This is a genomic window from Sulfurospirillum multivorans DSM 12446, assembly GCF_000568815.1.
Taxonomy (GTDB): domain Bacteria; phylum Campylobacterota; class Campylobacteria; order Campylobacterales; family Sulfurospirillaceae; genus Sulfurospirillum; species Sulfurospirillum multivorans.
In genome coordinates, this window is the sequence record NZ_CP007201.1 from 2405126 (window position 1) to 2462796 (window position 57671).

Here is a 57671-nt window from a genome sequence, read left to right on the forward strand (position 1 = left end):
ATCGATCAAGCGTTAGTCACATTGTCGGCGTATCTTGTGTAAGCAATTGTTTCGTTATGCACAAATGGTTTTCATAAAACCTTCTATTCTAAACCAAAAAAATCGCATCAAGTCGCTCAAGTGCCGCACTCTCATCACTCTTCTTGAATAGATTTTTTGATTGGGCACCAAGATGGAAGGTTCTGAGTTTTGCACGATTTTGTCGATCATCGCAAGTAAATTATACTCCTCAAGAACGCGTCTACGTGCCTCTTTCACCGCCTCAAAACGCCTTTCATATTCTCCCTCGTGTTCTATAATTTCCTTAATTTTCGCAATGGAGCCTTCAATATCGTGAATATCGATTTGAATCACGCTCTCTTTGGGAAAATAGTCATACACATTTGGACACCCACAATAAATGGGGACACACCCTCCTAAAAACGCATCCGCAAGCTTTTCAGTCCAAACGTGTTTTTCAATATGGTTTTCAATGGCAACATGAAATTCATACGGGTCTAAAGCATCTGCTTTAAGATCAATCCACTTAAATCCTTTGCCAAAACGTTCAAGTTCAGGCATCGCTTCTTGCAATTTCTGGGTAAAGTCATACCGCAACTTGTGCATGGTATGCCCTTGTTGCTTGTTGGAGCAGACGGTTGATATTTTTTTAGTTTTAGTAGGGTTTGTTACGCGAAGGATTTCATCATACGTTTTGCCATAAAACCAGGTATTGCCCGTTTGTGAACGAATCGCATTGGGATGCGGTAACGTTTTCTCACCATGGTTGGTGATGAGATAGTGAAACTGTCCTGCAAATGCTCTACCATAGTAACTAATGGAACTAGGCTCCGTCGTCACAAGAATGGTATTCTCTCTGGGGCACTGCAGTGGCTCTATCTTATGAGGGACAATGCTGGCAATATCATCAAGGACAACGAGCCAATCGTAATTTTGATCGAGTGGATCAAACGTAAATTGGCACTTTCCCCAAGTTCCCTGACTGTGAGGTATCTGTTTTTTAAAGGTGCTCTCTTGATTACTACGGCTTCCTCGCTCTGTTATCTTAACGCGAATATAGGTCTGCAATGCTTGCCCTACCCATTCGTTTTAAAGTGAGTATCGATCGCTTGGCAAATAATATGCCCGATCATAATGTGCATCTCTTGAATACGCGGTGTATCCTCACTTGGGACAATGATGTTTATGTCGCAAAATTCACTCATAACACCCCCATCTCGTCCGCTTAAACCGATGGTACGACATCCCATATGTTTGGCTAGGCTAAGCGCTCGTACGACATTTTTGCTATGCCCACTGGTCGAAATACCGATGAGTACGTCGCCTTCTCTTGCTAAAGCTTCCACTTGGCGGTCATAGATACGATCAAATCCATAGTCATTTCCAACAGCCGTTAAGACAGAGGTATCCGTTGTCAGAGCAATTCCGGCAAGTCCTCGCCGCTCAATTTTATAACGCCCACTCAGCTCTGCCGCAATATGTTGCGCATCAGCAGCACTTCCACCGTTGCCACACAGTAAGATTTTATTGCCATTTTTCAGCGCTTCAATCGCAATGATAGAAGCCGTATAAATATGGCTTTGTAAATTCAAAAGTGTTTTTTCAACGACCTCTTTATGCGCCTGAATTTCGTTGTAAATCATCTCCATCATTCTATTGTCCTTTTGCCTTCGTCTATGCTCATGCTTCGCATAAAGACTTTGGTTCCGAGCTGACAAAAGTGAAGCAGTTCACTTTTGTTTATCATCTCTCATCCTCTCAATAATGCTAGTCGTGCTTTTGCCCTCAATAAATTCAACCAATCGTACCTCTTTGGCAATGTTACTTCCCACAACTTCCTTGCCTTCGTAATCAGCCCCTTTAACCAAAATATCGGGTTTAAGGACAGAAATAAGCTCAAGTGGGGTATCTTCTTCAAAAGGAACAACGTAGCTGACCGATTCTAAACTAGCTAAGATGTACGCTCGGTCTTCTAAAGTGTTTATAGGTCGATGCTCACCTTTTAGTCGCTTGATCGAATCATCAGCATTCAGCCCAACAATAAGCACATCGCCAAAGCTTCTGGCAATCTCAAGGTACTTCACATGCCCTACATGTAAAATGTCAAAGCAACCATTGGTAAAGACAATTTTTTGATGTTTTTTGGTTTGAAGAAGGCGTGTGATCTCTTCGATGCTTTTAAGTTTACTCTCAGCCGTTGCACTTCGAAGGCTATGCTCATACGCATCAATTTCATCCAGCGTGACGGTTGCACTTCCAAGTTTTCCCACAACTACTGCGGCCGCTTTATTGGCAAAAGATGCCGCTTCTTGAATACTTTGCCCAGAAGCATACGCATACCCTAAAGCTGCCAGTACGGTATCGCCAGCACCCGTAACATCGTACACTTCACGTGCAACGGTTGGCATTTTAAGAAACTGCTCACCAAAGATTGCCATTCCATCTTCCGAGAGCGTTATAATGGCGTACTCAAGATCCAAACTCTCTTTGAGTAAAGTTCCAGCTTTGTGCAAGCTTTCATCATCGTTTATAGCAATTTTGGTAGCAAGACTTGCCTCTTTTTTATTGGGCGTAATCAGCGTCGCTCCACTGTATTTGTGGTAATCATCCCCTTTGGGATCGACAAAAATAGGCTTTTGATATTTTTTGGCAAGCTCAATCACTTTACATGTAAAGTTTGGTGTCAAAACACCTTTGCCATAATCGGAGAGTAAAATGACATCTACTTTGGGTATATACGCAACGCATTGCGCTAAAAGTGCTTCTGCTGAAGTTTCAGTGATGTCATCTTTGGATTCGCTATCATAACGCACTACTTGTTGATGAGAGGCAATGACACGGCTCTTCTTACTGGTTTTGCGACCCTCTTGCACAACCATTCCAGCTGTGTCAAGACCTTGAAGTAAAAGCGTTTCAAGCAATTCTTTCCCATTTAAATCATCCCCAATCACACTTGCAACACTGACATGCGCACCTAAACTCACCAGATTGTTGACCACATTGCCAGCCCCACCAAGGACGGTACTTTCACGCTGTATATCCACCACTTGAACCGGTGCTTCAGGAGAGATGCGTTCGCATTTACCCCAAAGGTAATGATCTAACATCATATCGCCGATAACTAAAATATGAGGCTGTGTTGTGCCGTTTCTTTTCATGCAGTACTCTTAGTGGTTTCTTTTGATTATTTAATGAAATTAATTGTATCCAAAAGAAAATTAACGCAATATTTAGCCTTTGGTGAGTGCTCACATCCAAGAAGGATTGTCTGCTCAATCCCAGCCCCATGTGCCGCTTCGATGTCGCTTGGTTTATCGCCAATCATCCACGAGTGTGTCACATCAATATCAAACGCCTTAATAGCTTCTTCAAACATGCCACTTTTAGGCTTTCGACATGCACAATTTGTTTCTGGCGCATGCGGGCAGTGGTAAACCGCATCGATTGAGATCTTTACATGTAAAAGTTCTTGACGCATCCATGACGTTAGTTTTTGAAAGTCTTCTTCGCTGTAATACCCTCGTCCGATGCCTGACTGGTTGGTGACGATGATGAGCAGATACCCTAGTTTTTGAAAATGTCTCAACGCTTCAAAAACGCTTTCGCAAAATTCAAAATCTTCGATCTTAGAGACATAGGCTTTATCGATATTAATGACACCATCACGGTCTAAAAATACCGCCTTTTGCATCTATTCTCCCAACTCTCTGGTAATATCGCTGAGCAAATTGGTGTATTCCAAGTAACCAAACCTGTCTTTTTGGGCGATTAAAGCGTTTTTGGCTTTGGAAAAAAAGATCTTTGCCTCTTCGCGGTTTTTAAGATCGTATGCTAAAAATTTTCCCATGTAATAGTTCGCGTAAAGGTGCGTTGGCTCTTTGGCAAGCACTTTTTGAACCTCTTCAATCGCAGTGTAAATTTGTAAGTTTTTTTGAAGGGAAAGGGCGAGTTTGAGGCGAATCATATGCTGAAACCCATCCACTTGGATGCTTTTTTTGTACATTTGCGCGGCTTCATTGAAAATGCCCATTTCATAATAACCGTCACCAAGCTTATTCCAAATCTCTTTATCGTTGGTTTTCGCCGCTTGCTGTTTGAGGTTGGTCACTTTAAGCGCAAAAGGAAGTACCGTTGCAATACGGCTGTTTTGAACATTGTGCGGATCAATCGAGTAGGCATCGACTAAGATTTCAAAACCTTTGGCAATTTTGCCAAGTTTGAGGTAAATATTGGCAAGCTGAAGCATGCACGTTGTATTGGTTGGTTCACTGGCAAGAATGATTTCAATCGACTCTTTTGCTTTTTGTGTATCCGTACGTTCAACTTCACACACACTGTGCGTTGCACCCATTAAACCACTTAAAACACAGACCCATGCGACTATCCCTCGAAACAAATGAACCTCTATGCACTGTAAGATGGGCTCGATTATACCCAACTTTTACAGAAATGAAAATAGAACTTTCGATACGCAGGGAAAAACTAAGCAGGGTTAAAGTATGGTTGGTTATAATTTTTCACACACAACTTAAAAGGGGTATCTACGTGAAAAAAATTTGCACAATTTTAGCAATTGCGGCAGTAACAAGTTTGATGGCAGCCGATGGCGAAGCGATCTACAAATCGAAGTGTTTTTCCTGTCATGGAGACAAAGCTTCTAAAGCAGCCTTAAATAAATCACAAATCATTGCCGGTTGGGATGCAGCGAAAATTATTGCATCGGTTAATGGCTATAAAAATGGTGAGGGTGGCCCAATGAAAGGTGTCATGAAACCAATCGCAAGTGGTCTAAGCGAAGACGATCTTAAAGCCGTTTCTGCAACGATTGCTTCCTATAAGTAAGCCTATTATTACACGCTACAAGGGCAAAGCTCTTGTAGCTACGTTGCACTAGGCACTAAAGCTTGCCTCTTCGAGGCAGAGTTTGTTTTCGTTTTCTCTCACTTACTCAAATTCTTGCTTTTGGATCTCCACAGATCATCTTCTTAATCAGGAGGCGCATAGCCTTTCTCTCTTTTGTGCTTCTCTTTTAAAATATCGGCTTTTTTACGCTCCATCATGACCGCATCCCTCAAAGCTTCTTCACTGTCAAACTGCGCACCATCAATAAACTTTTTATGGTCATCAAATTGACCGCTACGAATGCCCCACAAAAGCGCCCACAAACCAAAAGCTCCTAAAAGTGTGGAAGCCCCTAGCATCATCCCAACAATCCAACCATCCATTCTTACGACCTTTTTAAAACGTTTTTAATACGCATTGAATTTCCAACCACCACCAAAGAGCTTAGCGACATCGAAAGTGCTGCGAAAAGAGGGATAACGTGTCCGCTCATTGCCAAAGGGATCGTGATGACATTGTACAGCAGGGAAAAGAGCAGATTCTCTTTGACCACGCGAAGGCTCTTGCGCGCTATCACAAAAGCTTCATACAAGCTATTGACACTGTCATTGGTCAGTACAACGTCGCTGACATCGACCGCGACATCCGCGCCACTTCCCATGGAAATGGCAATCTCGCTTTGAGAAAGGGCTAGCGTGTCGTTGATGCCATCTCCTGCCATGACCACTTTTTTACCCTGTTTGCGCAACGCTTCGATGTAGTCCGCTTTTTCATGCGGTAAAAGGGCGGCTTCATACACCTCAATGCCCACTTCTTTGGCTATCGCTTGGGTCACGCTGAGATGATCGCCACTGAGCATCACGATCTCAAGGCCGAGTTTTTTAAGCGCCTCAATGCTCTCACGCGCTCCTTCTTTCAAGCTGTCCCTGAGTCCAAAAATAGCCACTAAATTGCCATCGATGGCAAAAAAGTAGTGGCTTAAGGGTTCAAGCGTGGAAGGAATGTGAAGTTCAACACCCTCTTCGTACATCATTTTAGCATTGCCACCCAAAAGCGTATGCCCCTCAAAAAGAGCTTTCACCCCTTTGGCTTCCACGGTTTTGACCTGTTCTAAATGCTTTACATGTAAAGACTCCTCAGAGTCTTTCAGGAAGCTTGCAATGCCTTGACTGATGGGATGCGTGGAGCTAGAGACCAACGCGTACAAAAGGGAACGATCAAAACTTTGCACATACGCTGTTTCAACCACTTCTGGCTTGCCTTTGGTAATCGTTCCTGTTTTATCCAAAACGAGTGTGTCGCATTTTGCCATGCTCTCAATAAATCCCGCCTCTTTAAATAAAATGCCTCGCTTCGCCGCCAAACCAAGCCCCACCAAGGTTGCCACTGGCGTTGCTAAAGAGAGTGCGCACGGGCACGCAATCACGATTACTGAGATTGCAACGATCAAGCCTGTCTCAAAGGAACCACTCTGGTAAAACCAAAAAAGCAGGGTTGAAAACGCCAAAAAAAGAATGGTACGTGAGAAATACCCTGAAATTTGATTGGCGAGTTTTTCGATCTTTGGCTTTTTATTCATCGCATCTTCAAGCAAGGTGACCAATTTGGAGAGCATCGAAGAGGAGAACGTATTGGTCGCTTGGTAGCGAATGACACTGTCTAAACAGATGGAACCGCTGAGGATTTTATCGCCTTTTTGGGATAAAATGGGGATAGATTCGCCATTCAGCCTTGAGAGATCAAACGAGCCTTCTCCTTCTACAATGAGTCCATCGATCGCTACTTTATCGCCTGCTCGAACTTCAATGATCTCTCCAATTTCAACCGAATCCACACTCGTTAAAATCTTCTCATCACCTTTAATGATCATCACTTCACTCGGCATCGCACTTCCAAAAGCATCTAACGTATCGACCGCTTTTTTCTTCGTTAACACTTCTAAATACTTGCCTGCAAACACAAAGGTAATAATCATCGTCACCGAGTCAAAATAGACCTCAGCACTGCGCGTAAACATCGCGTAGAGCGAAAAAACATAGGTCAGTGTCGCACCCGTGGCAACCAAAAAATCCATCGTCACATAACGATGCTTGATGCCATAATACGCCCCTTTAAAATAGACAGAACCCGTGTAAAAGAGTGTAGGCGTTGCCAAAATAAACTCAGCAAAGTTCAAAATGCTTTTGATGTTGCTTTCCATACCTGTAAAATACCCCGCATACTGCGCAATGGCGATCCACATCACGTTCATCGTCGAAAAAACACCCACGAGCAGCTTGGAGTAGTACTCTCTGCGTTGTGCCGTAGCGCGCTCTTCTCCACTTTTAGGATCGTACGGATACGCGTTGTACCCGATGCTCCGAATCGTTTCAATGATCTGGGAAAGCTTAATAACCGCGCCATCCCAAACGATCTTGGCTTTGTGATTGGTGTAGTTGATGGAGACTTCAACAATGCCCTCTTGTTTGGAGAGCACTTTTTCATTCAGCCAGACGCACGCACTGCAATGAATACCTTCGATAATCAGCGCAATTTCATTCAAACCCTCTTTGTTTATTTTGACGTATTTAGAGATAAAACCATCTAAATCAAAGCGGCTGGTATCATCCAAGTTAACTTTAGGAGGCTCGAGTGTTGTTTCATCGCCCATTTTGGCGTAAAACGTATCGAGTCCTTCGTCTTTTAAGAGGTGGTAAACCCCTTGGCATCCTTTGCAACAAAAAAATTTGGGAGTTTCAAAAGTTGTATCTTGAAGTAACACAGAGGCGTTATATTCTAGATGACAGTGGTCGCAACGTCGTTTGCTCATAGTACTCTTTCATATTTTTTACACGCTTTTCAAGCAAAGCTTGAAAAACTACGCTAACCGCTATGGTACTGAAGCTTGCCTCATAGTGAGGCAGAAACTTTTTTTGTCATTAAATATTATTATAGCGTGACTTTTTTGTGATGAACCTGATAGAATGGTTGGCTTTATTTTTTTTTCAAAACCTTTGTGCTAAAGTGCGTCCTTACATGTAAGTGTACGCATCATTGGGTCAAGGGAAGGCGTTTGGAGAATACTAAAAAGCTCTATCTAAAAACAGGATTTTTTCTAACACTGATCTTATGCCCTATTTATATCGCTATTTCGTATCATTATACGTTTCTTGCGTATGCTTTGCTGAGTGTGATTAGTACGCTTTGCTTCTTTTTTGTTACAAAATTACAAAAAAGCAATGCCCATCTTCAAAGCGAACTGCGCAAAAATCTCTACATCGATCTCAACACGAAACTTCCCAATCGACTCAAGCTCTTAAAAGACAACAAAAAACTTGACCCCAACATTGATTCGACGTTGATTATTATCAACATTGACTCGTTTCAAAACACAAACAACTTTTACGGTCACAACTTTGGCGACAATTTTCTCAAAGTGATCGGTGAATGGCTTTTCCACAATCTTCCCCCCGTGGATGCCACCCTCTATAAATTTGAAGCCGACATTTACGCCATTTTGATTCGTGTCCCTTTTAGTGAATACAACCTCAAAAAATACCTCAAAAAGATCTCGATGAAAATCACCAAAGATCGCATCATTTGTGAAGAGGTTGAAGTCGATACAACACTTTCCATCGGCGCGCATCAAGGCAAAAAGAATATTCTTAAACTCGCTTCGATCGCCTGTAAAGAGGCTAAAAACAAACGCTTGCCCTATATGATTTATGAGAAAAGCAGCCTCAAAGAAGCAGAGTACCATCACAATATGATGATGAACCACACCCTCAAAGAAGCGCTTGCCAAAGACTACGTCATCCCTTTTTTCCAGCCCATTTTGAACCTTCACACCAATGAGATTGAGAAGTTTGAGACACTGATGCGGATCAAAAAAGAGGATGGAACCTACTATCTGCCTGCTGAGTTTTTAGACGTTGCGAAACACTCAAAGATCTACTCAAAACTTTCGATGGCATTGATTCAAAAGGCGTTTGAAACCTTTCAAATCTCCTCCAATAGCTTCTCCATCAACCTCTCTTACCTCGATATGACCAACCTTGTTACCACCACCTTCATCATCGAAAAGCTCGAAGAGTTTAATGTGGGACCTTGGGTTATTTTTGAGATTTTGGAGAGCGATGGTATTGAAAATTACGAAGCGATTGCCAAATTTATTGACCAAGTGAAGTCGTATGGGGCGAAGATTGCGATTGATGATTTTGGCTCAGGGTACTCCAATTTTGAACGATTGACGGAGCTTAGGGTTGATTTTATTAAGATTGATGGAAGTTTGATTAAAAATATCCATCAAAATGAAGAGACCAAGATTATCGTTAAGACGATCGTCAACTTTGCCAAAGAGCTCAACATCAAAACGATCGCAGAGTATGTTCACTCCAAAGAGGTTCTTGAGTGTGTTCAAGAGATCGGGATTGATTATGCGCAAGGCTTTTACATCGGCAAACCAAACCCTAAACTTCCCATCAATGCGTGAGAGCCTCTTTTTTCTTTACATGTAAACAGAGATAAATCCCACCAAAGATCAAAACAACGCCCCCTAAATGGTACCACTCTAAACGTTCCCCTAAAAAAATATAGGCTAAAAAACTGCCAAACAGTGGCATCAAATGGGTAAATTGCCCTGTTTTATAGGCTCCAATGTGCGCAATGCCTTTGTGCCACAGGTAATACGAAAGAATCGACGTAAAAATCACCACATACGCAATCACCCACGTGTACTGCGTGATAATCGCCATTTCGCGCTCCAAAGAGTACCCTTGCGCCACGTAAAAGGGTAAAAGCATGGGCACACCCAAACTCACCGTGGTGATAAAAAACTCCATACTGCTCAAGCTTTGAGGGCGAAATTTGACCAAAACACTGTAACTCGCCCAACAAAGCGATGAAGCGATCACCCAAAAATCACCAGGATTGAGACTTAAAGAGTGAAGGCTCATCACATTGCCTTTGAGCACTAAAAAGACGACACCCAGCGTTGAGAGCACGATGCCTAACATCTGCTTGTGTGAGATGGTGGATTTGAGGATCAGCGAAGAGAGAAACACAATGATGATGGGAATGGAGGAGTTAATCAGCAGCGCATTCGTTGCGGTTGTGTGTTGTAAACCAACGTATAAAAGTGTATTAAAACTCGCAATACCAAGGGCTGAGAGGAGAAGTAAAATGCCAAAATAGCTTTTTAGTGCTGCCCAAATACGCTTTACATGTAAGAGTAAAAACGGAAACATCAGAAGCCAAACACCCAGCCATCTAAAAAACGCTAACTCTAAGGGCTCAATAGCGCCTGCGACAAAACGCCCGAGGACAAAGTTGGCGGACCAAAAGAGTACACACAACACCAAAAGTAGATAAACGTGCATTTTCATCCTTTTTATGAAGCGTGATTATAACAAATATAACGCCATTGCAACAGATCAGGGGTAGACTTTTAATCATGAAAGATCTTTTAAGGAGGATCCAATGCTGTACCAACTTAATGTGCGAGAACTCACCTACGTGCTCTGCGAAGCACTTGATTATGTAGGAATTGATGACATCATGCACGGCAAACGTGTCGCGTACATTGCGTGTGAAATCGGTAAACAACTGGGCTGGAGAGAGTCAAAACTTGATAAAGTGATGATGATGGCGATGCTGCATGATTGTGGGGTTTCATCCACGGGCGTACATCATGCAATTGTGAGTCAATTAGATTGGGAAGATTCTTACGTGCATTGCGCCAAAGGGGCTAGTTTACTCAAAGAAGTGCCTCTTTACAGCGATTATGTCGAGGTCATCGCGTTTCATCACACCCATTGGAAAGCATTCTGTCCCTATGTCAATGAAGAGATCAAACTCTACGCCAATCTGATTTATCTAGCGGATCGTATTGATGCGCTGCGTTCTCAATTTGGAGCGCATCTGTACCACGAAAAAGAGACGATTCGTTCCATCATTCAACATCATACACCTTCGATGTTTTCGCCCCTGCTCTGCGATGCGTTCAAAGAGGCGTCTCACACGGAATTTTTTTGGTACTATTTAGAATCAACGGCACTGCCGTATTACTTCAAAGAGTGGGTTGATCAAGGCGAAATTCAAGCAGTACCCTTTGATATTTTGAAAAAAATAGCTTTAATGTTTTCAGGTATCGTCGATGCAAAAGAGTCGATGCAAAAAGAGCGCACCTTAAATGTGGCGTCTCTTGCGCGCTACATTGCGCGCCTTGCAGGACTTTCGTTGCGTGACCAAGAGTGTCTCGAACTCTCCGCACTCTTGCACGATCTAGGCAAACTGCGCATTCCAGATAACATTGCCACCAAAACAGCGCCATTGAGTGATGAAGAGTCTATTCATCTGCGACGCCAAGGATTTGATGCGCAGATTATTTTAGGGCAGATCAAAGGGTTTGAAAAAATTGCTAAGATCGTCGCCATGCACCACGAGCCGCTCTATAGCAAACGACTCTTTCCCACCAAAAGCGAAACGTATGCCACACCCCTAGAAGTCACCATTTTAACCATTGCGACGACCTTTGAGCGTGGGCAGAGCGAAGAAGCGTCTGTGTTGCTTGAACAGATGGTGGAAACGTATCAGTTGGAAAAGAGCATTATCTCAAACGTCGAAGCTTACTGCTCACTTTCATCGTGACACGTTTTTAAAGCAAAGCTTTAAAGACTACGTTAACACTGAGTAATGCTTGGCGCAATGCCCACGCACCCTTGGTGCTTTTTACTTCTGTTTTGCAAAAAGTCTATTGCTTTCTCAGTCAAATTCTCTAACTTTTTAAATTAAGAGTTGATTTATCCGAGTTAGCTATAATTTTCACATCTATATATCTTTTCTAAAGGAAACACCATGGCATCAACCAAACTCAAAGGCAATTCAGTAGCGCTATCAGGCACAGAAATTAACGTTGGCGATAAAGCACCCGTTGTTACACTTGTAGCAAAAGACCTCAGTGAAATCAAAGTCGGTGGCGCAAGCGAGAAAACGCAAATCATCGTCATCGTTCCTTCACTTGACACAGCCGTCTGTGCACAAGAGACACGTACGTTTAACACCAAAGCTGCGGCTATGTCTGACGCAACTGTCATTGTTGCTTCGATGGACCTTCCTTTTGCAATGGGACGTTTCTGTACCACAGAGGGCATTGAAAACCTTCAAGTTGGTAGTGACTTTAGAGACAAAGCACTTGCAAGCGCGTATGGCGTTTTAATCGCGGATGGCCCACTTAAAGGTCTAAGTGCAAGAGCTATTTTTGTTGTGAGTAAAGAGGGAAAAGTGATTTACAAAGAGATCTGCCCTGAAATTACCGAAGAGCCAAACTACGAAGGCGCACTTTGCGCACTTAAAGAGACTTCAGTTCCAAGTGACGGACACAAATGCGGTTGTGGCGCACGCTAATTAGCTAACTCTTGCTTCCTCTTGTGTCTGCCAAAGCCATGAGAGGAGCTTCTTCATGTGATCCACTTGCTGCGCATCGATCTTTTCTTCAGGTAGTGTTAAAATCATCTCCATCAACGCTCTGTTTTGTAAAAAAGCGATATTGTACAGCGCTCCTTTTTCCATAATCTTTTCTAAAAAAGCCCTGTTTTCAAGCTCCGCAACACTCTTTTGCACACGTTGATAGTGCGACAATCCTCTGTTTATCATAACGCAATCACTCCTGCAAAACGTCCTGTGATTTTATCTCTTCGGTAGGAAAAATAGTGGCTATCGCAACAAGTACACACCTCTGAAATCATTATATTTTCCCGCTTGATGCCCATGTCCAAAAACGCTTGAAGATTGGCACCTTGCAAATCCAAAAAGTATTTTCCACTCTTTACATGTAACGCTGTTTCAAATCCTTGGGTTGCCTCGTATCCCACTTCATAACAGCACGAACGAATCGAAGGTCCCATCCAAATGGTAAGCTCTTCCATTCGTGTCCCAAAGCTTTCAGCCATTGTACGAGCACACTTTGGCCCAACCTGTAAAAGCGTTCCAACCCTCCCCGCATGCGCCACACCAATGGCGTGATGCCTTTCATCGTAGTACAAAATAGGAATGCAATCTGCCACCATCACCGCAAGCGCGATGTCTGAGAGATCGGTGATCATCGCATCACACGTTGGCATCTCATCGCCACGGTGGATCTGCGTGATCGTATCACCATGCACTTGATCCATAAACACCAATTTTGAAACGCCCAGCTTTGCTTTTAAAATCTCCCGATTTTGGTTTACATGTAAAGCCGTATCGTTTACATGTAATCCAAAATTAAGACTCTCAAACGGCGCTTCGCTCACACCTTCAAAGCGGTTGGTAAAAAAATGCTGCATCAATAAATCGCCATAATGCGATCCACGCTGTTCCAGTCGAGTCCCTCTTTTTTAGAAAACATGTGATGAAGGTAGCGTGCAAACATATCGGTCTCCACATTCACACGTCGCCCTAGTTTATACGTGCCAATCAATGTCTGCGCTAATGTGTGTGGAATGATTGTCAAACGGAAACTTTTTTCGTTCACATCATTCACCGTCAAACTCACGCCATCGATGGTAATGCTCCCCTTTGGAATCACATAAATGAGCTGTTTTGTAGGAATACTCACCTCAATGTCCAGCCCATTTTCTTTTTGATTCAGCTTCTCAATCACACCCACACAATCCACATGCCCTTGCACCATATGCCCATCAAGTCGGTCTCCCAAAGCAAGGGCTGGTTCAATATGCACCTTACCTTTCAGGTTTTCAACCGCCAGCAAAGATCGACTCTCCTGTGAGAGTTCCACGCTAAACCCACCTTCAAAAAGGGAGATAACGGTCAAGCACGCACCATTAATCGCAATGCTATCGCCAATTTTAGGTTTATACGTCGCACGAAGCGTTAAAATAGGAGTGGTATAGCTGAGCACTTCTGCAAATTCTCGAATCAACCCTGTAAACATTTTTTAACCTTTTTACTCTTTCTGTACTTTTATTATAACGCTTTTATCATTGAACTATTCTAAGAGAGCAAAAGCCCTAAAAAAGGCATTTCAAAAAGTTTTTCTTAAAAAAATATTAGTATAATCGTTTAAAATGTTCTTGCAGGAGATACCGTTATGAAGAATTGGACAATTGCGCAAAAGATTTACATTCCTCTCTTTGGAGGGCTCTTTATTGGACTTATTCTGATACTTTTTACGTCATATCTAAGCATTCAAGGGATCGAGAAAGACGTGTTGCCAAAGAAAAAGGCGAACTCAGTGTCTATGTCAAAAATCAACTCGAAGCCCAATACGACGTTGCGCTGACCAACGCGATTACCATTGCGTCTAATTACTACGTGATCGAATCACTTCTCAACAATGACCGTGACATTGCCATCAAAGGGCTTAAAGAGCTGACCAAGCTCTACAAAGAGAAGACCGATTTTAAAGAGGCGCAGATTCACATTCACACGCAAGACATTAAAAGTTTTCTCAGAGAGTGGATGCCCAAAAAATTTGGTGATGACCTCTCGGGTTTTCGTCATACCATCAAAAAAGTCAAAGAGACCAAACAGCCACTCACCGCCATCGAAATGGGTGTTGCGGGCATGTCGTTGCGAGGTGTTGCTCCCATTGTCAAAGATAACGCGTATTTAGGTTCTGTCGAATTTATCGACACCTTTGATGCCGCGGTTCAAAATGCCAAAGACGATATTGGGGCGAGTGTGCTCTTTTTGACCGAGAAAAAACAGCTCAACCTCAGCGCCACCGCTAAAGACGCACTTCTTGCCAAAGACACCGCCCTTTCTCAGAAAAAAGAGATCACCGATATGAAACTCTTTGAAGAGATCAAAGACCTTGATCTTAACGCTAAAGGTGCTAGCTTTTTTACCCCCTCTTATTTTGTCGTCAGAGACGAGCTCAAAGCCTTTGATGGAAGCAAAGCAGGTGAAGTGTTAATCGCTAAAAAAATTACTGCCGTCAAAGCGGTTGTGCATGAAGCGCAATCGGCTGTGATTAAGCTCATCATGACGATGGCGATCATTACACTACTGGTTATGGCGATGCTGATCGTGACGCTTAAAAAATCGGTGATTGCCCCTGTTAAAGAGCTTAAAATGCGCGCTGAAAACCTCTCCAGTGGCGATGGCGATCTGACCAAAAAAATGGAGATCAAAAGTGGCGATGAGATAGGTCTCACCTCCATTGCCTTTAACCTTTTCATCGATAAAGTCAGAAATACCGTGAGCATGGCAAAATCTTCGAGCAATGAGAATGCCTCCGTTGCCAATGAACTCAGCTCCACAGCCCTTGAAGTCGGGCGTAGAGCAGAAGAGACCTCGTTGATCGTCAATGCAACCAATGACATGTCTCGCACCATCAAAGAAGAGCTATCCCTCTCACTGCAAAAAGCCAAACAGTCTGAAGTAGAGATCTCCGAAGCGCATACAAAGCTGACAAATGCTAAAAATCAGATCTTAAAACTTGCCAACCACGTAGAGACCAGTGCGAGCACCGAAGTGGAATTGGCACGCCAAATTTCACAGCTGAGCAATGATGCAGACCAAGTTAAAGGGGTTTTAACGGTGATCTCCGACATCGCCGATCAAACCAATTTACTCGCTCTCAATGCCGCCATCGAAGCGGCGCGTGCGGGGGAACATGGTCGAGGCTTCGCCGTGGTTGCCGATGAAGTCCGTAATTTAGCCGAACGTACGCAAAAAAGCCTCACAGAGATCAACGCGACGATCAATGTCATTGTCCAAGCGATTAATGACGCCAGTGATCACATGAAGGTCAATTCACAAAGCATGGAAAACCTGACGAAAATTGCGACGGAAGTGGAGAAAAACATCAACGAAACCGCCGTGATTATGGACAATGCAACCGTTTCGAGTGAAAACACCGTGCATGATTATATTAACACGGGTAAAAAGATTGATGACATTGTCATTAAAATCGAAGAGATCAACACGATTACGGTGAGCAACACGCGCAGTATGGAAGAGGTCAGCAGTGCAACCGAGCATCTCAGCGACCTCACCGAAAAGCTCAACAACGTTTTAGGAAATTTTAGAACTTAGAGGCAAGAAGCATTACGCTTCTTGCGCTTTAAAAAAGGTGTAAAAGGCTCTCATTGCCCTTTGCGCCTCCTTCAAACTTACCTCTTTAAACTTCACGTTTCCACCCGCTTTGAGTTGCGCGAGTTTAAAACAGTCCACGGCGATAACGGAGCCGATTTTAGGATACCCCCCAATCGTTTGGCGCTCTTTTAACAGCACGATCGGCTCACCATGGCTGGGCACTTGCACCGCACCATAACAGATGGGCTCGGAGAGAATTCCTGTGTGAGTGGGCACAACTTTTTCGCCACTGAGACGGTACCCCATGCGATCGCCCTCGCCTTTGAAGGTATACACACTGTTGAAAAATGTCTCTTGCGATTTGGGATCAAACATCGCTTCTTGGTAGCCTTTGACCAGACGCACGGTGATGGTATCAGGGTATTTTGGGATAAATTTTCGCTCCAGTTTTCGTCGATCCACAGGACACCTGTTTCCAAAGGTGTGCAACAGATCTCCACTTTTGAGCTTACGTCCTTCAACCCCTCCCAACCCCTCTTTCAAACTGGTGGAATAACTTCCATACGCAAAAGGCGTTTGAAATCCTCCCGCAACGGCGATGTAGGCAAATTGCCCTTCGTTGGCAAAATCAAAGGCAATCACATCCCCACGCCTCAGCAGATGGGTCTGCCACAAGGCGATCTTATGTCCGTTACATGTAGGCTGCATATTAGCCCCACAAATCGCGATGCACATCTCGCTTCTGGCTTTAAACGAAGCACCGCCCATGGCGATCTCAATGGCAGGTGTGTTAAACGCATTGCCCACAAGAAGATTCGCATACCCAAATGCCATCTCATCCATCGCACCACTTTGCGTCAAGCCAATGTCACTAAAACCCCGACGCCCCGCATCTTGAATCGAGCTTTGAAGTCCGCCGTTTTCAACGATAAAACCGTTCATAGCTCACCTCCTAGCTTTAAAAATTCCTCTTTGGAGATGGATTCATAGCGGACATGATCGCCTACATGTAAAAGGGAAAGCCCCTCATACGAAGCATCAAACATCGCCGTGGGGGTTCGCCCCAGCACTTTCCAGCCTCCTGGGCTTTGAGTAGGATACACCGCGGTTTGGCGATCGGCAATGGAGACACTGCCTTTGGGAACCGCCTTTCTTGGACTCGCTAAACGGGGCGTCGCCAAACGTTCATCGATCTCGCCAAGGTAGGCAAATCCTGGTGCAAACCCAATCGCATAGACCGTGTACAACCCTTTTACATGTAAAGCGATAATCTCCTCCACACTGAGGTTTTTTTCCTGCGCCAACAGCTCCAAATCAAGCCCAACTTCACGCCCATAATAGACCGGAATCGTGATAATTTTAGGCTCGCTAAGGGTAAGCGCTTCTGCTTGATGGATGCTATTTTCGATGATCTCACAGACCGTATCAAAATCAAAACGCATCACATCGTAACTCACCATCAACGACGCGTAGGAGGGAATGATCTCGTAAAAGCCTTCTTGGTTCTTTGCTTTAAGCGCTTGATAGGCTTTTTGCACCTCTTGGGAGATCAAAGGATCGATTGTGGTTCCAAAATAGACAATAGCGGACGATTCTGAGGCAATGGCATAACGTCTACTCACATGCTTTTCCTAAGGGTTTCTACCATGGTAACGGCTTCTTCATTGTCGCCATGCACACATAAGGTATCGGCTCGAAGAGCGATCTTTTTCCCCGAAATCGTCTCTAGAACGCTCTCTTTTTGAAGCAGTTTCAAACGCTCAATGACTGTTTGAACGTCATGCAACACGGCACCTTTTTGCGTTCTTGGTACTAAAAGACCGTTATCATCGTACGCACGATCGGCAAACACTTCATAGATCAGCTCTAAGCCAAGCTCTTTGGCAATCGCTTCTTGCTTGGAAGTATCCACCATGGAGAGAATCATCAGTTTGAGTTTTGGATTTACCCGCGCTACGGCGGTTGCTACGGCTTTAAAGATGCGCTCATCTTTCATCATATCGTTGTAAAGCCCACCGTGCGGTTTGACGTAGGAAAGTGTTGCGCCATTGGCCGTTGCAAAGCCTTGGAGTGCGCCAATTTGGTAAATCACCATCGACTCAACTTCATCCAAAGAGCAAACCATGCTTCGTCTACCAAACCCCATCAAATCAGGATACGCAGGGTGCGCACCAATGCTCACGCCATGCTTCAACGCCAATTTAATGGAACGATCCATGATGAGCGGATCTCCCGCATGAAACCCACAGGCAAAATTTGCCATATCGACATAAGGCATTATCGCCTCATCCAACCCCATTTTCCACGAGCCAAAACTCTCGCCCGCATCACAGTTTAATTTTATACTCATCCGATCATCCTATTGGGTAAATAAAAGACTATTTCTGGGAACAATGTTACCATAGCCGTAATTAAAACCATTATAAGGAAAAAGGGCATTGTTGCTCGAATAATAAAGCCTATTTTTTCACCAGAGATGCTCTGAATGACAAAAAGGGAAAAGCCAACAGGCGGTGTGATCTGTGCCATCTCCACCATAAAAACTAAAAAGATGCCAAACCAAAGGGCATCAAACCCTGCCAACGTGACAATAGGAAGGACTATAGGCAGTGTCATAACGACCATGGAGATGCCATCTAACATCATCCCAAGAATGATATACATGATCGCTATAACCACAACAAGCATCAAAGGCGTTAACCCCATAGAAGCGATAAATTCACTGATGGCACGCGCAATACCTAAAAAACCGACGACTTGCGATAAAAAGCCCGCTCCTGCGATGATGAAGCTGATCATGACCGTGGTTTTAATGGTATTGGCAAGCGCTATTTTGAATATAGCAAAACTAAAGCTTTTAAAATAGAGCGCAAGTAAGATCGAAAAAAACACTCCCAAAGCCGCGGCTTCCGTTGGTGTAGCAATACCAGCATAGATACTTCCAATCACCACGGTAATGAGTAGTAACACGGGGAAAAGCTCTTTAAGAGACGCCGCTCTTTGCGCCCAGGTGAAGTGTTCTTTGCTGGCAGGAACAACACCTTTATCCAAAAATGCCACCACCATAATATAAAGAGAATACGACGTTGCCAGTAAAAGACCAGGAAGGATGCCTGCAATAAACAGTCGACCAATAGAGACATCCGCTAAAACGCCGTAAATAATCATAATAAGACTCGGAGGAATCAAAAAGCCTAGCGTTCCACTGCCAGCCAGTGAGCCAAGGGCTAGAGATTTGCTGTAGCCTCTTTTATGCAATTCATCCAATGTGATCTTTCCAACCGTTGCTGTGGTCGCCGCAGATGAGCCAGAAACAGCCGCAAAGAGGGAACATGCCGCCACATTGATGTGCAGTAATCGCCCAGGAACACTGCTAAGCCAAGGGACCAAACCATTAAAAAGTTTGTTGGAGATAGAAGAGTAGTGCAAAAGCTCACCCATTAAAATAAACATCGGCAAGGATGCAAGCGACCATGAATTCATAGAATCATAAATAGAACCCGCAAGTAAATTGCCTATCTTGTTGATAATACTAATGGCAGGAGGAAGGTGATGGTCATAAATGAGCATTCCAAAAATACCTGTGAGAAAAAGTGATGCCCCAATCCAAATAGATGAGAGTAAAAAGAGAAACATAACACCAATCAGCACAGCGGATAATAATAGTGGATCAGCAATCATGATGTCCCATCCTTTGGAGTATAAATGCAATCACCGCCATACTAAACAGTGCAAAACCTAAAGGCAGTGCCAGTTGGGGTATAAAAAGTGGGGTAGCCGATACTCCCTCAGAAACAACGCCTGTTTGGTATGAATCCCATGCCAGCAATACTGTACGATAAAAAATAAACAAAAGTAACCCAACGGTGCTCAGACCAGCAAAGATATCAACCCAAGAAGAAGCTTTGGTCGATAATTTAGCCGTCAGAAAGGTAATACGAATATGCCCATCTCGTAAAAACGTATGCCCAAAACCAAAACAGACAAGGGCTAAGTAGAGATATCCACTGTACTCATCCGCACGCATCGTCGAGGTGTTAAAAAAATAACGCAAGGTTATCTCGACCAAGATCAAAGCCACAAGCATGATCAATAATGTTGAAGCGATAAAAACTCCCCCAAGGGAGAGTTTTCGCGCAGTCTCAATGAAAAAATGTCTCATTGTTTTTTATATTCCGTAAAGATTTTTTTGATCATTGGATCAGCATCCATCAGATACGCATCCAGCATTTTTTGAGCAACCGCATCCAACTCTTTTTTAAGCTCAGGGCTTGCCTCTGTGATCTTAACGCCATTATCGGAGATCAATTTTAGTGCTACAGCATCTTCTGTTTTACTGGCTTCCCACTGCGATTTTTCAATTTTCTCAGCCGCTTTTAACAGCGCATCTTGTTGTGCTTTATCTAAGCTTTTCCAGTAATCTAGGTTAATCGTCACGGCTTGCAATGGATAGGCATAGTTAATTTTTGTAAAATCACTCAAAACTTCCCAAAATTTTCCATCTTTTCCAGAAGCCGAAGAGGTGACCACTGAATTTACCATGCCCGTGCTAAGTGCTGAATAAACTTCACCCCATGGCAATGCCACAGAACTTCCTCCCACTATGGTGATAAAATCAGCCGAGTTTTTATCGTAAGTTCTGGTTTTAAGATCACTAAAATCCGCTTTAGTATTCATCGGTTTTTTAGTGTAGAGCCCACTCGGCGGCCAAGAGACGGCGTAGAGCATTTTTTGATTCCATGTGGCGGCGGCTTTTTCATACGCAGGCTTTGAGATTTGATAGAGTTTATACGCGTCATCATAAGAATGTGCTACAAACGGTAACGCAGAAATACCAAACACCTTACCTCCACCTGCTGTGAAAGGGATGAACATATCTGTCATGGCAACCGTGCCATCTTTGACCGCTTGAAGCGGGCTACCTTTCACCAGTGAGCCTCCCGCATGAACCGTGATTTTCACACTGCCTTTGGTGTACTCATCCACCAACGCTGCAAACTGTTCTGCACCCTTTGTATGGACGTTGTTTGCTCCATAAATGGCGTTAAGATCCATTTTAATTGTGGCCGCCATCAAGGCGCCAACCGTACATGAAAGAAGAACCAATTTTCGTAACATACTGCACTCCTTAAAAAAGTTTTGAACACATCTTAACAGAGTGCGGTGAGAAAAAAGTGGGGAAAAAAGAGCTGTATTGCTTAAAAAATAAGCCGATACCCTTCTTGGGGGAGATTCTCTAAAAACTCTATTGTTACCTTTTTACGCAAATCTTTAATAAACGTTTTAAGGGCTTCGCTGCTCATGACTTTTCCATCCCAAAGGGTATCTTCGATCTGTGCATAGGTTGTAATTTTTTTCTGATTCTGTAGCAATAAAAGCAAAAAATCTTTCTCTCGTTTGTTGAGGCTAATTTCAAGCTCTTTCAAAAACAGTTTTCGCTCTAATGGAGAGAATAAAAGATCCCGTCCTAGTTTGATACGCCCAATCAATTTGCCATCCAGTGCGCGTTTAATGCCCTCTAAAAGGCGCTCAGCATTGGCTGGTTTGAGAATAAAATGATCAATTTTAAGATTAATCAGCTCCATTAAATACTCCTCTTTACTGTACGCGGTCAGCATAATAATAGGCGTTTGTTTATCGTTTTGACGAATGGTTGCAACCAACTCCACGCCGCTCATGCCATTCATCCCAATATCGCTAATAATCAAATCAGGATGGTGCGCCTCATAAAGCGCTAACCCTTCAAATCCATGACGTGCTTCATAGACGGTTCCAAAATAGTAGGAGAGTGTCTTTGCCAATCGTGCACGAATGCCCTCCTCATCTTCAACACATAAAACGCTCATAGATTTTAATGCTTCTAAGGATGCTTCCATCACGACACCTCTACCCTAAATTTTGCCCCAAAAATGTCATTTTCCACTTCGATCTTTCCACCCATATTTTGCTCAATAATCATCTTCGCCATGTAAAGCCCCAGCCCACTGCCTTTCGAAGCTTTTTTAGTCGAAAAGTAGGGTTCAAAAACCATTTTGAGATTGCTCTCCTTGATGCCACCACCATTGTCCATCACGCAGACCAAAGCATTGCCTTCTGGTGTGCGACCTATCTCCACCCAAATTTGAGGCTCTGGTACTTTTCGCTCTATTAAAATATCTTTCGCATTGAGGATCAAATTGAGAATAACTTGGGCGTATTCATTGGGGTATCCTTCAATTTTAGGTGAATCAAAAATCTTTACATGTAAAGCGATATGGGAGTTTTTCAAAACCGCTTGCGCTAAACTAAATGCCTCTTCACACGCCTTTTGAATCCAAAAGCTCTCTTTTGCTTTGGAAGGTTTAAAAAAATGCCTAAAATCATCAATTGTCCGGGACATATAACTTAAGAGTTTATCCGCTTCCTTGGCACTTTCGTGTATCAGTTTTGTATCTGCTTTTCCAAATTTTGAAGCGGTTTCAAGCTCCATAAAAATGCCTGAAACTTCACTCAAAGGCTGCCTCCATTGGTGCGCGATGATACTGAGCATCTCACCCATCTGCGCTAACCTCGACTGCTGAAGCAGTGCCATATCTTTTTGCTTTGACTCTTCGAGGGCTTTGTTGATCTTAAAGCGCAGTGTGGCATTAAACTCTTTGAGTGCTTCGGTTTTATGACGCACCCGTTCACGATAACTCTCAAGCGCACGATTAATCTGCTTCGTTACCAAGTACGAGAGAAACCCCACGCACAGCATAGAGACAAGTGCTATCACAATCACACCAAAGATATAGCGATCCATCTTCGCTTTCATCTCCTCTTTTTTTAAAGCAATCTCTTTTTGTACATCATCCCCATACACACCCGTCCCAACCACCCAATGCCATGGTTTAAACTGTGCCACATACGAGATTTTTTTAGACGGTGTCTCTTCATAAGGTTTACGCCAAAAATACTCTACAAAAGCCCCTTGATCCTCTTGTTCCAAAGCTTTTTTGACAAACGTTTGGATGATCGTATTGCCAGCCTGATCTTTGAGCAGTGTGTCATCTTTTCCAATGCTCTCTTCTCTAAAAGGGTGCGCTAAAAGGGTGTGCGTTGTATTGTGTATCCACATATATCCACCCTCACCATACCGTAAAGACTCACTCCAAGAGATCATCTCATCTTTTAGCCTTGAAGTAGCAATATCCAGATACTCCGCCGCGCCAATACTCCATCCATAAGGCACTAATGGTTTGACATACACGCGCCTTGGTCGCCCTACTTCGCTGGTCGCATACCCTTCATGTTTTAAAGCTTCATGTACCGCACTTTGAAGTCCTATGCGATCACCCAACTCTTCTAAAGGATAAAGAATATTTCCTTTCGCATCCAAGACAAAATAGTACCCTCGATGACCGCTTACATGTAAAGAAGAGAGCATCAGCAAAAGCTCTTGACGTAGGACTTGCAATGACTTGCTCTGCGAGCCTTTCGCAAAGAGATTGATTCCCATCATGTGCACATCATCCACCCTATCTTTTAACTCCAAATCAATCGTACGATGCATCATTGAGAGATGATACTCAAAATACTGAAACACTTTTTGAATTTCATTGACCAATACCGTTTTTTGCTGGTGTAAAAGTTTTTGCTCTAACGCTTTGCTCTCGACATTCAGATTGGCACGCTCCATGGAGATAAAAAAGGAGAGTGTAAAGAGTGTTAAGAGCCCAATGGTCACAATAGGCGTTAGAAAAATAAGTTTTGCTAAATGCTTCTCTTTAAACATAGTTCACCCAATATTTATTTTAAGCTATTGTAGCAATTTTAAAGTGAACCCTACGCCTAATATACAGTCAATTCATAGTATAATGATTCAAACTATGTATGTATTGAAGGTATGAGTATTATGAAATATGACGTTATCGTAATTGGTGGTGGACATGCGGGTATTGAAGCATCCTTAGCGTCCGCAAGGCTTGGGCATAAGACCCTTCTTATCTCTATTTTAGCAGAACAAATTGGTGCCGCTAGCTGTAATCCTGCTATTGGAGGACTTGCCAAAGGTCATTTGGTCAAAGAACTCGACGCGCTTGGCGGACAAATGGCGCTGGCAACCGATGCTGCAGGCATTCAATTTCGCACGTTAAATCTTTCAAAAGGCCCAGCAGTCAGAGGCAGTCGCGCGCAGATCGATATGGACAGATACCGCATTTATATGCGTACCATCATCCTCAACACGGAGAACCTCAGTGTCGCCCAAGAAGTTGCGGACGAAATTCTCACCGAAGACGGCAAAGTCACAGGCATCATCACCGCGATGGGCAACCACTACCACGCACAAAAAATTATCATCACCACGGGAACCTTTTTAAAAGGTCTGATTCACATTGGTGAATACAAACACGAATCGGGACGTGTCGGAGAATTTCCCTCCATTAAACTTTCCGATTCCATCAAATCACTAGGGATTACGATGGGACGCCTCAAAACGGGTACGTGTGCACGCATCGATGCCAAAACGATTGATTTTTCCAAGATGGAGCTTCAACCAGGCGACGAGAATCCTCTTCCGTTTAGCTTTAGAACCGATCGTGCAAGCTTTAAACCATTTCAACTCCCTTGTTACATCGCTTATACGAACGAAGAAACACATACGATTATCGAAAGTAATTTTCACCGTGCCCCTCTGTTTACAGGGCAAATCAATGGCATAGGGCCACGTTATTGCCCGAGCATTGAAGACAAAATCAACCGTTTCCGTGACAAAGAGCGTCATCATCTTTTCATTGAGCCACAAACACGCGAAGCAACCGAGTATTACATCAACGGTTTTAGCACCTCCCTTCCGACTGATACACAGCTGAGTATGATCCACTCGGTTGAAGGAATGGAAAATGCAAAGATTGTCCGCTTTGGTTATGCCATTGAATACGACTATGTTGATCCAACTGAGCTTAGGCATACATTAGAGACAAAAAAAGTCTCAGGTCTGTACTGCGCAGGTCAGATCAATGGAACCACAGGCTACGAAGAAGCAGCGGCACAAGGGTTAATGGCAGGCATTAATGCCTCATTGAGCTTAAGAGAAGAAGAGCCGTTGATTCTAAGACGCGATGAAGCGTATATCGGTGTGTTGATTGATGATTTGGTAACAAAAGGTACCAAAGAGCCGTACCGTATGTTTACCTCTCGCGCCGAGTATCGTTTACTGCTTCGTGAAGACAATGCCGATTTGAGGCTCATGCCGTATGGTTACAAAATTGGCTTGATTGATGAGCAAACGCATGAACACATGGTCAAAAAGCAGATGCAACTCGAAGAGGGACTTGACTACCTTGAAGAGACGACGCTTACGCCTTCCAATGAAAACAATGCCTTTTTAGCGAGCATCGGGGAAGAGAAGATCACCGATAAAGTCACGCTTCAAAAGATTGTTGCGCGTTCTGAATTTACCGTGGAAAAACTTGAGAAGTTAGCCCCCGTCGTCAGCGCATTTAATGAAGATGCTAAAGAGCAAATTCTCATTGAAGCGAAGTATAAAAACTATATTGAGAAGCAAAAAGATCAAATCGATACGATGAAAGAGATGATCAACGTGAAAATTCCTCCGATGATGGATTTTAGTTCGATTTCAGGGCTGAGTAACGAAGTGGTGGAGAAGCTACAACGCTTCAGCCCTCCCACGCTTTTTGCTGCCAGTGAGATTAGCGGTATCACACCCGCTGCTTTAGATATTTTACATGTATATATTAAAATACATAATAAAAAAAATAATTGACGCAATATTGACGTAAATCTGTAATAATTGACACATGTCATAGATTCTTAATAAATGATGCGATAAAATTGTCACAAATTAAACTACACGAAAGGAAAAAGAATGGCTGTTGAAACAAGCAGAAGAGACTTTATCGGCATGGCATTCGGCGGTTTTGCAGCGGCAGGTGGCATCATAGCCCTTGGCGCTATGAAAAAAACTTGGGATCCTCTCCCAAGCGTACAATCTGCTGGATTCATCACCGTTGATCTCTCTTCTATGAAAGAGGGAGAAGTCCAAACGATCCAATGGAGGGGCAAGCCGATTTTCATTTTGAAGAAAAGTGCGGATATGCCAAAGAATGAGAAACGAGACATCGTTGCAGGCGGTAGTAGCTATGCAGTGATGATAGGACTTTGTACCCATCTTGGGTGTATTCCAACATGGACACCAACAACCAAACAATTTAAGTGTGCCTGTCATGGTGGCGAGTTTGATGCAAGTGGCGTCAATACGTTTGGACCACCTCCAAGACCTATGGACATTCCTCCTTTTAAAATAGACGGAGCGAAACTTGTTCTTGGTGAAGAGGGACCAGAGTATAAAAAACTTGTTCCTAAGAAAGCGTAAAGGAGACAAACGTGGCAGAAATTAGAAAAGCGACAGGCTTCATCGATTGGCTCGATCAACGATTAGCCGTCAACAAGTTCATCAAAGTGATGATGACTGAGTATTGGATTCCTAAAAACATCAACTTCCTTTGGGCAATGGGTGTTGTTTTAATGGTTCTTTTTATGATTCTTATTGTTTCGGGAATCTTCCTTTTAATGTACTACAAACCAGACATTAATCTAGCATTTGACAGTGTGAACTACACGATTATGCAAGAGGTGGAGTACGGCTGGTTGTGGCGTCATATCCACGGTGTTTCAGCTTCCGTCATTTTCCTTGTCATTTACATTCACATGTTCACCGGTATCTATTACGGGTCATACAAAAAAGGGCGTGAAATTATCTGGTTAACCGGTATGGCACTTTTTGGTATGTTCTCAGCAGAAGCGTTTAGTGGTTACATGCTTCCATGGGGACAGATGAGCTACTGGGCAGCGCAAGTTATTACCAACCTTTTTGGTGGTATTCCTTTCATTGGTGAAGCGTTGGTCGTTTGGATCAGAGGTGACTTTTTGGTTGCCGATGCAACCTTAACACGCTTTTTTATGTTACATGTACTCTTATTGCCATTGGTCATTTTACTCTTGATTGCCGTTCACTTCTACTCTTTACGAGTTCCGCATGTGAATAACCAAGAATCAGAAGAATTTGATTTTGAAGATGAAGCGAAAAAATACCTTGAGGGTAAAAAAGTAGAATCTAAAGTCGTACCTTTCTGGCCCGTATTCCTCTCCAAAGATTTCTTTGTTGTAGGCGTAGCTTTGACTATCTTCTTCTATCTGGTCTGTTTCCACTATGATTTTGCAATGGATCCTATTAACTTTGAGCCTGCCAACAATATGAAAACACCTGCACACATCTACCCTGAGTGGTACTTCTTGTGGAGTTATGAAGTGCTTCGTGGTTTCTTCTTTGACATTGCTGGCGTTGCTGCTATGGATATTGGTTTGGCTGCGTTTGGTTTTGCAAACGTGATCTTTATGCTTTTACCGTTCCTTGATAGAAATACCGATCATGTAGCTCCAGCGCATAAACGACCTCTCTTTTTTGTTTGGTTCTGGTTACTGTTAATTGACATGATCGTTTTAACCGTTTATGGCAAACTTCCTCCAACAGGCAACAACGCATGGGTTGGCTTTGGTGCGACCATTACGTTTCTTGTCTTATTTATTCTTCTTCCAATCATTACGAAAATGGAAGCGAACTGTAAATGTAATACTGGAGGTTGCAAATGAGAGAGTTAAAGATATTAGCCATTGTAATCTTCTTTACCGCGGTTGTCTATTGGGGTGTTGAGCCATTTGCGCATTCGCAAATGCACCCTCATGTTGCACCTGCTGATTTTGCCTTTAAAGATTTAGGCGTCAATGATAAAAAAGGCGATGCGACTAAAGGGGCTGAAACCTTCTTAAATGCAGGCTGTATTGGCTGTCATGGTGTCAGTTCACAAGGTATGGAAGCACCTATGGATCATGCCAGTGCATCGGCTTCATTTGGTGTTGTACCACCCGATCTTAGCACGGCAGGTGCGATTTATGATAAAAACTTCCTCGCAGCTCTGATTAAAGATCCAACCAAAGCGCTTAAAGTCGAGCACAAGTTTAATGAATCTCGTCCTCACCCGATGATCGCGTTCTTTGGTCTGGGTGGCGATTTGGATCAAGAGGTTGCTGACATTGTGGCATACCTTCAAAGTATTGCGCCTGTGACACCGATTGATGACAAACAAGTCTATGCTGATGCGTGCCAACGATGTCATGATATTAAATACGACAAAGTGATGAGTACGACTGATAAAACAGCGTTGATGGCGTATATGGGCACACTACCACCGGATCTTTCGATGATGATTCGCTCAAAAGGCAAAGATTACCTCACAACGTTCATCAACAATCCACAAAAACAGCTTGCAGGCACCTCAATGCCACGCGTTGGTTTGACTGAAAAAGCTCAAAACCAAGTGATTGCTTATATGGAAAAAGTGGGTGATCGTAAAAAAGCCGAAAGAGAAGATCTCGGGTATAAACTCATTGGCTATATGGTTCTCTTCACACTCCTCGCCTATGCTTGGAAAGTGAAAATCTGGAGAGAAGTTCACTAAAATTTTAAATGCCTCTTTTGGATGATTAGGTGCGATTGCACCTAATCATCCCTGCCTTCTATATGCAACCGCTACGATACACTAGAGTTTACATGTAAAACATTAAAAGGAGGAAATTATGAAACACTATACACTACTACTCACTTCTCTTGCTCTTTGCAGCTCTCTTTACGCCTCTGAGACTGAAAAAGTGAATGCGATCGCAATGCTTAGCATGGAAAATGGTCTCTCCAATATTCAAAAAGGATTTTTGTACAACAACATTGAGCTGATTCAAAGCGGTGTTGATATCGTTCAAAAAGAGAATGCGGCCTATCATAATCGAGATGTTTTGAAGGCTATTTTGCCTGAGGGTAAAAAGCAGATGGAAAATCTAGCACTCATTACCTCAAAACGTATTGATAATGCTACAGATGAGATGAAAAGCTATTTGGCACTGAAACAGATGAAAAAAGCACACAGCGCCTTTTCAGATATCGTCAATGCCTGTACCGATTGTCATACGCTTGTTCGTGGTTGGTAAGATAGCAAGAAAAAGAAAGTTTTAAAACGCTAAGAGACACATCTCTTAGCGCTCTTCGTAAGCCCCAATAGAGGTAATGCGCTCATAACGTTTCGCCATACGCTCATCATTACTCAAGGTATCAAGTTCTTCTAAAGATTTTAAGAAATATTCCCCAAGTGCTTTTGCAGCACTCTCTTTATCGCGGTGTGCACCGATGAGAGGTTCATCAATAATCGCATCAATAAGATTAAGCTGGTACAGATCTTCTGCCGTAATTTTCATCGCTTTGGTCGCATTTTCTTGTTTGCTTGGGTCATTCCACAAAATAGCGGCACATCCCTCAGGCGAAATCACAGAAAAAACAGAGTAACGCATCATCGCAACCCTGTCACTTACGCCAATCGCTAAAGCGCCACCACTTCCACCTTCACCAATCACAACAGAGATACTTTTTGTGTTGAGTTTACTTAACTCAAAAAGATTCCGAGCAATCGCTTCACTCTGACCTCTCTCTTCTGCCGCAAGGCCTGGATAAGCACCCGGAGTGTCGATCAAAAAAAGAATTGGAAGATCAAATTTTTCTGCCATTTTAGCAATGCGAAGTGCTTTACGATACCCTTCAGGATGAGGCATACCAAAATTACGTTTGATTTTATTTTTTGTTCCTCGACCTTTTTGCTCACCGATTAAAATAACTTTGCGATCGCCAATATAACCAATGTAAGAGACAATCGCCGCATCATCGGCAAAGTTACGATCGCCATGAATTTCATAGCTATCATGCAAAAGTGCACGAATATAATCTAAGGCGTAAGGGCGATCAGGATGGCGTGCGAGTTGAAGCTTTTGGTATTCACTGAGATTTTTATAGGTTTTAGAAATCTCTTTAGAGAGCGTTTTTTCTAAAATCTCAACAGCATGGCTATCGCCTTTGATTTTGGCGTTGGATATATCCTCATCAATCTGCTTAATTCCATTCTCAAAATCCAAATAAGTCGCCACTACAATTCCTTACACACGTTTAAAGATCACAGAGCCATTCGTTCCGCCAAAGCCAAACGAGTTACTCATGGTATATTCTGCTCTGCATTTACGTGCTACATTTGGGATGTAATCCAAATCGCAATCGGGATCTGGATTTTCATAATTAATCGTTGGAGGTAAAATCTCATCACGCATTGCCATCAAACAGACAACCGCTTCAATAGCGCCCGCGGCACCTAAACAGTGACCGATTTGACCTTTGATAGAGCTAATTTGTGGGATATTTGCGCCAAAAACCTCTTTAATCGCTGCTGTTTCATTTTTATCGTTTGCAGGAGTGCTTGTTCCATGGGCGTTGATATAATCAATTTTAGGACGTCCTGCCATCTCATACGCCGCTTTCATTGCACGAAGTGGACCGTCTAAGCTTGGAGAGGTAATGTGACTCGCATCACCACTCTCACCAAAGCCAACCACTTCACCGTAAATATGCGCACCTCTGGCAACGGCATCTTCATAAAATTCAAGGACAAGTGAGCCTGCGCCTTCGCCCATGATAAATCCATCGCGTTCTGCATCAAACGGGCGAGAAGCCTTTTTAGGATCATCATTGCGTGTAGAGAGCGCTTTCATCGCAGCAAAGCCGCCAATGCCTGAAGCACAAATCGCCGCTTCCGCACCAACAACCAGCATCTTTTTAGCGCCACCCGTCATCATCGTTTTGGTCGCATCACTGATCGCGTGTGTGCCTGCTGCACATGCTGTCACAGAAGAAAGGTTTGGACCTTTAAGACCGTATTCAATGGAAACCATGCCGCCAAGCATATTGATAAGAGCTGAAGGGATGAAAAAAGGAGAAATTTTACGAGGGCCTACACCATTAACGATCACTGAGTTTTTCTCAATGACCACTAAACCACCAATACCAGAAGCGGAGCTAACACCAAAGGATTCAGCTTCATAGGCAGCATCGAACTTCGCGTCCGCCATTGCTTCTTTAGCCGCTGCGAGTCCTAATTGGATAAAACGATCCGCTTTTTTAACCTCTTTGGGGTTCATAATGGTATTCGGATCAAAGTCAGTGATTTCGCCGGCAATGGTAACAGAATGCTCGGTTGTGTCAAACGAACTAATGCTTTTAATGCCACATTGACCTTCAACGATAGCTTTAAAAGAACTCTCTTTATCCAAACCTAATGAATTAATCATTCCTATACCAGTAACAACGACTCTTTTCAAATTTTTATCCTCTTTAGTGATCTTTGTGGGGAAGGGAGAACCCGCCAAAGCGGGTTGTGTGTGTTATAAAATTATTTATGTGCTTCAATGTAAGACATAGCATCTTTGACCGTAACGATTTTTTCAGCGTCAGTGTCTGGAATTTCAATGTCGAATTTCTCTTCGAGTGCCATAACGAGCTCTACAACATCCAAAGAATCTGCGCCCAAATCTTCTACGAATTTAGAATCTTCTTTTACCTCGTCAGGATTTACATTTAATTGTTCAACAACCACCGCTTTTACATCATCAAATAGTGCCATTTACTAGCTCCTTTAAAAAATTTCCACTATTTTATCAAAAAAACCTTTAATTTGAATTTTTACATGTAAAGTTACCTTTACATGTACATGCCACCATTGACTTTTAAAACTTCACCGGTGATGTAGCTGGCACTATCGCTAAGCAAAAAAGCAACCGATTCTGCAATGTCTTTAGGGCTTCCAAAACGTTTGAGTGGAATCTTTGAGGTGTACGATTCTTTAATTTCATCGCTTAATTTATCCGTCATCTCAGTGGCAATAAACCCCGGAGTGACCGCGTTAAAGCGCACATCTCTCGCACTGCCTTCTTGTGCAAAGCTTTTGGTCATCGCAATCAAGCCACCTTTACTTGCACTGTAATTGACCTGTCCCGCGTTGCCTGTCTCACCGACAATTGAAGCGATGTTTACCACACAACCAAACCGTTTTTTACTCATCGCTTTGAGCGCCTCACGGCATCCAATAAACGCCGATGTCAGATTAATATCGATGACAGACGTAAAATCCTCTTTTTTCATACGAATAGCTAATTTGTCATTGGTAATGCCTGCATTATTCACCAAATAAGAAAGTTCACCGTCACTATCAACGATGGTTTTAATGCCTTCTACAAATGCCTCTTCATCCGCCACATCAAAACCAATAACCGCAGCCACGCCACCGTTTGCTTCGATCTCTGCTTTAATAGCATCGGCTTGTTCTGGGCGTGAACGGTAATTTATCCATACTTTAAGACCATACCCTGCAAGTGTTAATGCGATCTCTTTGCCAATTCCGCTGGCTGCACCTGTCACTAAAACATTTTTTCCACTAAATTTCATTATTGTTCCTTTGTATCTTTGATTAAATTTAAAACTCGACTAACGGTTTATCCATTTCACTTGGAATGGGAAGTCCCATCAGCTTTAAAACAGTTGGTGCAATATTGTTCAGCTCACCTTTTTGCACCTTTTGAACTCGTTTATCCATGACAAAACCATATACCTCAAATGTCGTATGGTTGGTCAGTCTAGCACCCACATCATCAAACATCTGTTCGCAATTGCCATGATCGCTGGTCAATACAATAGAATAATTGACCTCTTTCGCCTTCGCAAACAATCTTCCAAGCTCATGATCAACCGCTTCCACGGCGCGCGTCGAAGCTTCCAAATTTCCCGTATGTCCCACCATATCGCCATTAGCAAAATTCACCACGATAAAATCGTACTGCTCATCCATCGCTTTTAACACCGCGTCACCGACCAAAGCAGCGCTCATTTGCGGTTCAAGATCGTACGTTTTGACTTTGGGGCTGGGAACCAGAAGTCTGGTCTCACCCACTTTTGGCTCTTCCATGCCACCGTTAAAGAAAAACGTGACATGGGCATATTTTTCCGTTTCTGCGGTATGAAACTGTGTCAAGCCAGAGCGCGAAATGACATCGCACAAGGTATTTTGCGGTGTATCGGCTTGAAACATAATGGGGAAAGGGAAACTGCTGTCGTACTCTGTCATGGTGATGGCCGCCACACCGTTCAGGGTACGCGAAAACTCCCCAAATTCGCTAAATCCAATCGCGCGTGAAAGCTCACGCATACGATCATTGCGAAAGTTTGCAAAGATCACGCCATCGTCACGGTACATGCCATGATAAGATTCAAACGCCGCAGGTTCGACAAACTCATCGGTGATGCCTTGGTCATACATCCCTTGTAAATATGTTTTTACATGTAAAGCCGTTTTAGGCTTTGCGTCCACCATCGCGCGATACCCCTGCTCCACTCTCTCCCAACGATTGTCACGGTCCATACTGAAAAATCGTCCCGAAATCGAAGCGATGCTGATGTTCTCGTTGCAAATGGTTAAGAGTTGCTCTAAAAACGTGATGCCAGAAGTGGGTGAAACATCGCGGCCATCGGTGATCACATGCAAATACACACGTTTGCCTTGCGCTTCCACAATCTTTGCAAGGTCGATGATATGATCGATATGTGAATGCACGCCACCATCGCTTACAAGCCCAATAATGTGAATCGCACCCTTTACATGTAAAAGCTGTGTAAGTGCTTCATTGGAAGCAAGAGAACCATTTTTGGCAGCTAAAGAGATTTTCACTAAATTTTGGTACAAAATGCGCCCACTGCCGATACACATGTGACCCACTTCACTGTTACCCATCTGCCCATCTGGAAGCCCGACACTCAGCCCCGAAGTTGAAATAAAGTTGTAAGGAACCTCACGAAAAAGTCTGTCATACGTCGGTTTATGCGCGGCGGCAAAAGCATTGGCAGTTTGGCTTTCGTTGTGCCCAATGCCATCGGTAATAATCAATACAGTTTTCTGAACGTCTGGTTTCAAAATGATACCTTTTGTTATAAGCTTATAAGCAATATCTTACTAAAATGTTGCTTTTATAAAAATATATCCCTAGAAGCTGGAAGTAACATTCATGCTATATGCTCTTTACAAACTCACCTCCATTAACCTTTTTCAATACATCACCGTACGTGCGGGCGTCGCCTTCTTTTTAGCCTTTATCTTAACCATTTATCTGATGCCAAAATTTATCAAATGGGCCAAATCGCGCAACGCCAATCAACCGATCTATTCACTCGCCCCTCAAACCCATCAGCAAAAGGGTAAAACCCCAAGCATGGGCGGCATCGTTTTTTTATGCGCCGCAACGCTTTCCATCTTAATGTGCGCACGCATGAACAATCTTTTTGTTCTTTTAGGACTAGCGTGTATTCTACTTTTTGGGCTTATTGGAATGAAAGATGATCTCGCTAAAATTTTGGGCAAAAGTAACACAGCAGGTCTCACACCACGTGGAAAACTTGGCTTGCAGATCCTAGCCTCTTCCATTATTGCTTTGCTGTTATACATTATTGTTGATCTTGATACGACTTTTTTTGTTCCCTTTTACAAGTTCCCACTGTTTGATATGCACCTTTTAGCACTTGCCTTTTGGGTCTTGGTAATGGTTTCAGCCAGTAATGCCGTCAACCTCACTGATGGTCTTGATGGTCTGGCAACTGTTCCTGCCATTCTTTCGATTCTTTCACTTGCAGTGTTTGTTTATGTCGGTGGCAACGCCTTTTTAAGCAGCTACTTACTCCTTCCAAAAGTCGGGGGCAGTGGTGAAGTGGTTATTGTAGCAACGGCTGTTATGGGCTCACTTGTAGGCTTTTTATGGTTTAACTGTTATCCAGCACAAATTTTTATGGGTGACAGTGGAAGCCTTAGTATTGGCGCATTTATTGGCTATATGGCGATTATTTCTAAAAACGAAATTTTATTGATTTTTATTGGTTTTGTTTTTGTACTCGAAACAGCTTCGGTTATTTTACAGGTAGGAAGTTTTAAAACACGCAAAAAACGTATCTTCCTTATGGCGCCGATCCATCACCACTTTGAGGTGAAAGGTTGGCCAGAAAATAAGATTATCGTGAGATTTTGGATTATCGCTCTCATGTCAAATCTTTTAGCACTTACGGCATTGAAAATCAGATGATAACACTATTCGGACACGGAAAAACAACCAAAGCTATTGCAAAACGCTTTGCGGGGCAATGTCAAATTTTTGACGACAACTTTACATGTAAAGCAACAGACGCGTTTGGTAACCTCTTGTTACCTCCTTCAGAATTCGATCCTAACGCGAGTAGCGTTGAGATCCCAAGCCCTGGTTTCCCAGCGCATCACCCCTTAATCCAAAAAGCACTTCACGTTACCAGTGAATACGATTTTTTTAAAGAGTCAATGCCTTTTAGTATTTGGATCAGTGGAACGAACGGTAAAACAACCACAACGCAAATGTGCGAGTTTCTCTTGCAAAAACAAGGTGCACAGGCAGGTGGTAATATCGGTACACCCCTAGCAGAACTCAGCGCCAATGCTCCCATTTGGATTTTAGAAACCAGTTCTTTTACGTTTCACTACACGAAAGTCACCGCTCCTGACATCTATCTTCTGCTTCCTATCAAACCAGACCATTTAACATGGCATGGAAGTATGGAAGCGTACATTGAGGCAAAACTTTCACCGCTTGCTCGTATGCGCGAAGGCAGTGTCGCGATCCTTCCTAAAGCCTATGCAAACGTTAAAACACTGGCACACGTCATTGCGTATAACACAGAAGAAGATTTGGCAGCACAGATGGGTATAGATATTGCAAAAATAAACTTTAGAACACCATTTTTACTCGATGCAGTCCTCGCGACATGCGCACAAAAAATTCTTCTAGACACCGTCGATTATGAACTTCTGAATACGTTTAAAATTGATCATTACAAAATTGAAGAGTTTTACGATAAACAAGGACGCCTTTGGGTTGATGACTCCAAAGGAACCAATGTTGATGCCACGATAGAAGCGCTCAAACGCTATAAAAATGACGAAATCCTCATTGTCCTAGGTGGCGATGACAAAGGCGTTGATTTGCAAGAGTTATTTGATTTCATGAAGCCTTTACATGTAACCATTTTTGCTATTGGTACAAACACAGAAAGACTGGCCTCTTTTGCCGAAAAAGAAGGTATACAACTTCACAAATGCTTTGTTATTGAAGAAGCCATGAAACAAATTCATGCCGTTCATACTATCAAAACGGTAGCCCTACTTTCTCCTGCAGCTGCTAGTTTAGATCAATTCAAATCCTACGCACACAGAGGCGATCGTTTTAAAGAGTTGGCACTCGCTTAGGCATAAGCTAGTATTAAAGTTTTTAAGCTATAATTTCAACTCTTCAAAGCGTGGCTGGATAGCTCAGTCGGTAGAGCAGGAGACTGAAAATCTCCGTGTCGGCGGTTCGATTCCGTCTCCAGCCACCACCTAACTTCATTTCTTACAATCCAAAATCATCTTTTAAGTCCACAAAAGTCCTAGACAAAGGGATTCTCATTGTATCTTACGTCTCTTTAAGTCCACCAATATCTCTCTTAGTCCAAAAATATTTACAGTAATTTATACAGTAAACCTAGTTCTTTATTTTCTAACGATCCCAGTCAGTTAGTAACTTCCCTTTCTTCCTAAGACGACTAAAATAGTTTTAATGAGTATCTGTAAATCAAGCTCTACCGACCAATTGCGCACATACCAGACATCAAGTTGAACTCTTTCATTATATTCGACATCATTGCGCCCACTAACCTGCCATAAGCCGGTAATCCCTGGTGTTACAGCTATAAAATACTCAAAATATTCTCCATATTTTTGTATTTCTGCTTCTGTGATAGGTCTTGGCCCTACCAAAGACATCTCGCCCTTTAAAACATTCCATAGTTGTGGTAGTTCATCCAAAGATGTTTTTCGCAGAAACTGACCAATCCTTGTTATACGTGGATCATTTTTAAGTTTAAAGTCTTTTTCCCACTCCTCTTTACTCTCATCACACGATTCTAATAATAATTCTAAACGTTCATCCGCATCAAGATACATGGTTCTAAATTTAAAGACTTTAAATTTTCGTCCACCAAAGCCTATGCGTTCGTGTGAAAAGATAGGATGCCCTTTAGTTGCAGTATAAACTAAACTATAAAGCCAAATAAGAAAAGGAGATAAAAGAATAAGTCCTATTGAAGCTACACAGATATCAAATCCTCGCTTAATGATTTGATCCAGCGGGCTCAAAAGATTATTTTTAATATAAAATGCCATACCCTTATGATGAATAGAACTAATAAGCTCTCCATTGATAATAGATATTTTAGACATTTTTGGAAGGACAATCACTTTTCGAACACGACGTTGAATGTGATTGACTAAACTATTTAAATCAAAAATCGTATTGCTCTCTAAATCGATGACCACAGAATCGTAATTACTATTTTCGATTATTCGATCTATCTCTCTATTAACACTTTCCAAAGGAAGTAAAGTAACATTAATGATCTCTTTAATATCATAACCAAAAGGATTGCCTATTGCAAACCATGATTGGATATTTTCTAATCCTTTATGATCACAAATAACAAGGATAGGTTGCCTAAAAAATTTGTATCTGAAAAAAACTTTTTTAAGATAATACGACCATAGTGCATTAAAATTATTAAGTAGATAAAAAATACATATAACCATTCTAGATGTTATATCATTAAGTTTTAAAATAGCTATGATAATTAAAATGATCGATAAAGCGAAAAAATTTGCTTTGAGGGATAAGGTAATAGCATTTACCGTTACCATACGATTTGTCATCAACCGCATGTAAAAATACCCTAGCATATAAATCACAATCATCCAGCTATAATTCAATATAGGATAATTCGAATCCATATCTAAAAAAATATCTGCAATGACAAATGAAAAATAGAGATTGGCTGTTAAAAAAACAAGACTTATTATAAATTTAAGTAAAAAATATCGCACTTATTTCTTTCTCCAAATTGTAAGTAAAGGAATATCGTAACTAAAAAAGCTTAAGAGGCTGATTTGAAAGCAAAATATTTTATCAAAGAAAAAAGAATAGAACGTGGTATATCTAAAGGAGAATTTTTTAATAAATACTTTAGCTCAGCAACGGCTTGTTTTATACCTGTTGATTCTGCTTTTGTATACTGGCTTACGACATCCAATATCCACTGATTTTCTTTGAAAAACTTTCCTATGGCACGATAGCGCCTCCAAATATCTTTATATGTAAAGGTATGCGAGTGATACACCTTGGCTTCTGCCACATAGGCTACTTTTTTACCATTCATGATGGCTCGTGCTGCGTACTCCATATCTTCATTGGTATTTAGCCCTTGTTTAAAACCGCCTACTTCTTTAAAATAACTCGCTCTGTACATCGCACAGCTATCGGAGCAAAAAAATGTTTTAATGCCAAGTTGTGTTAGATCCTTTCTGAATTTTATCCTAGATCGTGCAGGATAATTTGTCGTTCTTGCAAAAACTTCTATTGCATCTGCATCTTTGTAGGGAATCTGCCTTGCATAAGATACAACAACCTCTTCATCTTCAAATGCTTTTAAAAGTTCTGCTATAAGATGTTCATCATAAGGCATTGCATCTTGTGTCATAAAAAGATAAAAATCTGCTTCATATTTTAATGAGAGATTACGAGTGTTGGCATGGTTGAAAGTTGTTTTATCTATCTTTACAACTTCAAAATTACCATGAGGTATAGTATAACCTGAGTTGATTAACAGCGTGGAAGACTTCACTTTTTGTACATGTAAAGCAGTAATAGTCTTATTAAAAAAAGAACTTTGAGGGTCGAGAATGGGAATGATCGTTTGAATTTTCATGTATTGACCAACAACCCAATATTGCGGATAAAGCCATTTTTCCATAGCTTATATTTGATGATGACTTGTATCTTTTTAAACTTGCTAAAACTATTAAAATCCTTCAGTACTAAAAGCATTCCTTTTGAGTTATCGTCAAGCTTATCTTCATACATGGAAAGGAACATTTCTGCTTGTATCAGATATCTATCTAAACGCGGTCTCTCTCTAAACTTTTTGATAAAATAACCCCATCCATAGTTTTTAGCTCCCGTGTCATTGGTGCCATGTTGCCTATAAAGCATCAAAGGTTCATCGATATAGCCTATCTTCCCAAATGCTGATGCAACCATCGCCATCCACCAGTCATGCATAATGGCTTCATGAGGAATCGTTTTCACTTTTTCTGCCAATGCTCTATTTATCATTACAGTGCATCCTGTCACGATATTATGAAGCAAAAGATAGTTGAGCTGATCTCTTTTTGGATCTATATGTTGATAGCTCCAAAAAGAAGAGGCTAGCACATTTAACTTTTTATCAACAACACGAATATCGCTATGAACCAAAAGAGGAAATGATGAATAACTTTTTTCAAACTCTTTCATTTTGAGATATGTTTTTTCAATTTTATCTGGTAACCATATATCATCTTGGTCAGCAAACATGATGTATTCATACTGTTCGTGCGATTGCAATGCTACGTTTACAAGTGTTGAAAAACTTTTTTTTACACCAAGATTTTGCCTATCTTTTAAAATAGATACTTTATTTATCTTATCTGAAAACTTTTGAAGTATAACAAGTGTATCATCGCTAGAAGCATCATCTCGAACTATCAATTCCCAGTTCTGATATGTTTGTTTTTCTAGTGAAGTTAAAAAATCTTCAAGATATAGCGTTCCATTATAAGTCGAAAGTAAAATGACCAACTTCATCGAAAAGGTTTATACGCTTTTTTTTGAGCTAATTCTAGCATTTCCCTATCCCCACGACTGTCACCATAAGCATAAATATATTCATATTCTTCAAGATTGTATTGTGACTTTATGCGATTGACCTTTTCAATGCCATAGCAGTTTTTTGTGAGCAACCTACCTGTTATGATGCCATCTAGCACTTCTAATCTTGTTCCAATGAGTTCTAAGCCATTTTTCTCACACCAAGGATGCAGCCAGCATTCCAGTGATGCGGAAACCACAACCACTTTATGTCCATTGGTATGGTGCCATTGGATTTGTTTCATAGCATCTTCTCTCACAATGCTATCTATGTGTTCTAATGAATATTTTTTAGCAACTTCGATAAAAGACTTTTCACTCATCCCTTTAAAAAAGTATGAAAGCATCATTTGTTTAGCTTTATAATTTGGAATGACTTTTAGTTTGTACAAAAAAAGTACAGGAGAAAGCACTGTCAACCCCTGTATAAATTTAAAATTTCCCACAACAAATCGAATAAACTTTAATAAGCTATCATCTGTTGTAATGGTTCCATCAAAATCAAAAAAGGCTATCTTCATGGGGTTAAATACTCATTTTTTTAAATATAAATTCTGGAATATGTTTGATAACAAGCATAATAAGCTTCCAAATGCATTTGGTATAGAGTACATCTTTACCTTTTTGTTGTGCCCTAAAGATATCGTGAGCCACATCTTCTGGCTCTGCTGTTAACTTTGCGGGCAAATCAAGTCCTTCTGTCATCTTAGTATTGACAAATCCTGGCTTAACAGTCAATACTTGCACACCGCTTACATGTAATCGATTGCGAAGACCACTTAGATACGCACTAAAGCCCGCCTTGGCACTCCCATAAATATAGTTTGCTTTTCTTCCACGGTCTCCTGCAACTGAACTAATACCTACGATAAATCCACTTTTTTGCTTTTCAAAGTCATTGGCTATGACATTAAGTAAACTGACACATCCTGTAAAGTTTACATGTAAGGTATTAAGAGAATCTACTAAGCTATTTTCTGCTACTTTTTGATCAACCATATAGCCAGCTACAACGATGACGCCTAAAGGTTTAGGCTCAAGAGCATCATAAAAAGCTTGATGCGAGTCAAATGCAACTATGTCAAATTCTTTCAATTCTACTTGACGATTGCTGCGTATCTCGATATCTTTTTTAAACCCTTCAAGTTCTGAAACATTTCTAGCTGCTAGATAAAGGTCATACCCATTTTTTGCATACTCGCGTGCGACTGCTTTTGCAATGTCACTTTTTGCCCCGATAATCAATACATAACTCATATGCCTACCCTCTTACTTTGTAACGAATGAAACTTTTTATCCATGCCATTTTCTTTTCGAAATGCTCTAAATTTTTCTATCATCGGGTAACCTTTTTCAAATGTCTCTTTAGAAACTCTCACATCTTTTGTTAGGTAGATTCTACCACCAAACCTCAAAACAATTTGATCAAGTTTATCCAGTAGCTCAAACAATCCTTTCTCGATCTTAAAGTCAAGCGCTAAGCTATACCCTTCCATAGGAAAGGAAAGATAGTTGGCATTGGCTTTACCGTAAAGCTTTAACACAGCCAAGAAAGAGCCTTTCCCACTCTCCGCGATGGCTCCTAAAATCTCCTTAAGCCCCTCATAACTAACCTCTTTTGGTAAGATAAATTGGTACTGAGTAAATCCACCTTTACCATAGATGCGATTCCAGTTATTTATAGCATCTAGTGGATAAAAGAAGGTATCGATATCTACTTTTTGATGAGACTCTCCTAATGGAGATTTTTTATAGTAAAGCCAGTTAAACGCTTTAACACTTAAATTGTTAAGCGCAAAAGAAGGGAACATGAACGGAATATTAAGCTTTTTTTTCTTTTGAAAATTTAGATCTCCATCATGAGCAAAATCTCCAACCATCAATAAACATTTACCTATATTGTCACCTTTGGCTAAACAATCAATCCATGCAACAGAATAGGGCATATGAGCATATTTTTCAAATGCATCAAACGTTTCTTTAAGATTCTTTGTTTTAATAGTTATTTGATCAATATTTTTAGAATTAATCTTTTTCAGAGAGACTTTGGCATCTAAAATGATACCTGTTAATCCCATACCTCCACAAGTGGCCAAAAAGAGCTCATCTCCTTTGTTACATGTAACGATTTCACCATTGGCTAACATAATTCGCATTTCTTGGACACATTCGCTAAAACACCCTTCAACATGGTGGTTTTTGCCATGTACGTCACTTGCAATTGCGCCACCAACCGTAATAAGCTTGGTACCTGGAGTGACTTTAAGAAACCATCCTTTAGGAACAAAAGCCTCCAATATCTCAGTAAGCAATACGCCGCTTTGACAATGCACTATTCCTTCGTTTTTATCGAAACCTAGAAAATAGTTATAAGGTTTACAATAAACAATATTTTCAGCCAAAGCACTATCACCATAGCTTCTACCATAACCAAAAGGAATCATTTGTTCTGTTTTTTCACAATAGTTTTGTAAACTCTTTTCATCTTTTAAACTAAAACTTTTATTTTTAATGAGAGGGTACATACCCCAACTTATTAGATTCATTTTAATCCTTAAACACAAATTTTTTATCTAAAAAATACTTTATCATATAACCAATACTCAAACCAAGAACAGCACCAAAATATTTTGCATTTTCATATTTAAACACAATATAAAATCCCATCTCAAATCCCCAAAATATAAAAGTTGTACAAACTCCCATAAGGGAATATAGAACAAACTTTTTACCATCATCTTTTTTATTTTTAGGTTTATGATAAAAAATATATCTTTTATCAAGAATATATTTAGAAAGAAGTCCAGCAAATGTACCAAGGAACATTGCGATATATAGTGATAAAAACCCGCTATATATTGCAAATGATATATATTGAAAAAATAAATTTATGATGGTTGAAAAAATTGCAAAAATAATATATTTTGAAGCTATCAATTGAAAATCTTAGCAATGAGATAAAAACTTGATAGCCATCCAACCAAAACTAATTGTAAAAAACGATCTTTCAAAACAAGTTTTGTTGGACTACCGCTATTATGTTCTACAAATGTGAGTTGCATGTAACGCAGTATCCCAATGACGACAAAAAAAGATGTCAGATATAAATTGTGTGTACCAAGCCTTGTGATTACTTCTGGCGAAACCGTGTACATAATGTAAGAGACCACTGTAACGCCAGCCATAAGCGTCATTGCGGCATTGACCATCTCGAGATTGTACCCATCAATATTTTTTCGTGTTTTTTTACCCTCAAGGGAGAGTAAACAATCATCCCTCCTTTTGGCTAACGCTAAAAATAAAGCCAAAACGAATGTGACTAAAACGATCCACATTGATGGAGTATTGTTTATCAGAGTAGCTCCTGCATAGACCCTCAAAACAAATCCAATAGAGATAATAGAAATATCTAAAATAGAAATATGCTTAAGCTTGAATGTATAGGCAATATTTAAAAGCATGTAGAGAATAACTATTGCTAAAAAAGATGGAGACAATACAAATCCACCATAAACGGCAATAAAAGAAAGAACAACCATTAAGCTAATAGCAGAGTGTTTTGACACAGCACCACTTGCAAGTGGTCTATTTTTTTTTGTTGGATGCACTTGATCTTCGAGAATGTCTTTATAGTCATTTAAAATATAAATGCTACTGGCCGCTAAACAAAATATTGTAAACCCTAAAGTGACATCCAAAAAACTTTCACTTTGAAAATTAAACGTAAAAAAAAGTGGCGCAAATAAAAAAATATTTTTTATCCATTGGTGAAGACGCATTAAAGACAATATGTTAGTCATTATTGTTTCCTACAAACATTTACATTAATATTTTCAAAAGCTTCGCTTGTACAAAAAAAATCATTATTTTTTTGAATTAATTTGATTAGGGACTGATGACTACTATGCGACTCTATAATAATATAATGGCCTGAATATTTAAGACATAAATTCATCAAGATTTATTTCCAAAAAAGTTAAAATATAGCAACATTATGGAGATAAAAATGAGCAGAAAAAAAGGTCAAAGTTACAGTGCAGAGCAAAAGACAAAAATAGTGTTAGAGCTCCTCAAAGAAGAAGAGACCATTGCACAAATAGCCACTAAATATAAAATAGCTTCACAATCTATCACAAAGTGGAAAAAGCAATTTTTGGAAAATGCTTCACTGGCATTTGAACCCACTCGTGCAGCGCAAGAGTTTAAAGATGAGATAAAATCTAAAGATGAAGAGATAGCTGAGCTTCAGAAACAACTGGGTAAATCCGTTGTTGAAAAGGAATGGCTAGCAAAAAAGCTAGAGAGCTCGGTCTCATTAAATAAGCGTAAAACACTTGTTGAGAACGAGCTCGAATTAAGTAAAACCCTGCAATGTAAACTTTTGCATATCAGTCGTGCCACTCATTATTATAAACCAGTGCCCATTAGTGAACAGAATTTAAAAATAATGCATACTATAGATGAGATAGCAACAGATAATTCAGAATACGGTTATCGCTATATTCATCAGCAATTGCTTGAAGATGGCTACAATATTGGAAAAGACAGAGTATTGAAGTATATGCAATTGATGGGCATACAAGCACTGTATCCAACCAAGAAGCGTCTTACAAGTATCAAAAACCCTGAGCATACCATCTTCCCATACTTACTTAAAGAGTATTGGAGTAGAACAGGTAAAACCAAACAGATATATGTTCCAGCGCCAAATGAAGTCTGGAGTGGAGACATCACTTATATTAGAACTAATGGTGGCTTTATGTATCTTGCTGCAGTGATTGATTGGCACACTAAAGCAATCCTAGCCTATAAAATTTCAAACTCAATGGATGCAACATTAGCCACTGATGTGCTTAAAACTGCACTATTAAAATATCCAAAGCCTAAAATATTCAATAGTGACCAAGGAAGCCAGTACACAAGTTATGAGCACACGCAAGTATTGAAACAAAATGATATTCAGATTTCAATGAATGGTAAAGGCAGATCAATTGATAATATTGTGATAGAGAGATTTTTTAGAACTCTTAAACATGGTAATATTTATATCAGTGACTATCAATCTATTAAGGAGTTAAAAGAAGGTGTAAAAAACTACATCCATAAATATAATTTTAAGAGATTTCATTCAGCGATTGGCTATCAAAAACCTATGAATCTGTATCTTGAATTTATAAAAAATGTAGGGTAAGGTAACAGTAAGAGGTGGAAATTAATTGAGCTGAAAAGTTGTCTTGATTTTTCAGGCCATTATAGACCATGCAATTTCACTTCAGATACAGCTCTTCTAATTAAATGAGGGTTTTTTTTGACAAATTTTATTATTTTTAATAAATTTACATTCATATTTTTTAGTGATGCTTTTCGTTGTTCTTTTTTCCCATGTTTTATATAGTGAATCAATGGATTAATATTTGCATCTTTTATATCTTGATGTGTTTCAAGATAAAAACTCGTGTCAAATTTATCAGATGGATTTCGTCCCTCTTTCCACCCATGTTCCAAATAGTGTAATATAGGATTAATATTTGCATCTTTTATATCTTTATATGTTTCAAGATAAAAATTCGTGTCAAAATATATACTATAGAGCCACTTGCAAATTCAAATCCAAGCAAGTAGCTAGTTTTTTACTATAGCTGTTTCTAACTTTTAAAAAATCATTTTACTCGTGTATTGAACGAAATTGTAACTTTTTATCTCAAATTCATCTAAAAATCATATTTTTACCTCGTGCTTTATGGTTTTATTGTTAAATTTACATAGTTTTTGTATTTTTTCTCATAGAATCAAGTTAGAAGTTTTAAACTTTGATGGATACAGACACATAGAATTCCAAATGCTAAAACTGAAGCCACTTTAGTAGCTTCTTGATAATAAATTGTATTACATCCGAAATCTTCTTTAAGGTATTTATTGACTCTCTCAACCATACTTCTTTGGTTGTAGTGATGGGTATCTGAACTTTGAGTAAGGTTTAGCATTTCAAATTTTTTTTGTTCTTCAAGTTTTAGTTCTATTTTTTCTTTTAACTCCGTAGAGTTTTTAGGATTGATATCAATGAGCGGTCTATGATTTAGCTTTTTGGAAAAATCTCTGATGTTATTGCTGTCGTATCCTGCATCTTGAAGATCGTAAAGATATGATACTCTTTGGCTTGTCTCATTCATAAGTGGCAGCGCCACGGAACTATCATGTATATTAGCCCCTGAATAAAAAGCAGTTATCGGAATATCTCCATCAACTGCAGATATATGAAGTTTGCCACCTATCCATACTTCACGATTACCTTTGGAGTTCTGTTTTACCCCTACGCCACACTTGGTTGATACCAAAGAAAGCATCTCCTTTGTTGTCGTCATAGTTCGTTGCTGTTGTAGGATTGTGGGCTTTTTTGAAAAAGGAGTTTCTCCTTTTTTAGGTCGTCCTCTTTTGTTCTTAGGTATTGGCTCTTTTTTGGCTTTTACAGGTTTAACTCTCAGTGGTATTTTTGTCGCATCGGTTGCATTATAAAAAAATATTGTATGCTCAAGATACTCTTTAACAAACCGCTCATGAGTCTTTGCGGCAATTTGAAGAACACTAAGTTCTTTAAAGACTCTACTAAATTTTGACTCACTTGGAATATTACTTTTGTATCTCCATCCACATAATATTCTAAGGGTTCTATCGTTCTTTAGCCTATCAATCAAATCTCTTGTTGTTTGAATATTGTAAACACTCTTTGCAATAAATGCTCGTGCAATCTCTTCCCTATCCTTTGGAGTGTTTGTAATAGATACAACAGTTAAATTTTTCTCAATCTCTGCAAAGTCTAATATCTTGATAAGCTTTTGCTCTTTATGTGATAACGCCTTTAATTGAAGATCCTCTTTGAGTATAGGAAATAAAGAGTTCTCTTGGTTTACAATTCTCAGCAACATTTTTGATAATCCAGAGGAAGCATTTTTAAAAGAAAAATTTGGTAATATACTCATTATAAAGCCTATTTGATTGGTGTTTTGGATCGTTTTTGTGGTAAAAAATTATACCATTTATACCATTTCAAAAGGCTTTTTAAAATTTAAATTAGCTTAAATTATGAGTTGTTTGTGGGAATCTGCAAGTGGCTCTATAAAACAAAATATTATAATCACTTAATAAAGCTGGTAATCTACCTTCATAGTACCCAAACTTTATATAATGTACAAGAGGATTTAAACCACGTTCTTTTACATCTAAATTATTATCTAAATAATAGTTTGTATCAAAATATTTAGAGGGGTTATATCCTTCTTTCCATCCAGACTTTAAATAATGTTTAACTGGATCAATATCTTTCTTTCTAACATCTTCATATGTTGTGAGATAATATCTTTCATCAAATAAACCCGATTTTTTAATAGTTTTATAGTAACTTCGAAATATCATAATTGCCCTTTTATGATGCGTTTAAGATTTCTTAATGGTCTTGTCATCTTCCAACTTTTAGAAGTATAAACATCTATTAGTTCTTGATTTAAGGTTTGAATGTTTGCTTCTTTGGTTGAAAGTTCTTCATTTAGACTTTGAATGTTTGCTTCTTTGGTTGAAAGTTCTTCATTTTTTTGCTTTACACATACATGTAAAGCATCTTTTGCAACATGCGTATATCGCAAAACCACAACCAACGATTGAGCATTTTCAAAGGTACTTTCATCGATACCACTAAAATACATCTGTGAATCATCGGTAGTGAAAAAGTAACTTTTACCATGATGTATCTCAGCATTTGAATGCACATACGGTAAAAGGTCTATTGCGTCTATATTTTTCTTTACATGTAAGCTTTCTATCTCGATGACACAACATTCATTCAGTGGGTCAAGGCGTAGGGTTTTTATCGTTTGTTTGTCTGTGAGGTCAAAAGTAAATTCTTGGTTTTCCGTGTTTTGAGCGACTGGTAGTTTGATGGAATTTTCTTCTGATATGCCATCTCCTTGGTCTATGAAGAGTTGGGTAAAATGACCAAAGACATATTGTGGTACGACTTTGGATTGTTCATTTACAACGGAGGAAAGATGCTCAAAAATATTTTCATCAGTATCCATAGCATCATAAAAGCCAAAATCTATGCCATTATCTCTAAATTTATCAAGAGATTTATTTAAAAATTTACTTAACCAAATAGGATCATGTAGGTATTTGGGTGTGATGGCATACCGTGTGAGTATGTAGTATAAAATTGCATCTTTGTTTTTTACTGGCAATGATAATGTTTTTTCTATATTGTCCAAGTTTATACTATCTGCGAGATAGTGAAAACATTTTTTTCCAAGTGTGATGACTTTTTTATCAAATAAAATTGCCTGTAGAGCCAACGAAGATGAAACGGTAATAACACCATCAACAAAAGGCAATATAAACTGACCAGATGCATAGATAGTATTGAACTCTTGAAGAGAGATAAAATGTGGATATTTCCATTGCAAAAACTTAATTGCATCTTCTGAAAGCACTGGATACTCAGGGTGCATATTCACAACAATACCGATATTGGATGGAACATTATCTAAAACATATACACAGTATTCGTATTGGCTTTTAAATGGTACTAAATCATCAAAAAGATAATATCTTGAAAACTGTAAAGGAAGCAAGACAAGATGATCAAACTGTTCTCTTTTTTGGATAAATATCGCTTCAAAAGGACTTTTTTTCTTGAGTGTTTGTTGGCATAATTGTTTAAAGTTTTCCAAGAGCTGAATTTGTCCAGAAGACAAGTGAAGCTTTTCAATCTCTGCTTTAAATTTATCAAAATAAGAAGAACTATGCATACCTATAGGATCTAAGAACCAAGACATAGGATATGGCAACCTTGAAAAAATGCTAAATTCATGGTGAAGTACCAAGGCACTAGAATAAAGTGAAGCCAAGAAAGGAACTGGCGAGAAAGTGATAATCACATCGGGAATATACGCCTCTAATTTATGGCTCATTAATTCTTTGTAATATGTTAGTTGCTCTTGTGTGTAGCTATTATTATGCCAAGCGGTTGTTACTGTAAGATAATTAGTATCAAACGGTTTTAAAAGTTCTTGTTGAGATAAAGCATGAACCACAATATTTTTGTCACTATCTATCGTCTGAGCTATAGCTTCATTGGTTATAAGGGAAAATTCATAATTTTCTTTCGTTTCTCTTAGTGTTTTAATAATATTCCAACTAACATAATTAGCCCAACCTTCTTTCCAATACGGCTTATCTTGCTCGATTAATGGTTCTATGTAAAAAAGAATGTTCATTAAAATTTGTCCCTTAAATTCATAATAGGCTTTTCAATATATATATATATATATAAGATGAGATAGAAAATACAGTCAGAATATACACGATAAAAGTTAGAATAGGTATCTCTTTGTGGATTGCGAAAGATTTAAAAAGTGGAATTATAACTGATAAATGCAAAAGATATGCAGAGTATGAGTAAAGTGATATCTTAGTCACAATATTTATTAAAAGTTTATGTTGAGTATGAAAATTTGTTACTTTTAAAATTATCAAAGCAAATCCAAATGAAGCCATAGAAAATAAAAAAGCTCTGGCAAAAAATGTGTTTAATGAAGTACTTTTGAAATAAAAAAATAAAATAATTGTGATGATGATACTAATGAATCCAAAAAGGAAAATCTTGTTATGATATTTTTTAGTTGCTTCTTTATATGTTAAATTAAAATAAGCAATCAAAACACCATAACCTATTGAGTCAAGCCTCAATGTTACGATTTTCCTCACTCCAGAATCCCAATCAAGAGTTGGTTCAAGTGAGACATAGATTCTAAGGGCTGTAAAAATAAGCACATAACTTACCGAGATAAAAAGAAATCCTTGCTTTTTATCTTTAAAGAATGCTAGTAATCCAAATAATACGAGAGGGAAAGAGATATAAAACCACTCTTCAACGGACAAACTCCAAGCCTCACCCATAAGTGCAGGATGGGGCGTTACAAAGTTTTGTAAAAATAAAAAATAATTCCAATTCCACTCTTGCTGACCAAAGAAATACTGTAATACAAAAATATTAAGAAGCAAAAATATAAAATAAAGTGGAAAAGTACGAAACCATCGGCGTATCCAGAAATGTTTTAAAGTAGCAAATGAAAAAGATTTTACAGCAAACTCTTTAAATAAAATACTACCTAACAAAAAGCCCGATAGGACAAAAAATAATTCCACTCCGAGAAAACCAAATATTCCTAGGTAGTCACGATATGGAAATTCAGGTAAAAAAGTTCTTCCATGGCTGATAAGTACCATTAGAATTGCACTTGCACGGATAAGGTCAAGACCAATGTTTCTATTTAGCTGAGTAGCAATCAACAACTTGTCCTTCCTAGGTTATTACAAGGATATAAGTCATCACAATAACATTCCATAGCTGTGCCATTTACATTTTTTAAAATTTCTTGTTTAACTTCACGATAATCACTAAAAACTTCAAGCCAACTTGAATGAAATCCACTAGGGCTTCTTCCTATTTGTCTCGCCATTTCGTCATTACTGCAACTTTTGTAGTCCGCTAAGCTCTCTAAAGCTTTATCCCATTCTCGTACTCTCGCAAAAATTCTATCATCTTCCCTACCATTTGTATCGTGTTGACGATTGAGTTTTATAAGTTCGATAGTAGCTACTGCTAAATCTTTTTCTTCTTCGGATATCTCAGGATTTACTTCTACTTTAGTTTGTTTGTATTTATATGCATAAGCTGTGTTATGCGTGTCTGGAAAAATATATCCATCTCTATTGTCATTATTATTTGATTTCATGATATTGCAAGTTTTACATGCCAACAAAAAATTATCCCAATTATTTTCTGCATCAGGATTTTTACTCTTTGGATTTACATGTTCTATATCTGGTTGATTTGAGATATTTATCTCACAGTAGGAACAAAAGCTACCTATTGCATTTCTTAAATCATCTTTTGCTTGATTATAGCTTGTGTAACTTTTGGGAGCCAACCCTTTATTGATTGGTCTCATTGTTTGTTCTCAGTCAATAATCTTTTTCTTCTCAAAAATGCTACATATGCCATATTTTCTTCAAAAGGTTCTATAAGTTCATCAAGTTTTCTTTTGACTTCTTCTGTTTGTAAGGAGTTATTATCTTCTAACTTTTCCAAAATACTCAAGTATTCATCTGCTGCTCTAAGCATTTCAATTTTTCTGCTACTCATCTGAGGTAACTCTATCTTCTGTATATTTTCAACTATGTCCTCTATGCTCATCATAGTAGCATCTGCTTCCAAAGTTCTACTGTTGTCATCAAGCTTGATGATCTGATCACTTTGCATAGACTGAATAATAAAAGGCGAATGGGTAGTCGCTATAAATTGTACCTTTGGAAAAAGTTCTTGAAGAAGTCCAACAATTTCTTTTTGCCATTTTGGATGAAGATGCAAATCTATTTCATCTATTAGCACTACCCCAGATGTTTTTTTAACCACATCCAAGCCTAGCGTTGGATTTAATATAGCCATGCGATAAGCTATATCTGAAACGATTCCTATGATGTTCCTGTAACCATCACTTAGATTTGAAACTCTTTCTCTCGTAGCTTCATTTTTAAATTTAAGCTCCAAATCACCCTCTCGATAGATAAAAAGCTCAACTTCTTTTTTTGTGAGTAGCCCAATCATCTCTTTGACGGTATTTCGCACAGCTTCTAGAACTGCTATCTCTTTCCGTAAATTGAAAGAATTTTTTTCTTGTTTTTCAAACCAAGATATAAAGTTGCGGTAATTTGACTTTGCATTTAAACAGTCTTTGTATCCATCATATCTTGTCAGTTTTTCCATTTTGGCGCTTGATTTATAGTCTTGCTCCCAAAGTCTTCCTGTGCCATGATAGGAGATAAGAGGGAACATCTTATCCTCGCTGGATTCAAGAGTTTTTACTAGAGTATAAATAGCTTGATTTTGTTGTTTTAGTAATTCTGTTTTTGTACTTACCATACTTCTTCTAAATCTTTCAATAATGACATCTTCATTATCAATACTAAGGGTTCCGCTTATACTTATTGGCAATTTATACTCAACCGATATATTGTTCTCATAATCTTGTATTTCTATTTTAATATCTGATTTGTTGATCGAGTGTCTCTCTCCCGCTGGTATATTTTGAAATGCCTGAAGATAACCGCCAAGAAGCGTAGCCATAGCATCCAAAACAGTAGTTTTACCGCTCCCATTTTCACCTATGATGAGATTAAAATCGCTATTGATATCAAGGGATAGCTGAGCGTACTTTTTATAGTTCAAAATCACTATATTTTTGATTTTAAAGGTATCGATTTTCACAACTCATCCTTATATTATTATGTGTTTATAGCTTATCATTTTATCACTTTTTTAACCAATACATTCATTACGATTATCCATCGATTAAGGTTTCAAGTTCTACTCTTGACTCTATAATATATATTGATGTTCCATCATTAAAAATTATTCTTGATTTTTCTCTTGAATCAAGATGTGAGTCTTCTATGATATTTATATTATCCGCATTTATAGATATAAAGTCATCAACCTCCATAGTACCTTCATCATTAAATTTATTTCTAGTTACCCTTATCATATGTGCCATTGTTATCCTCCGAAGTTTTTTTCTATATTTTCTAAATATCTAAATTAATTGGCTGAAAGTCAAAATGATAAAGATCAGACTGAATAATTGGCACACTAGTTTTCTGCATTAATTTAGTTTTCATTTCTTCAAATCTTCCAATTTCTAGCCTTGGATCAAGGCATATTTCATCAAACATATCTTCAAAATCAATCTTTACTTGATACAAGCCATCTTCGTATTCAAATAAATATTCACTAGATAAAGAAGCCAATACTCGAACTTCTGCTTCATGTGCAAAAGAAGTTCTTTTTCTAAGTAACATACTTGCAAATCCAGTGCCTTGACCACCCAACATCGTTTGAGAGAAACTTTGTTGATGATAAGTTTTAATTTCTTCTTTTGTTAGATATTCGACTTTGCCTATATATGAACTAAAATCAGTAAGAATCCCTTGCTGCTCAATCACTGATCTAAACAACTTTCCAACAGTAGTTTTCAATCTAACACCATTTTTCTCAGGGCTATAGATTCTCCACATGGCATCTGTATCTTCATTAAGTGTCCAACATTGACCAAAGCAACCTTTCCTTAAACTTTCAAGAGATACTTTGTCTTTCCCGCTATATGCATCTGCTTTTAAATAAAAGTTTTCAAATGGATCATCCCACATATCTGGATTCACAAGAATCAATTCATTTTTAGCGAGGATCTCGCTAAATCGCTTCCAACTAAAGATTCGGTAAATAGCAGTATCATGAGTCAATTCATTTAAAATATTTTCTGTCCAAGCCCTCGGAATTTGCTGAGTAGATTTCATAAATATTGACTTCTAAAAAATAGTTTTGACTTGATGCAATGGCTTACACATAAGTATTTAAAGTAGTTTTTTAGTGCGTCGATATTCATATTACAATCCATTCTTCGCCATCTCTATATCCAAAAGATTTATTTGATTTATTTTATCTTTGTGTACTACGATAGTTAATTTTGCAGGATATTTAAATCTCATCTCACTAATTCTAAAAGTCCACAACATTATTTTGAGCAACTCTTCATCGCTGATATTTTTATGCTCTTTTATCCTTGTAATTCCTGAGCCAAATATTGGTACAGATACACTTTTTTGTGCATATACCCTATTTATCTCATCCCAAAACTTGATTAAAAACTCTAAATATTCTGGCATAGTAAGAGTAGCTTTATTTTGAATATCAAATTTTGTAAATGCTGTTAAGATAAACTCCTCATTATTTTGAAATTTATATAAACAAATAGTTCCAATTTTAAACTTTTGTTTTTTTCCATCATTTCTAGTTGAATTAACTTCAATCTTATTCTCTTCAAAATCATAGTTCTCTATATGTTGATCAAGCACACCCGCAGAATCTTTAAAATATTTATTTATAAAAATCCCATTAAGAGATTTACTTGAGATTATATTATCATCTACTTTTGTATCAAAGTATTCATTGAAAGCTATTACTTTTAAACCATCTTGTGCAAAAATATCTCCAGCTTTTATATTGACTTCACTTCCTTCGATATTTATCTTTACACTAGATAATAAGTTTGCTTTAACCCAAAGATAAATATAAATTACAAACAAAATAGCAATGAAACCCATTCCAAAGTCTAGTTTCCAATTGCTCGGTAATGCTGGAGAAAAAACAAATACAAGTGTGACTATAGACGACATCCATGCTATAACTTTTGAAAATTTATCTCTAATAGCTTTATCAAAAAAGCCAACTTTTTTTAAACTCATATCAATTCACCTAATATATTGTAATAAGCTTTTATATCATCTATGTATATACTTAATGTAAAAGGCTGATATAAAAACTTATCAGTTAAATTTATTTTTGAAACTGTTGCTTCTGGATACCAATTTCTTCTTTCAATAGTTTTTATCTCGTTAGTTGTCAAGTTTTTAGCTTCAAAATTTAAATCATATTTATTAGTGCATCTTGAACTACTTGCACACATATGCCAGTTTATGTGTAGTTGATTGTTGATTTTCGAAACACTATCTACATATATCCAATCATTTGTAAAAATACCTGTTTGTGGTTGTACATAAATTTTATTTTGGTACTTTTCTTTTAATTCATCTGATAATTGATAAAGCAATAACTCTTTTTCAGCCACTGACCGAACTGCTATAAATCTTAAATTGTTTTCAAGCGACAATTCGTCCTTTATCAACACTTCTGAATGCCTAGCATTGATAATTGTGTTTCTATCTTCTGGATTAAACCATGAACGGTGATAGATTAGATGAAAATTTAGCTTATCTAAATCCTTTATATCATCATAAATATTAGGATTTGTTGCTAAATTGCCATCTGTAAATTTTGTATCATTTAGTAAAAAAATCTTTTTAAAATCAAAAACAAACATTATAGGTATTGGGCAGTGAGCATTATTTGTAACTAAATCTTTTGGTTTTATACCCTCATTATTTCTTTGAGTTGGTGTAGTTGGGCCAAAATATAGTCTTGCATACTTTTTGTGTTCATCGCTAGTAAAGGCTATGACACCATCATTTGCATTGTCATTTCGCATTAGTCCAGTTGCTATGGCTTTTTCTCTACTATAGATTTTTCCGTGATTGAGTACAGATATAGCATTTGTAACATCAGTAAAATGAAATAACGATTTACTCCACCAGTTTTGTGTACCCGCAAATTGAGCAGCTAAAGCTGTTTGAAAAGTATCTAAAAATTGCTCTTTATTCAAAATCAAATGCCTCTATATTATTTTGTTGTTTAGTGTAGTTTAGAACTATTTTGTCATCGTTTTTCAATATATAAGAAAGCAATCCTATAAAATCAAAAATTTCATAAGTGTTTTGTTGAAGTTCAGTATATAAATCATTCACACACACTTTTCCAAGGGTTTTAAGAGAATAAAAAATACTTTTTAAATCTTCTATAGACAATACAAATGCTTTATCTTCTGATTTAAATTTAAACAGTTCATTTGAATCATCGTATTGAATAAAATACTTGGTATCATTAAGTATAAGTTCTTTTTCAATTAATCCATCTTGTATGCTTGATTTTAAATCTTCAATAAAAACTGAAAAAGTTAAAGTTTGTGGATCTGATTTTAGCCACTCTTCTATCTCTTTTGGCTTTAGATGTTCTGGAATTATCTTTTTGTCAAAGTCATATATCGATACATTGATAGGAGCTTTTTTTAGATATTTTTCTACTATTGGCTTGACTTGTGTATCCCAATCCAACCCACCATTGCCACATCCTAGCTTTGGCATTGCTATATCTGCTAGTTGTAATTTATTGGCTTGAACTATTAGCTTTTTTAAACCTTTTTCTATATATTCAAGTTGAGATGGGCTTTTCCAGTGTTTTTTGGTTGGAAAGTTGAGTATCCATTTATTTGATGTTTTATAAAGATGAAGCTCCCCAATATCAAGAGTCCCATCTTCACACAATCGCTTGTACTCTTCAAACATTTTTGGATATATTTTTTTATACTCTGCTGCTATTCCTTTGCCCATCACGCCTACTGTGTTTACAGTATTTACCAAAACTTTAGCGTTTGATGTAAATAAATTACCTTGAATATAATGTATCATATCATCTCCTCACACTTTATAGAAAAAGCAACCAGAAGCTACTTTTGAATTAACCATAAAATCTTCATTTTCTAAAGCACTTTTTATAAGTTCTTTTTTCATCGGTATATGTAAAGTTGAAACACTTTTCATAGAATCTCTAAATATCGGTAGCTTATCCCATAGATCCTTTATCTCTTTTTTCAATGAACCATCTTTTAATAAACTGGCTTTACTATCATAGTCAGGATATATAATAATTACAGGTAGACCCTGATTATTTATCCCATAATCAATCTCTTCTCTAAGTGCTTGAGAGCTTTTTGTTTTTTCACTTAAAAAAAGTATGATATTTTTAGAATTTGCAAGTCTATTTCTAAGCCTTGGCTTTAAAGTCTTTTCCCAATCACTGCCATCTCTTACATTGTAGTTTTTATCATGAGAATCAACAAATGGAAAAGTACTATCCCCACCTTTCCACATTCTTAATGTATTGTAATATACAAAGTCTTTTGTTGCGTGGGCTTGCAAATTACTATCAGTACCTTCATTCATTACATAAAAGGCACAATAGTTTCCATTTCGATAAGCCATCTAATTTTCTCCCTTATCACAAATCCATGAAAAACCTAACTTTTGATATAAAAATTCTGCAAACTCAAAATCCAACATATCGTCTATATCAACTGATTCAACTTTATCTAAAGTATAAAACTTAGGCTTTTCTCCTACAATATTACCTTTTTTATACATTAATAGTTTATCAATAATTGTAATTGCAAAATTTAAAGACACTATTTTTGGTAAATCTTGACTCTTTGGAGTTTTGTCAATATTATAATTTAGAGGCTTACCATCTAGCCATAAGAATTTCTTTTCTTGTGATACAGAATTTATACTGTCAAATATATCTAAACTATCTATATAATCTTTAATTGCATTCTCGTAGGTATTAACTTTTATTAAAGGACTTGTTGTTTGTGCCATTAATAAAATATCTGTATCAGTAACTTCTGCAATATGTTTCCAATGAATATCGTTAGTTACATTTGAACTTGCATAGTAATCTTCCCTTTTATAGATTTCAACATTATATTTTCTCGCAATTTCCATTGAAATCTCACAGTCAGTATTAACTATGATTCTATCAATATTTTTTACTTTTTTTAAGACTTGCAATTTCAAATCTAAAAGAGTTGTATCCGCAAATTTTCTAGTGTTTTTTGATAAAACTCTTTGAGAACCTTTTCTTACAGGTACAACAGCCGTAATAATTTTCTTAGACATCTAAATCCCTCTTAAAATACATAGAAATTAGTTCTTGCGATATAAGATAGGTACTGATATCTTTAATTTCTATTGATGACAAATAATCAAGATTGTATAAATATGGCTTTTCTCCATAAAGTGATTTAGCTTGTAGTGCTATATCTTTTTTGATGATATAGCAGCCATTTGTTACAATATATAAAGGCGCTAAATCACTTCGACTACTAAGTTGCTTTTCAAAATTTAATCGACTGTTTTTAAAATAAGCATAATCTTTTTTTTCAGCTACGCTTAACAGTGAATCATTGTCGTGTAAATTATGGAATTGTTCCAGCATCGATTTGTAATCTTCCTTGCCTATAAAGGGAGATGTAGGGTTTGTCCATAAAATTGTATCTTGCGATATATTGCTAATGGAGTGTAAAATAATTTCAGTGTATGTATTGGTGTTGACACGTTGAATAAAATTGACATCTTCCTTTTGTGCTATCTTTTTGATTTTCATACTATCCGAAGTTACAAAGATATTTGAAATATTTGTCAATTCTTTGCACTGAGAAATTTTCCATTCAAGAAGTGTTGTATCACCAAAAGGAGCTAAATCCCCAAATATATGGTATTTATTTGTTTCTTGCGCT

The 57671-nt window shown here is 38.9% G+C and carries 60 protein-coding genes and 1 tRNA gene (2 of these 61 running past the window's edge); 15 read left to right on the forward strand and 46 right to left on the reverse strand.

Annotation, left to right across the window (positions count from 1 at the left end; translation table 11 throughout):
* On the forward strand, positions 1-42 hold the end of the coding sequence (locus tag SMUL_RS12425) for a glycosyltransferase family 9 protein (RefSeq protein ID WP_025345582.1). 846 nt of this gene lie to the left of the window's left edge; only the last 42 of its 888 coding nucleotides appear in the window; the start codon falls outside the window, past its left edge; the stop codon is at positions 40-42.
* Positions 43-54: 12 nt separating this feature from the next.
* Here SMUL_RS12425 and SMUL_RS12430 read toward each other — a convergent pair whose 3' ends face one another.
* The 5 genes from SMUL_RS12430 to SMUL_RS12450 form a co-directional block, all read right to left on the reverse strand.
* A complete protein-coding gene (locus SMUL_RS12430) occupies positions 55-1068 on the reverse strand; it encodes a glycosyltransferase family 10 domain-containing protein (RefSeq protein ID WP_025345583.1) in 1014 nt (337 codons plus the stop codon).
* A gap of 8 nt (positions 1069-1076) precedes the next feature.
* On the reverse strand, positions 1077-1652 hold the full coding sequence (gmhA, locus tag SMUL_RS12435) for a D-sedoheptulose 7-phosphate isomerase (RefSeq protein ID WP_025345584.1): 576 nt from the start codon (positions 1650-1652) through the stop codon (positions 1077-1079).
* A 78-nt stretch (positions 1653-1730) separates the two neighbouring features.
* On the reverse strand, positions 1731-3158 hold the full coding sequence (gene rfaE1 / locus SMUL_RS12440; RefSeq protein ID WP_025345585.1) for a D-glycero-beta-D-manno-heptose-7-phosphate kinase: 1428 nt from the start codon (positions 3156-3158) through the stop codon (positions 1731-1733).
* 26 nt (positions 3159-3184) lie between these two features.
* Positions 3185-3691 (reverse strand): D-glycero-beta-D-manno-heptose 1,7-bisphosphate 7-phosphatase, encoded by a 507-nt coding sequence (gene gmhB / locus SMUL_RS12445; protein WP_025345586.1) that lies wholly within the window; start codon positions 3689-3691, stop codon positions 3185-3187.
* Positions 3692-4396 (reverse strand): tetratricopeptide repeat protein, encoded by a 705-nt coding sequence (locus tag SMUL_RS12450; RefSeq protein WP_025345587.1) that lies wholly within the window; start codon positions 4394-4396, stop codon positions 3692-3694. It abuts the gene before it with no gap.
* 149 nt (positions 4397-4545) lie between these two features.
* On the opposite strand from SMUL_RS12450, the gene SMUL_RS12455 reads away from it, so the two are divergent.
* Complete coding sequence (locus tag SMUL_RS12455) at positions 4546-4842, forward strand: c-type cytochrome (protein ID WP_025345588.1); 297 nt, start codon at positions 4546-4548, stop codon at positions 4840-4842.
* A 143-nt stretch (positions 4843-4985) separates the two neighbouring features.
* Here the strand turns inward: SMUL_RS12455 and ccoS are convergent, their stop codons facing one another.
* A complete protein-coding gene (gene ccoS, locus SMUL_RS12460) occupies positions 4986-5225 on the reverse strand; it encodes a cbb3-type cytochrome oxidase assembly protein CcoS (protein ID WP_025345589.1) in 240 nt (79 codons plus the stop codon).
* Positions 5226-5227: 2 nt separating this feature from the next.
* Positions 5228-7651: a heavy metal translocating P-type ATPase gene (locus SMUL_RS12465; protein WP_025345590.1), complete on the reverse strand. Its 2424-nt coding sequence runs from the start codon at positions 7649-7651 to the stop codon at positions 5228-5230.
* A gap of 243 nt (positions 7652-7894) precedes the next feature.
* On the opposite strand from SMUL_RS12465, the gene SMUL_RS12470 reads away from it, so the two are divergent.
* A complete protein-coding gene (locus SMUL_RS12470) occupies positions 7895-9313 on the forward strand; it encodes an EAL domain-containing protein (protein ID WP_025345591.1) in 1419 nt (472 codons plus the stop codon).
* Here SMUL_RS12470 and SMUL_RS12475 read toward each other — a convergent pair.
* Positions 9303-10199: a DMT family transporter gene (locus tag SMUL_RS12475; RefSeq protein ID WP_025345592.1), complete on the reverse strand. Its 897-nt coding sequence runs from the start codon at positions 10197-10199 to the stop codon at positions 9303-9305. The genes SMUL_RS12470 and SMUL_RS12475 overlap by 11 nt on opposite strands.
* 100 nt (positions 10200-10299) lie before the next feature.
* On the opposite strand from SMUL_RS12475, the gene SMUL_RS12480 reads away from it, so the two are divergent.
* Together SMUL_RS12480 and tpx are read left to right on the forward strand one after the other, a co-directional pair.
* The gene (locus tag SMUL_RS12480; RefSeq protein ID WP_025345593.1) at positions 10300-11469 is read left to right on the forward strand and encodes an HD-GYP domain-containing protein; all 1170 of its coding nucleotides are present in this window, start codon (positions 10300-10302) and stop codon (positions 11467-11469) included.
* Between the two features lie 207 nt (positions 11470-11676).
* Positions 11677-12225, forward strand: coding sequence for a thiol peroxidase (gene tpx, locus SMUL_RS12485; RefSeq protein WP_025345594.1), 549 nt, complete (start codon positions 11677-11679; stop codon positions 12223-12225).
* On the opposite strand, the gene SMUL_RS12490 is transcribed toward tpx, so the two are convergent.
* From SMUL_RS12490 to SMUL_RS12500, 3 genes are read right to left on the reverse strand one after another with little or no spacing between them, the layout of a single operon-like run.
* A complete protein-coding gene (locus SMUL_RS12490; protein ID WP_025345595.1) occupies positions 12226-12474 on the reverse strand; it encodes a hypothetical protein in 249 nt (82 codons plus the stop codon).
* Positions 12471-13145: a peptidoglycan editing factor PgeF gene (gene pgeF / locus SMUL_RS12495; RefSeq protein ID WP_025345596.1), complete on the reverse strand. Its 675-nt coding sequence runs from the start codon at positions 13143-13145 to the stop codon at positions 12471-12473. Before pgeF ends, SMUL_RS12490 begins: the two co-directional genes overlap by 4 nt.
* On the reverse strand, positions 13145-13753 hold the full coding sequence (locus tag SMUL_RS12500; protein ID WP_025345597.1) for a riboflavin synthase: 609 nt from the start codon (positions 13751-13753) through the stop codon (positions 13145-13147). The genes pgeF and SMUL_RS12500 overlap by 1 nt, the downstream gene beginning before the upstream one ends.
* A gap of 164 nt (positions 13754-13917) precedes the next feature.
* Here SMUL_RS12500 and SMUL_RS16775 point away from each other — a divergent pair, with 164 nt between their 5' ends.
* Positions 13918-15861, forward strand: coding sequence for a methyl-accepting chemotaxis protein (locus SMUL_RS16775; protein ID WP_223809706.1), 1944 nt, complete (start codon positions 13918-13920; stop codon positions 15859-15861).
* A gap of 12 nt (positions 15862-15873) precedes the next feature.
* Here the strand turns inward: SMUL_RS16775 and SMUL_RS12510 are convergent, their stop codons facing one another.
* From SMUL_RS12510 to SMUL_RS16780, 8 genes are all read right to left on the reverse strand, one after another.
* Positions 15874-16803, reverse strand: coding sequence for a 5-oxoprolinase subunit C family protein (locus tag SMUL_RS12510; RefSeq protein WP_025345598.1), 930 nt, complete (start codon positions 16801-16803; stop codon positions 15874-15876).
* Complete coding sequence (gene pxpB, locus SMUL_RS12515) at positions 16800-17483, reverse strand: 5-oxoprolinase subunit PxpB (RefSeq protein WP_025345599.1); 684 nt, start codon at positions 17481-17483, stop codon at positions 16800-16802. The genes SMUL_RS12510 and pxpB overlap by 4 nt, the downstream gene beginning before the upstream one ends.
* Positions 17480-18211 (reverse strand): 5-oxoprolinase subunit PxpA, encoded by a 732-nt coding sequence (locus tag SMUL_RS12520; RefSeq protein WP_025345600.1) that lies wholly within the window; start codon positions 18209-18211, stop codon positions 17480-17482. Before SMUL_RS12520 ends, pxpB begins: the two co-directional genes overlap by 4 nt.
* Entirely contained in the window at positions 18208-19542 is a 1335-nt protein-coding gene (locus tag SMUL_RS12525; protein ID WP_025345601.1) for a TRAP transporter large permease, read from the reverse strand. The genes SMUL_RS12520 and SMUL_RS12525 overlap by 4 nt, the downstream gene beginning before the upstream one ends.
* Complete coding sequence (locus SMUL_RS12530) at positions 19532-20023, reverse strand: TRAP transporter small permease subunit (RefSeq protein WP_025345602.1); 492 nt, start codon at positions 20021-20023, stop codon at positions 19532-19534. Before SMUL_RS12530 ends, SMUL_RS12525 begins: the two co-directional genes overlap by 11 nt.
* On the reverse strand, positions 20020-20979 hold the full coding sequence (locus SMUL_RS12535) for a TRAP transporter substrate-binding protein (protein ID WP_025345603.1): 960 nt from the start codon (positions 20977-20979) through the stop codon (positions 20020-20022). The genes SMUL_RS12530 and SMUL_RS12535 overlap by 4 nt, the downstream gene beginning before the upstream one ends.
* An 80-nt stretch (positions 20980-21059) precedes the next feature.
* The gene (locus SMUL_RS12540; protein ID WP_025345604.1) at positions 21060-21737 is read right to left on the reverse strand and encodes a response regulator transcription factor; all 678 of its coding nucleotides are present in this window, start codon (positions 21735-21737) and stop codon (positions 21060-21062) included.
* On the reverse strand, positions 21737-23614 hold the full coding sequence (locus SMUL_RS16780; RefSeq protein WP_025345605.1) for a sensor histidine kinase: 1878 nt from the start codon (positions 23612-23614) through the stop codon (positions 21737-21739). Before SMUL_RS16780 ends, SMUL_RS12540 begins: the two co-directional genes overlap by 1 nt.
* Positions 23615-23734: 120 nt before the next feature.
* Between SMUL_RS16780 and mnmG the strand changes: the two genes are divergently transcribed.
* From mnmG to SMUL_RS12570, 5 genes are all read left to right on the forward strand, one after another.
* The gene (gene mnmG / locus SMUL_RS12550; RefSeq protein ID WP_025345606.1) at positions 23735-25606 is read left to right on the forward strand and encodes a tRNA uridine-5-carboxymethylaminomethyl(34) synthesis enzyme MnmG; all 1872 of its coding nucleotides are present in this window, start codon (positions 23735-23737) and stop codon (positions 25604-25606) included.
* A gap of 102 nt (positions 25607-25708) precedes the next feature.
* Positions 25709-26215: a ubiquinol-cytochrome c reductase iron-sulfur subunit gene (petA, locus tag SMUL_RS12555; RefSeq protein ID WP_025345607.1), complete on the forward strand. Its 507-nt coding sequence runs from the start codon at positions 25709-25711 to the stop codon at positions 26213-26215.
* Positions 26216-26226: 11 nt separating this feature from the next.
* Complete coding sequence (locus tag SMUL_RS12560; RefSeq protein ID WP_025345608.1) at positions 26227-27492, forward strand: cytochrome b; 1266 nt, start codon at positions 26227-26229, stop codon at positions 27490-27492.
* Positions 27489-28358, forward strand: a complete 870-nt coding sequence (locus SMUL_RS12565; protein ID WP_025345609.1) for a c-type cytochrome — start codon at positions 27489-27491, stop codon at positions 28356-28358. Before SMUL_RS12560 ends, SMUL_RS12565 begins: the two co-directional genes overlap by 4 nt.
* 118 nt (positions 28359-28476) lie before the next feature.
* Positions 28477-28881, forward strand: a complete 405-nt coding sequence (locus SMUL_RS12570) for a hypothetical protein (protein WP_025345610.1) — start codon at positions 28477-28479, stop codon at positions 28879-28881.
* 45 nt (positions 28882-28926) lie between these two features.
* Here SMUL_RS12570 and accA read toward each other — a convergent pair whose 3' ends face one another.
* The 5 genes from accA to gpmI form a co-directional block, all read right to left on the reverse strand.
* Positions 28927-29865: an acetyl-CoA carboxylase carboxyl transferase subunit alpha gene (gene accA, locus SMUL_RS12575; protein WP_025345611.1), complete on the reverse strand. Its 939-nt coding sequence runs from the start codon at positions 29863-29865 to the stop codon at positions 28927-28929.
* A gap of 9 nt (positions 29866-29874) precedes the next feature.
* The gene (locus tag SMUL_RS12580; RefSeq protein WP_025345612.1) at positions 29875-31086 is read right to left on the reverse strand and encodes a beta-ketoacyl-ACP synthase II; all 1212 of its coding nucleotides are present in this window, start codon (positions 31084-31086) and stop codon (positions 29875-29877) included.
* Positions 31087-31157: 71 nt separating this feature from the next.
* Positions 31158-31388 (reverse strand): acyl carrier protein, encoded by a 231-nt coding sequence (acpP, locus tag SMUL_RS12585; RefSeq protein ID WP_025345613.1) that lies wholly within the window; start codon positions 31386-31388, stop codon positions 31158-31160.
* Between the two features lie 77 nt (positions 31389-31465).
* Positions 31466-32209 (reverse strand): 3-oxoacyl-ACP reductase FabG, encoded by a 744-nt coding sequence (gene fabG / locus SMUL_RS12590; protein WP_025345614.1) that lies wholly within the window; start codon positions 32207-32209, stop codon positions 31466-31468.
* Positions 32210-32237: 28 nt separating this feature from the next.
* A complete protein-coding gene (gene gpmI, locus SMUL_RS12595) occupies positions 32238-33728 on the reverse strand; it encodes a 2,3-bisphosphoglycerate-independent phosphoglycerate mutase (protein ID WP_025345615.1) in 1491 nt (496 codons plus the stop codon).
* Positions 33729-33819: 91 nt separating this feature from the next.
* Between gpmI and mraY the strand changes: the two genes are divergently transcribed.
* The 3 genes from mraY (at position 33820) to SMUL_RS12610 (ending at position 36202) form a co-directional block, all read left to right on the forward strand.
* Positions 33820-34884 (forward strand): phospho-N-acetylmuramoyl-pentapeptide-transferase, encoded by a 1065-nt coding sequence (gene mraY, locus SMUL_RS12600; RefSeq protein WP_025345616.1) that lies wholly within the window; start codon positions 33820-33822, stop codon positions 34882-34884.
* Positions 34881-36074 (forward strand): UDP-N-acetylmuramoyl-L-alanine--D-glutamate ligase, encoded by a 1194-nt coding sequence (gene murD / locus SMUL_RS12605; RefSeq protein WP_025345617.1) that lies wholly within the window; start codon positions 34881-34883, stop codon positions 36072-36074. Before mraY ends, murD begins: the two co-directional genes overlap by 4 nt.
* A 52-nt stretch (positions 36075-36126) precedes the next feature.
* Positions 36127-36202: transfer RNA gene (locus tag SMUL_RS12610), tRNA-Phe, on the forward strand.
* A gap of 178 nt (positions 36203-36380) precedes the next feature.
* Here SMUL_RS12610 and SMUL_RS12615 read toward each other — a convergent pair.
* From SMUL_RS12615 to SMUL_RS12650, 8 genes are read right to left on the reverse strand one after another with little or no spacing between them, the layout of a single operon-like run.
* Positions 36381-37739 (reverse strand): exopolysaccharide biosynthesis polyprenyl glycosylphosphotransferase, encoded by a 1359-nt coding sequence (locus SMUL_RS12615; RefSeq protein WP_025345618.1) that lies wholly within the window; start codon positions 37737-37739, stop codon positions 36381-36383.
* A 50-nt stretch (positions 37740-37789) separates the two neighbouring features.
* Positions 37790-38620 carry a glycosyltransferase family 2 protein gene (locus SMUL_RS12620; protein WP_158506029.1) on the reverse strand — a complete coding sequence of 277 codons (831 nt, stop codon included), beginning with the start codon at positions 38618-38620 and terminating at the stop codon, positions 37790-37792.
* A complete protein-coding gene (locus SMUL_RS12625) occupies positions 38617-39537 on the reverse strand; it encodes a glycosyltransferase family 2 protein (protein WP_025345620.1) in 921 nt (306 codons plus the stop codon). Before SMUL_RS12625 ends, SMUL_RS12620 begins: the two co-directional genes overlap by 4 nt.
* Positions 39534-40121: an HAD-IB family hydrolase gene (locus tag SMUL_RS12630; protein ID WP_025345621.1), complete on the reverse strand. Its 588-nt coding sequence runs from the start codon at positions 40119-40121 to the stop codon at positions 39534-39536. Before SMUL_RS12630 ends, SMUL_RS12625 begins: the two co-directional genes overlap by 4 nt.
* Before the next feature lie 4 nt (positions 40122-40125).
* Positions 40126-40857, reverse strand: a complete 732-nt coding sequence (locus SMUL_RS12635) for an SDR family oxidoreductase (RefSeq protein WP_025345622.1) — start codon at positions 40855-40857, stop codon at positions 40126-40128.
* Entirely contained in the window at positions 40854-42146 is a 1293-nt protein-coding gene (locus SMUL_RS12640) for an FAD-binding oxidoreductase (RefSeq protein ID WP_025345623.1), read from the reverse strand. Before SMUL_RS12640 ends, SMUL_RS12635 begins: the two co-directional genes overlap by 4 nt.
* Position 42147: 1 nt before the next feature.
* Positions 42148-42537: a GtrA family protein gene (locus tag SMUL_RS12645; RefSeq protein WP_025345624.1), complete on the reverse strand. Its 390-nt coding sequence runs from the start codon at positions 42535-42537 to the stop codon at positions 42148-42150.
* Positions 42534-43400, reverse strand: a complete 867-nt coding sequence (locus tag SMUL_RS12650; protein WP_038533415.1) for a decaprenyl-phosphate phosphoribosyltransferase — start codon at positions 43398-43400, stop codon at positions 42534-42536. Before SMUL_RS12650 ends, SMUL_RS12645 begins: the two co-directional genes overlap by 4 nt.
* A gap of 194 nt (positions 43401-43594) precedes the next feature.
* On the opposite strand from SMUL_RS12650, the gene SMUL_RS12655 reads away from it, so the two are divergent.
* A complete protein-coding gene (locus tag SMUL_RS12655) occupies positions 43595-44791 on the forward strand; it encodes an IS3 family transposase (RefSeq protein ID WP_407701804.1) in 1197 nt (398 codons plus the stop codon).
* A 598-nt stretch (positions 44792-45389) separates the two neighbouring features.
* Here the strand turns inward: SMUL_RS12655 and SMUL_RS12665 are convergent.
* The 14 genes from SMUL_RS12665 to SMUL_RS12730 form a co-directional block, all read right to left on the reverse strand.
* Positions 45390-46577, reverse strand: coding sequence for a transposase (locus tag SMUL_RS12665; RefSeq protein WP_025345627.1), 1188 nt, complete (start codon positions 46575-46577; stop codon positions 45390-45392).
* Between the two features lie 91 nt (positions 46578-46668).
* Positions 46669-47010 carry a hypothetical protein gene (locus SMUL_RS12670; protein WP_025345628.1) on the reverse strand — a complete coding sequence of 114 codons (342 nt, stop codon included), beginning with the start codon at positions 47008-47010 and terminating at the stop codon, positions 46669-46671.
* Complete coding sequence (locus SMUL_RS12675) at positions 47007-48863, reverse strand: hypothetical protein (RefSeq protein WP_025345629.1); 1857 nt, start codon at positions 48861-48863, stop codon at positions 47007-47009. Before SMUL_RS12675 ends, SMUL_RS12670 begins: the two co-directional genes overlap by 4 nt.
* A gap of 19 nt (positions 48864-48882) precedes the next feature.
* Entirely contained in the window at positions 48883-49938 is a 1056-nt protein-coding gene (locus SMUL_RS12680) for an acyltransferase family protein (RefSeq protein WP_025345630.1), read from the reverse strand.
* On the reverse strand, positions 49935-50600 hold the full coding sequence (locus SMUL_RS16790; protein WP_025345631.1) for an HNH endonuclease: 666 nt from the start codon (positions 50598-50600) through the stop codon (positions 49935-49937). The genes SMUL_RS12680 and SMUL_RS16790 overlap by 4 nt, the downstream gene beginning before the upstream one ends.
* Positions 50597-51916 carry an AAA family ATPase gene (locus SMUL_RS12690; RefSeq protein ID WP_025345632.1) on the reverse strand — a complete coding sequence of 440 codons (1320 nt, stop codon included), beginning with the start codon at positions 51914-51916 and terminating at the stop codon, positions 50597-50599. Before SMUL_RS12690 ends, SMUL_RS16790 begins: the two co-directional genes overlap by 4 nt.
* A gap of 73 nt (positions 51917-51989) precedes the next feature.
* Positions 51990-52202, reverse strand: coding sequence for a hypothetical protein (locus SMUL_RS12695; protein ID WP_025345633.1), 213 nt, complete (start codon positions 52200-52202; stop codon positions 51990-51992).
* Positions 52203-52233: 31 nt separating this feature from the next.
* On the reverse strand, positions 52234-53001 hold the full coding sequence (locus SMUL_RS12700; RefSeq protein WP_025345634.1) for a DUF2971 domain-containing protein: 768 nt from the start codon (positions 52999-53001) through the stop codon (positions 52234-52236).
* 90 nt (positions 53002-53091) lie between these two features.
* Positions 53092-53949, reverse strand: coding sequence for a macro domain-containing protein (locus SMUL_RS12705; RefSeq protein WP_025345635.1), 858 nt, complete (start codon positions 53947-53949; stop codon positions 53092-53094).
* On the reverse strand, positions 53946-54923 hold the full coding sequence (locus SMUL_RS12710) for a DarT ssDNA thymidine ADP-ribosyltransferase family protein (protein WP_158506030.1): 978 nt from the start codon (positions 54921-54923) through the stop codon (positions 53946-53948). The genes SMUL_RS12705 and SMUL_RS12710 overlap by 4 nt, the downstream gene beginning before the upstream one ends.
* Positions 54916-55785 carry a macro domain-containing protein gene (locus tag SMUL_RS16795; RefSeq protein ID WP_025345637.1) on the reverse strand — a complete coding sequence of 290 codons (870 nt, stop codon included), beginning with the start codon at positions 55783-55785 and terminating at the stop codon, positions 54916-54918. Before SMUL_RS16795 ends, SMUL_RS12710 begins: the two co-directional genes overlap by 8 nt.
* A 9-nt stretch (positions 55786-55794) precedes the next feature.
* On the reverse strand, positions 55795-56358 hold the full coding sequence (locus SMUL_RS12720) for a TIR domain-containing protein (protein WP_025345638.1): 564 nt from the start codon (positions 56356-56358) through the stop codon (positions 55795-55797).
* A complete protein-coding gene (locus SMUL_RS12725) occupies positions 56359-57051 on the reverse strand; it encodes an acylneuraminate cytidylyltransferase family protein (protein WP_025345639.1) in 693 nt (230 codons plus the stop codon).
* Positions 57044-57671 carry the 3' portion of a cytidylyltransferase domain-containing protein gene (locus SMUL_RS12730; protein ID WP_025345640.1) on the reverse strand. 23 nt of this gene lie beyond the right edge of the window, so only the last 628 of its 651 coding nucleotides appear in the window; its start codon lies beyond the right edge, outside the window; it ends in the stop codon at positions 57044-57046. The genes SMUL_RS12725 and SMUL_RS12730 overlap by 8 nt, the downstream gene beginning before the upstream one ends.

What these genes read in the sequence shown, in the direction of transcription:
- SMUL_RS12465 (WP_025345590.1), bottom strand. Translation starts at nt 7,651, where the DNA reads ATGAGCAAACGACGTTGCGACCACTGTCATCTAGAATATAACGCCTCT.
- SMUL_RS12625 (WP_025345620.1), bottom strand. Translation starts at nt 39,537, where the DNA reads ATGAAGTTGGTCATTTTACTTTCGACTTATAATGGAACGCTATATCTT.
- SMUL_RS12510 (WP_025345598.1), bottom strand. Translation starts at nt 16,803, where the DNA reads ATGAACGGTTTTATCGTTGAAAACGGCGGACTTCAAAGCTCGATTCAA.
- SMUL_RS12655 (WP_407701804.1), top strand. Translation starts at nt 43,595, where the DNA reads ATGGAGATAAAAATGAGCAGAAAAAAAGGTCAAAGTTACAGTGCAGAG.
- ccoS (WP_025345589.1), bottom strand. Translation starts at nt 5,225, where the DNA reads ATGGATGGTTGGATTGTTGGGATGATGCTAGGGGCTTCCACACTTTTA.
- SMUL_RS12535 (WP_025345603.1), bottom strand. Translation starts at nt 20,979, where the DNA reads ATGTTACGAAAATTGGTTCTTCTTTCATGTACGGTTGGCGCCTTGATG.
- SMUL_RS12675 (WP_025345629.1), bottom strand. Translation starts at nt 48,863, where the DNA reads ATGAACATTCTTTTTTACATAGAACCATTAATCGAGCAAGATAAGCCG.
- SMUL_RS12565 (WP_025345609.1), top strand. Translation starts at nt 27,489, where the DNA reads ATGAGAGAGTTAAAGATATTAGCCATTGTAATCTTCTTTACCGCGGTT.
- SMUL_RS12490 (WP_025345595.1), bottom strand. Translation starts at nt 12,474, where the DNA reads ATGATAAACAGAGGATTGTCGCACTATCAACGTGTGCAAAAGAGTGTT.
- SMUL_RS16795 (WP_025345637.1), bottom strand. Translation starts at nt 55,785, where the DNA reads ATGATACATTATATTCAAGGTAATTTATTTACATCAAACGCTAAAGTT.
- gmhB (WP_025345586.1), bottom strand. Translation starts at nt 3,691, where the DNA reads ATGCAAAAGGCGGTATTTTTAGACCGTGATGGTGTCATTAATATCGAT.
- SMUL_RS12475 (WP_025345592.1), bottom strand. Translation starts at nt 10,199, where the DNA reads ATGCACGTTTATCTACTTTTGGTGTTGTGTGTACTCTTTTGGTCCGCC.
- SMUL_RS12525 (WP_025345601.1), bottom strand. Translation starts at nt 19,542, where the DNA reads ATGATTGCTGATCCACTATTATTATCCGCTGTGCTGATTGGTGTTATG.
- SMUL_RS12665 (WP_025345627.1), bottom strand. Translation starts at nt 46,577, where the DNA reads ATGAGTATATTACCAAATTTTTCTTTTAAAAATGCTTCCTCTGGATTA.
- SMUL_RS12500 (WP_025345597.1), bottom strand. Translation starts at nt 13,753, where the DNA reads ATGTTTACAGGGTTGATTCGAGAATTTGCAGAAGTGCTCAGCTATACC.
- SMUL_RS12570 (WP_025345610.1), top strand. Translation starts at nt 28,477, where the DNA reads ATGAAACACTATACACTACTACTCACTTCTCTTGCTCTTTGCAGCTCT.
- SMUL_RS12670 (WP_025345628.1), bottom strand. Translation starts at nt 47,010, where the DNA reads ATGATATTTCGAAGTTACTATAAAACTATTAAAAAATCGGGTTTATTT.
- SMUL_RS12725 (WP_025345639.1), bottom strand. Translation starts at nt 57,051, where the DNA reads ATGTCTAAGAAAATTATTACGGCTGTTGTACCTGTAAGAAAAGGTTCT.
- SMUL_RS12650 (WP_038533415.1), bottom strand. Translation starts at nt 43,400, where the DNA reads ATGACTAACATATTGTCTTTAATGCGTCTTCACCAATGGATAAAAAAT.
- mnmG (WP_025345606.1), top strand. Translation starts at nt 23,735, where the DNA reads ATGAAATATGACGTTATCGTAATTGGTGGTGGACATGCGGGTATTGAA.
- SMUL_RS12620 (WP_158506029.1), bottom strand. Translation starts at nt 38,620, where the DNA reads ATGAAAATTCAAACGATCATTCCCATTCTCGACCCTCAAAGTTCTTTT.
- tpx (WP_025345594.1), top strand. Translation starts at nt 11,677, where the DNA reads ATGGCATCAACCAAACTCAAAGGCAATTCAGTAGCGCTATCAGGCACA.
- SMUL_RS12640 (WP_025345623.1), bottom strand. Translation starts at nt 42,146, where the DNA reads ATGAATCTAATAAGTTGGGGTATGTACCCTCTCATTAAAAATAAAAGT.
- SMUL_RS16790 (WP_025345631.1), bottom strand. Translation starts at nt 50,600, where the DNA reads ATGAGACCAATCAATAAAGGGTTGGCTCCCAAAAGTTACACAAGCTAT.
- SMUL_RS16780 (WP_025345605.1), bottom strand. Translation starts at nt 23,614, where the DNA reads ATGTTTAAAGAGAAGCATTTAGCAAAACTTATTTTTCTAACGCCTATT.
- SMUL_RS12530 (WP_025345602.1), bottom strand. Translation starts at nt 20,023, where the DNA reads ATGAGACATTTTTTCATTGAGACTGCGCGAAAACTCTCCCTTGGGGGA.
- SMUL_RS12695 (WP_025345633.1), bottom strand. Translation starts at nt 52,202, where the DNA reads ATGGCACATATGATAAGGGTAACTAGAAATAAATTTAATGATGAAGGT.
- SMUL_RS12520 (WP_025345600.1), bottom strand. Translation starts at nt 18,211, where the DNA reads ATGAGTATAAAATTAAACTGTGATGCGGGCGAGAGTTTTGGCTCGTGG.
- SMUL_RS12635 (WP_025345622.1), bottom strand. Translation starts at nt 40,857, where the DNA reads ATGAGTTATGTATTGATTATCGGGGCAAAAAGTGACATTGCAAAAGCA.
- SMUL_RS12700 (WP_025345634.1), bottom strand. Translation starts at nt 53,001, where the DNA reads ATGAAATCTACTCAGCAAATTCCGAGGGCTTGGACAGAAAATATTTTA.
- rfaE1 (WP_025345585.1), bottom strand. Translation starts at nt 3,158, where the DNA reads ATGAAAAGAAACGGCACAACACAGCCTCATATTTTAGTTATCGGCGAT.
- murD (WP_025345617.1), top strand. Translation starts at nt 34,881, where the DNA reads ATGATAACACTATTCGGACACGGAAAAACAACCAAAGCTATTGCAAAA.
- fabG (WP_025345614.1), bottom strand. Translation starts at nt 32,209, where the DNA reads ATGAAATTTAGTGGAAAAAATGTTTTAGTGACAGGTGCAGCCAGCGGA.
- SMUL_RS12705 (WP_025345635.1), bottom strand. Translation starts at nt 53,949, where the DNA reads ATGAGTTTAAAAAAAGTTGGCTTTTTTGATAAAGCTATTAGAGATAAA.
- pgeF (WP_025345596.1), bottom strand. Translation starts at nt 13,145, where the DNA reads ATGCAGCATTTTTTTACCAACCGCTTTGAAGGTGTGAGCGAAGCGCCG.
- gmhA (WP_025345584.1), bottom strand. Translation starts at nt 1,652, where the DNA reads ATGATGGAGATGATTTACAACGAAATTCAGGCGCATAAAGAGGTCGTT.
- SMUL_RS12480 (WP_025345593.1), top strand. Translation starts at nt 10,300, where the DNA reads ATGCTGTACCAACTTAATGTGCGAGAACTCACCTACGTGCTCTGCGAA.
- petA (WP_025345607.1), top strand. Translation starts at nt 25,709, where the DNA reads ATGGCTGTTGAAACAAGCAGAAGAGACTTTATCGGCATGGCATTCGGC.
- acpP (WP_025345613.1), bottom strand. Translation starts at nt 31,388, where the DNA reads ATGGCACTATTTGATGATGTAAAAGCGGTGGTTGTTGAACAATTAAAT.
- mraY (WP_025345616.1), top strand. Translation starts at nt 33,820, where the DNA reads ATGCTATATGCTCTTTACAAACTCACCTCCATTAACCTTTTTCAATAC.
- SMUL_RS12630 (WP_025345621.1), bottom strand. Translation starts at nt 40,121, where the DNA reads ATGAAGATAGCCTTTTTTGATTTTGATGGAACCATTACAACAGATGAT.
- SMUL_RS12540 (WP_025345604.1), bottom strand. Translation starts at nt 21,737, where the DNA reads ATGGAAGCATCCTTAGAAGCATTAAAATCTATGAGCGTTTTATGTGTT.
- SMUL_RS12720 (WP_025345638.1), bottom strand. Translation starts at nt 56,358, where the DNA reads ATGGCTTATCGAAATGGAAACTATTGTGCCTTTTATGTAATGAATGAA.